Source organism: Sphingobacterium sp. UBA7038 (genome assembly GCF_002494055.1).
Lineage (GTDB): Bacteria > Bacteroidota > Bacteroidia > Sphingobacteriales > Sphingobacteriaceae > Sphingobacterium > Sphingobacterium multivorum.
This window is the reverse complement of the sequence record NZ_DLAV01000003.1, coordinates 1-51,031: the sequence shown is the minus strand read 5'-3', so window position 1 is coordinate 51,031 and position 51,031 is coordinate 1. Positions and strand designations below refer to the sequence as shown.

The 51,031-nt window shown below is 38.6% G+C and carries 44 protein-coding genes and 4 tRNA genes; 18 read left to right on the top strand and 30 right to left on the bottom strand.

The window, feature by feature from the left end:
- From B3H30_RS24820 to B3H30_RS00575, 3 genes are all read left to right on the top strand, one after another.
- Window positions 1–623, top strand: a 623-nt coding sequence (locus tag B3H30_RS24820; RefSeq protein WP_286832980.1) for a zincin-like metallopeptidase domain-containing protein, incomplete at its 5' end; no start/stop codon positions are given.
- A 77-nt stretch (window positions 624–700) separates the two neighbouring features.
- Complete coding sequence (locus tag B3H30_RS00580; RefSeq protein ID WP_088160770.1) at window positions 701–1,222, top strand: hypothetical protein; 522 nt, start codon at window positions 701–703, stop codon at window positions 1,220–1,222.
- Window positions 1,223–1,254: 32 nt separating this feature from the next.
- The gene (locus B3H30_RS00575) at window positions 1,255–1,896 is read left to right on the top strand and encodes a hypothetical protein (RefSeq protein WP_088160769.1); all 642 of its coding nucleotides are present in this window, start codon (window positions 1,255–1,257) and stop codon (window positions 1,894–1,896) included.
- Between the two features lie 73 nt (window positions 1,897–1,969).
- Here B3H30_RS00575 and B3H30_RS00570 read toward each other — a convergent pair whose 3' ends face one another.
- Window positions 1,970–2,200 carry a hypothetical protein gene (locus tag B3H30_RS00570; protein ID WP_286768334.1) on the bottom strand — a complete coding sequence of 77 codons (231 nt, stop codon included), beginning with the start codon at window positions 2,198–2,200 and terminating at the stop codon, window positions 1,970–1,972.
- Window positions 2,201–2,286: 86 nt separating this feature from the next.
- Here B3H30_RS00570 and B3H30_RS00565 point away from each other — a divergent pair, with 86 nt between their 5' ends.
- Window positions 2,287–2,712 (top strand): hypothetical protein, encoded by a 426-nt coding sequence (locus B3H30_RS00565; protein WP_088160768.1) that lies wholly within the window; start codon window positions 2,287–2,289, stop codon window positions 2,710–2,712.
- Between the two features lie 182 nt (window positions 2,713–2,894).
- Here the strand turns inward: B3H30_RS00565 and B3H30_RS00560 are convergent, their stop codons facing one another.
- Together B3H30_RS00560 and B3H30_RS00555 are read right to left on the bottom strand one after the other, a co-directional pair.
- Window positions 2,895–3,155: a hypothetical protein gene (locus B3H30_RS00560; protein WP_088160767.1), complete on the bottom strand. Its 261-nt coding sequence runs from the start codon at window positions 3,153–3,155 to the stop codon at window positions 2,895–2,897.
- Between the two features lie 395 nt (window positions 3,156–3,550).
- Window positions 3,551–5,293, bottom strand: coding sequence for a hypothetical protein (locus B3H30_RS00555; protein WP_157698404.1), 1,743 nt, complete (start codon window positions 5,291–5,293; stop codon window positions 3,551–3,553).
- 101 nt (window positions 5,294–5,394) lie between these two features.
- Here B3H30_RS00555 and B3H30_RS00550 point away from each other — a divergent pair, with 101 nt between their 5' ends.
- Window positions 5,395–6,888, top strand: a complete 1,494-nt coding sequence (locus tag B3H30_RS00550) for a recombinase family protein (RefSeq protein WP_286832977.1) — start codon at window positions 5,395–5,397, stop codon at window positions 6,886–6,888.
- Window positions 6,889–6,911: 23 nt separating this feature from the next.
- On the opposite strand, the gene B3H30_RS00545 is transcribed toward B3H30_RS00550, so the two are convergent.
- The 4 genes from B3H30_RS00545 to B3H30_RS00530 all read right to left on the bottom strand — a co-directional run bounded on the left by B3H30_RS00545 (window position 6,912) and on the right by B3H30_RS00530 (window position 11,508).
- Window positions 6,912–6,995, bottom strand: a tRNA-Leu gene (locus B3H30_RS00545).
- Window positions 6,996–7,069: 74 nt separating this feature from the next.
- Complete coding sequence (locus B3H30_RS00540) at window positions 7,070–7,948, bottom strand: exopolyphosphatase (RefSeq protein ID WP_070570477.1); 879 nt, start codon at window positions 7,946–7,948, stop codon at window positions 7,070–7,072.
- Window positions 7,949–8,312: 364 nt separating this feature from the next.
- The gene (locus tag B3H30_RS00535) at window positions 8,313–8,855 is read right to left on the bottom strand and encodes a hypothetical protein (protein ID WP_070570475.1); all 543 of its coding nucleotides are present in this window, start codon (window positions 8,853–8,855) and stop codon (window positions 8,313–8,315) included.
- Window positions 8,856–8,931: 76 nt separating this feature from the next.
- Window positions 8,932–11,508: a phosphoenolpyruvate carboxylase gene (locus B3H30_RS00530; RefSeq protein ID WP_070570474.1), complete on the bottom strand. Its 2,577-nt coding sequence runs from the start codon at window positions 11,506–11,508 to the stop codon at window positions 8,932–8,934.
- 385 nt (window positions 11,509–11,893) lie between these two features.
- On the opposite strand from B3H30_RS00530, the gene B3H30_RS00525 reads away from it, so the two are divergent.
- The gene (locus tag B3H30_RS00525; protein WP_070570472.1) at window positions 11,894–14,086 is read left to right on the top strand and encodes an FUSC family protein; all 2,193 of its coding nucleotides are present in this window, start codon (window positions 11,894–11,896) and stop codon (window positions 14,084–14,086) included.
- Window positions 14,087–14,117: 31 nt separating this feature from the next.
- Window positions 14,118–15,098 carry a YpdA family putative bacillithiol disulfide reductase gene (locus tag B3H30_RS00520; protein ID WP_070570470.1) on the top strand — a complete coding sequence of 327 codons (981 nt, stop codon included), beginning with the start codon at window positions 14,118–14,120 and terminating at the stop codon, window positions 15,096–15,098.
- Here B3H30_RS00520 and B3H30_RS00515 read toward each other — a convergent pair.
- A complete protein-coding gene (locus B3H30_RS00515; RefSeq protein ID WP_070570468.1) occupies window positions 15,091–15,708 on the bottom strand; it encodes a TetR/AcrR family transcriptional regulator in 618 nt (205 codons plus the stop codon). The genes B3H30_RS00520 and B3H30_RS00515 overlap by 8 nt on opposite strands.
- A gap of 104 nt (window positions 15,709–15,812) precedes the next feature.
- On the opposite strand from B3H30_RS00515, the gene murB reads away from it, so the two are divergent.
- The 3 genes from murB (at window position 15,813) to B3H30_RS00500 (ending at window position 17,878) form a co-directional block, all read left to right on the top strand.
- Window positions 15,813–16,829, top strand: coding sequence for a UDP-N-acetylmuramate dehydrogenase (gene murB / locus B3H30_RS00510; RefSeq protein ID WP_083296138.1), 1,017 nt, complete (start codon window positions 15,813–15,815; stop codon window positions 16,827–16,829).
- Between the two features lie 262 nt (window positions 16,830–17,091).
- The gene (locus B3H30_RS00505) at window positions 17,092–17,601 is read left to right on the top strand and encodes an RNA polymerase sigma factor (RefSeq protein WP_070570464.1); all 510 of its coding nucleotides are present in this window, start codon (window positions 17,092–17,094) and stop codon (window positions 17,599–17,601) included.
- Window positions 17,602–17,632: 31 nt separating this feature from the next.
- On the top strand, window positions 17,633–17,878 hold the full coding sequence (locus B3H30_RS00500; protein ID WP_070570462.1) for a cytochrome b5 domain-containing protein: 246 nt from the start codon (window positions 17,633–17,635) through the stop codon (window positions 17,876–17,878).
- Here the strand turns inward: B3H30_RS00500 and B3H30_RS00495 are convergent, their stop codons facing one another.
- The 5 genes from B3H30_RS00495 to mgtE form a co-directional block, all read right to left on the bottom strand.
- Window positions 17,879–18,793, bottom strand: coding sequence for a PfkB family carbohydrate kinase (locus tag B3H30_RS00495; protein WP_070570461.1), 915 nt, complete (start codon window positions 18,791–18,793; stop codon window positions 17,879–17,881). It lies immediately after the preceding gene.
- Window positions 18,794–18,850: 57 nt separating this feature from the next.
- Window positions 18,851–18,924: transfer RNA gene (locus B3H30_RS00490), tRNA-Asn, on the bottom strand.
- 88 nt (window positions 18,925–19,012) lie between these two features.
- Window positions 19,013–19,086 (bottom strand) — tRNA-Asn (locus B3H30_RS00485).
- A gap of 50 nt (window positions 19,087–19,136) precedes the next feature.
- Window positions 19,137–19,210 (bottom strand) — tRNA-Asn (locus tag B3H30_RS00480).
- A 247-nt stretch (window positions 19,211–19,457) separates the two neighbouring features.
- On the bottom strand, window positions 19,458–20,834 hold the full coding sequence (gene mgtE / locus B3H30_RS00475; protein WP_070570459.1) for a magnesium transporter: 1,377 nt from the start codon (window positions 20,832–20,834) through the stop codon (window positions 19,458–19,460).
- An 806-nt stretch (window positions 20,835–21,640) separates the two neighbouring features.
- Here mgtE and B3H30_RS00470 point away from each other — a divergent pair.
- The gene (locus B3H30_RS00470; RefSeq protein ID WP_286710298.1) at window positions 21,641–24,328 is read left to right on the top strand and encodes a TolB family protein; all 2,688 of its coding nucleotides are present in this window, start codon (window positions 21,641–21,643) and stop codon (window positions 24,326–24,328) included.
- An 11-nt stretch (window positions 24,329–24,339) separates the two neighbouring features.
- On the opposite strand, the gene B3H30_RS00465 is transcribed toward B3H30_RS00470, so the two are convergent.
- The 3 genes from B3H30_RS00465 to sppA all read right to left on the bottom strand — a co-directional run bounded on the left by B3H30_RS00465 (window position 24,340) and on the right by sppA (window position 28,547).
- The gene (locus B3H30_RS00465; protein WP_083296135.1) at window positions 24,340–25,209 is read right to left on the bottom strand and encodes an endonuclease/exonuclease/phosphatase family protein; all 870 of its coding nucleotides are present in this window, start codon (window positions 25,207–25,209) and stop codon (window positions 24,340–24,342) included.
- Between the two features lie 164 nt (window positions 25,210–25,373).
- Window positions 25,374–26,564 carry a phosphoglycerate kinase gene (locus tag B3H30_RS00460; protein ID WP_070570453.1) on the bottom strand — a complete coding sequence of 397 codons (1,191 nt, stop codon included), beginning with the start codon at window positions 26,562–26,564 and terminating at the stop codon, window positions 25,374–25,376.
- Window positions 26,565–26,780: 216 nt separating this feature from the next.
- On the bottom strand, window positions 26,781–28,547 hold the full coding sequence (gene sppA / locus B3H30_RS00455; RefSeq protein ID WP_070570450.1) for a signal peptide peptidase SppA: 1,767 nt from the start codon (window positions 28,545–28,547) through the stop codon (window positions 26,781–26,783).
- Between the two features lie 239 nt (window positions 28,548–28,786).
- Here sppA and folK point away from each other — a divergent pair, with 239 nt between their 5' ends.
- The gene (gene folK, locus B3H30_RS00450) at window positions 28,787–29,290 is read left to right on the top strand and encodes a 2-amino-4-hydroxy-6-hydroxymethyldihydropteridine diphosphokinase (RefSeq protein WP_070570448.1); all 504 of its coding nucleotides are present in this window, start codon (window positions 28,787–28,789) and stop codon (window positions 29,288–29,290) included.
- A complete protein-coding gene (locus B3H30_RS00445; protein WP_070570446.1) occupies window positions 29,271–29,615 on the top strand; it encodes an Hpt domain-containing protein in 345 nt (114 codons plus the stop codon). Before folK ends, B3H30_RS00445 begins: the two co-directional genes overlap by 20 nt.
- Here the strand turns inward: B3H30_RS00445 and pssA are convergent.
- Complete coding sequence (gene pssA, locus B3H30_RS00440; protein WP_070570444.1) at window positions 29,612–30,298, bottom strand: CDP-diacylglycerol--serine O-phosphatidyltransferase; 687 nt, start codon at window positions 30,296–30,298, stop codon at window positions 29,612–29,614. The two genes, B3H30_RS00445 and pssA, sit on opposite strands and share 4 nt — an antisense overlap.
- Window positions 30,299–30,372: 74 nt before the next feature.
- Window positions 30,373–31,872 carry a transcription termination factor Rho gene (gene rho / locus B3H30_RS00435; RefSeq protein ID WP_201639487.1) on the bottom strand — a complete coding sequence of 500 codons (1,500 nt, stop codon included), beginning with the start codon at window positions 31,870–31,872 and terminating at the stop codon, window positions 30,373–30,375.
- Window positions 31,873–32,175: 303 nt separating this feature from the next.
- On the opposite strand from rho, the gene B3H30_RS00430 reads away from it, so the two are divergent.
- The 3 genes from B3H30_RS00430 to B3H30_RS00420 all read left to right on the top strand — a co-directional run bounded on the left by B3H30_RS00430 (window position 32,176) and on the right by B3H30_RS00420 (window position 36,245).
- Window positions 32,176–33,903, top strand: a complete 1,728-nt coding sequence (locus B3H30_RS00430; RefSeq protein WP_201639488.1) for an MFS transporter — start codon at window positions 32,176–32,178, stop codon at window positions 33,901–33,903.
- Between the two features lie 241 nt (window positions 33,904–34,144).
- Complete coding sequence (locus B3H30_RS00425; RefSeq protein WP_046671899.1) at window positions 34,145–35,008, top strand: N-acetylglucosamine kinase; 864 nt, start codon at window positions 34,145–34,147, stop codon at window positions 35,006–35,008.
- Between the two features lie 418 nt (window positions 35,009–35,426).
- Window positions 35,427–36,245, top strand: a complete 819-nt coding sequence (locus B3H30_RS00420) for a UDP-2,3-diacylglucosamine diphosphatase (RefSeq protein ID WP_286777116.1) — start codon at window positions 35,427–35,429, stop codon at window positions 36,243–36,245.
- Window positions 36,246–36,336: 91 nt separating this feature from the next.
- On the opposite strand, the gene B3H30_RS00415 is transcribed toward B3H30_RS00420, so the two are convergent.
- Together B3H30_RS00415 and B3H30_RS00410 are read right to left on the bottom strand one after the other, a co-directional pair.
- Complete coding sequence (locus B3H30_RS00415; protein ID WP_046671897.1) at window positions 36,337–37,020, bottom strand: metal-dependent hydrolase; 684 nt, start codon at window positions 37,018–37,020, stop codon at window positions 36,337–36,339.
- Between the two features lie 10 nt (window positions 37,021–37,030).
- The gene (locus B3H30_RS00410) at window positions 37,031–37,345 is read right to left on the bottom strand and encodes a YbaB/EbfC family nucleoid-associated protein (RefSeq protein WP_046671896.1); all 315 of its coding nucleotides are present in this window, start codon (window positions 37,343–37,345) and stop codon (window positions 37,031–37,033) included.
- A 186-nt stretch (window positions 37,346–37,531) separates the two neighbouring features.
- On the opposite strand from B3H30_RS00410, the gene B3H30_RS00405 reads away from it, so the two are divergent.
- Window positions 37,532–38,158 carry a hypothetical protein gene (locus tag B3H30_RS00405; RefSeq protein ID WP_139145107.1) on the top strand — a complete coding sequence of 209 codons (627 nt, stop codon included), beginning with the start codon at window positions 37,532–37,534 and terminating at the stop codon, window positions 38,156–38,158.
- Between the two features lie 70 nt (window positions 38,159–38,228).
- Here the strand turns inward: B3H30_RS00405 and B3H30_RS00400 are convergent, their stop codons facing one another.
- Window positions 38,229–39,314, bottom strand: coding sequence for a hypothetical protein (locus B3H30_RS00400; protein ID WP_286779168.1), 1,086 nt, complete (start codon window positions 39,312–39,314; stop codon window positions 38,229–38,231).
- Between the two features lie 215 nt (window positions 39,315–39,529).
- Here B3H30_RS00400 and B3H30_RS00395 point away from each other — a divergent pair, with 215 nt between their 5' ends.
- Window positions 39,530–40,111 carry a thymidine kinase gene (locus B3H30_RS00395; RefSeq protein WP_070570435.1) on the top strand — a complete coding sequence of 194 codons (582 nt, stop codon included), beginning with the start codon at window positions 39,530–39,532 and terminating at the stop codon, window positions 40,109–40,111.
- 252 nt (window positions 40,112–40,363) lie between these two features.
- Here B3H30_RS00395 and B3H30_RS00390 read toward each other — a convergent pair whose 3' ends face one another.
- The 9 genes from B3H30_RS00390 to B3H30_RS00350 all read right to left on the bottom strand — a co-directional run.
- Complete coding sequence (locus B3H30_RS00390; protein ID WP_201639490.1) at window positions 40,364–43,087, bottom strand: carboxypeptidase regulatory-like domain-containing protein; 2,724 nt, start codon at window positions 43,085–43,087, stop codon at window positions 40,364–40,366.
- Between the two features lie 127 nt (window positions 43,088–43,214).
- On the bottom strand, window positions 43,215–44,678 hold the full coding sequence (cls, locus tag B3H30_RS00385; RefSeq protein ID WP_070570431.1) for a cardiolipin synthase: 1,464 nt from the start codon (window positions 44,676–44,678) through the stop codon (window positions 43,215–43,217).
- Window positions 44,679–44,735: 57 nt separating this feature from the next.
- Window positions 44,736–45,425 (bottom strand): sulfite exporter TauE/SafE family protein, encoded by a 690-nt coding sequence (locus tag B3H30_RS00380; protein ID WP_115047675.1) that lies wholly within the window; start codon window positions 45,423–45,425, stop codon window positions 44,736–44,738.
- A gap of 9 nt (window positions 45,426–45,434) precedes the next feature.
- On the bottom strand, window positions 45,435–45,857 hold the full coding sequence (locus tag B3H30_RS00375) for a FixH family protein (protein ID WP_286832972.1): 423 nt from the start codon (window positions 45,855–45,857) through the stop codon (window positions 45,435–45,437).
- Between the two features lie 11 nt (window positions 45,858–45,868).
- Window positions 45,869–47,257, bottom strand: coding sequence for a cytochrome c oxidase accessory protein CcoG (gene ccoG / locus B3H30_RS00370; protein WP_070570425.1), 1,389 nt, complete (start codon window positions 47,255–47,257; stop codon window positions 45,869–45,871).
- 15 nt (window positions 47,258–47,272) lie between these two features.
- Window positions 47,273–48,187, bottom strand: coding sequence for a cbb3-type cytochrome c oxidase N-terminal domain-containing protein (locus B3H30_RS00365; RefSeq protein WP_070570423.1), 915 nt, complete (start codon window positions 48,185–48,187; stop codon window positions 47,273–47,275).
- Window positions 48,188–48,190: 3 nt separating this feature from the next.
- A complete protein-coding gene (locus B3H30_RS00360; RefSeq protein ID WP_201639492.1) occupies window positions 48,191–48,388 on the bottom strand; it encodes a hypothetical protein in 198 nt (65 codons plus the stop codon).
- 4 nt (window positions 48,389–48,392) lie between these two features.
- Window positions 48,393–50,531 carry a cytochrome-c oxidase, cbb3-type subunit I gene (gene ccoN / locus B3H30_RS00355; protein WP_070570421.1) on the bottom strand — a complete coding sequence of 713 codons (2,139 nt, stop codon included), beginning with the start codon at window positions 50,529–50,531 and terminating at the stop codon, window positions 48,393–48,395.
- Window positions 50,532–50,820: 289 nt separating this feature from the next.
- The coding region (locus B3H30_RS00350; protein ID WP_286776700.1) for a hypothetical protein at window positions 50,821–51,031 on the bottom strand (211 nt) is incomplete at its 5' end.

Below are 51,031 nucleotides of genomic sequence, written 5' to 3'. Positions count from 1 at the left end.
CACTTTTAAGTTGCAATTCCAGCACCCTGTTGCATGAACTGGCGCACTGGACAGGCCATAACAGCAGGCTCGACAGATCTTTGTTCAATAAGTTCGGTACAGAAGCTTATGCGCGCGAGGAACTGCGCGCAGAAATAGCTTCGATGCTCATTGGTCAGGAGCTAAAGATAGGACATGACCCCGGACAACATGCCGCTTATGTGAAAAGCTGGATCCAGCTCCTCACTGATCATCCCTTTGAAATCCATGCTGCCGCCGCAGATGCTGAAAAAATATTAAACTACCTATTGACTTTTGAAAGAAAGCTTGAAATCAAGCAGTCAAATGCAAATGAGATCAAGCCTGAGCAGGCTATTCCTGAGTTAAAAAAAATAGGACTTTTTATTGGAGATGAGATTCCTTACGAGGATAACATCTTTAAGGTAACAGGACTGTTAAAAAAAGGACGGTTTCGGATGGAAGAATTAAATAGCGGTCGTTTTTTTGCCCTGACAAAAAATGATGAACTCTACAGGTCGCTGATCAATTGCAAACAACAATTGCAGCAAACAAGAATTAAAGATTCAAAACCAGACCTGGAACCTGTAAAAGAAGATATTTCTGTCCCAGTCCCAAAAAGATAAAGCAGACGCTTCCATCCTATTACTATTTATTCAGCTGTAGTATCCGGTCCTACTACTGTCATTAATAATGATTTTTTATGAAAATAACAGATTCTCAACTGTTCGATAATTCCCGGCCCTATTACCATGGCACAGATGCAACCTTTGATAAATTTGATGCCACATTTAAAGGTAGCAATACCGGCTGGGACAATACAAAACATGGCTTTTTCTTTGCTGACAAAAAAGAAAATGCATTACTGTTCGGTGATATCCTGATCACCGCGTACCTTGATATTAAGAACCCCATAGACTTACGCCTTCACTCCATCTTCTCTCTAGAAAATCAGGCCTCCCTCATTTGGGAAATCCTCACAGGGGACCAGCTTGAAGCAAAAAAAGCTCTTCGCAAACTCAACCGGGAAATAAGCCTGGGTGAAATCGGTGATCTATATGACAGTCTGAACAGTGAAGACAGTCATCTCATGTTTGAGAAAGCTGGATATGATGGCATCATATCCAGCCTGGGAGACGACCATCCTGAATTCGTTGTGTTCCATACCTCCCAGATTGAGATCATCTCCATAGAGAGGCAGAATTTTATAGGACGATCTCGTTAATCATATTTCATTTAAAAGTTAATGATGTCATTATGAAAATAGAATTAAAAGAAATCCATCACAGCGCGCAGCTTAGTGAGGAAACACATGCCTTCACCGCTAATCTTTATATCAATGGAACACACGCAGGCTACGCCAAAAATAATGGCCATGGAGGCGCTACCTATTATCAGGCGAAAGACGAGAAAGGAAAGGTTCTCATTAAGGAAGCTGAAAAATATTGCGCAGAACTGCCGCCAAGAAATACTGAAGACAAATTGCAGGATGATCTTTTATGGGATATGGATCTAGCGCAGTATATTGATGATCTACTTCATCTTTATCTGGAGAAAAAAGAAATAGACCGGTTCAATACCAAATTGAATAAACGCATGTTAGATGGTCTCGTCTTAGGCATCCCAGATCAATCGTTCCGCGGTTTTATATACCCCTTGCCAATGGTACAACTACTGGCTCACCCAAAAGGACCGGAAATAGTGTTAAAAGATCTCTCTGAAAAAGTCCTTCCTTTGTTAACGGATGGGAATAAACTCTTAAATACCAACATTCCAGAAAGTATTATTAAAGCAGCAGGTTTAGATGAGCAGCAGTATGTAAAACCGTTGGTTAGAAATATTCGGTATGGAATGATTCCATATAAAGAAGAAGAAAGCAATAGAAATAGATCCAGATAATGATCTAATAATTGGATTATTTGCTGAAAACAATTCGGAAGCTACTTTCGTGAATAGAAAGCAGGTTGAAAACTTAATATCGGTTTCTTGTCTGTGACCTTAACCACTCATCAAGCATCCGTTCTCTTTCCTTCCTCCTTCTCGATTCCTTTTCTCTGCGGTCCACAACAAAAATAAAGGGTATCCAAATACCCATACCAATACACCAAAGAAGTAAGGAATTACTTCCCGACATATTCATCGCAACAAATAAAGTGCCGCACGAGACAAACAATGTAAATAAAAAATATAATACCATTCCCATAATCAAATTGAGTTTAGTTCCTAAACTCAATTTACGAAATATACCACTGTAATACAAATGTTTACACAATAAATATGCAATTTTACATGAAAGAATTAATTGATAAACACGTATTGATACACCCTCTATTACCTATCGATCCTGCACAGAAACAGGGGCATCTCGGCACAATTTCCTACGCAAGTTATGACAATGAGATAATGGAAGTCAGCTTCGAAGATGGTGAAAAGTCTCTTTATCTTACAGATGCCCTGCTAGTATTCAAATCGATTCGAGAGTTGTCCCAGACCATAAAAGAACAGCAACTATTAACTGAAAAAAATCTCAAGACCTTCATGGACGTCTATTTAATCCTGAAGAATGAAGGTCGATCACAAGTACCTAAAGCATTCCACATGATATTATCAAATAACCAAATACTGAGTCTAGCTACAGTATCGCTAACAAGCAGACTTGAATTGACTCTTCCCGAAGACATGCACCCATATTGGCAGAAAGGGCCAAAGCGTTAACAATTAATAAAAGAGATTGAAATAAAAGGAATTTGAGGCTAAAAAGCATCACGAGATCTAGAATAGGACACATTTTCGCAAGAAAATTAAAAGAGATCCGGATTCTTATGACGATTTAGATCAAAGGGGGTACGTCGTGGCAAATATTGACTTTAGTTTTCTAAAAAAATAGAAAACTAAAACTATAAACGATATCTTAGAGAAATTGACCGCCCTATGTCATTCGCAAACTCAATATCATTTTCTGAACCTTCAAAATGCCATCTGTCTTGATTTTTTTTTAGTTTCTGAACCATGCCATCAAGAAGAATAGAAATTTCAGAAATCCCCCTATGTAATTCCTTCTCTAAAATTCTAATTTGAAAATCTTGGCCTTTAAAAGTTATTCTAAATGATTGTGCTGGTATATTACTTTGTGCTAGTGTATCTATTGTCTCTTCCATATTTCTACCTGTAAATTTAATAAAAGGCTTTAAAATTAGATATCAAAAAAGGTTAAAAATCCTGTTTAGCTTTTTTTATCCATATCGATGATATATTGAATATCTATCCTATTTTCCCAAACCTATTGTTCACTGACCTATGCATCAACTTAAAAAAATTACGACAATCTCAGTAATTGAATATTTTAAAAAGTTAGAAATAGAAATATCCGAAGAAGACGCATCTTTAGTACTGGAGCATTTAACTGACATCGCTAAACATGCTCTTGAAGATTATTTTAAGTCTCTAATTAATCAGACAAAGTAATCGCAGCATTATCAAATTTTGATGACAAATTTAAGAATGTGAATTCAATCTTTTCTGATTGTAGTAAATTGTTCAGTTATCCGAATATCTAATCATCTCCCAAATTTCTAAATTCAGTAGACATCAATCTCTCTTTAGAAGGAATTGACCTGATAAAATCCATAACATACTGATTAAACGACAGGTAACTATCCAAAACACTAGATTTCAACTCATTAAAAGACGTCTTTTTATCAATTTTCAATAGCAACTTCCTCCGATAAAGATGGTTGTTGATCAAAATTTCCAACTTCACTTTTCCAGCTCTTATATATTCAGTAAGGCCAATTAAGCCATCGATATGAAGAATTACTAAATCTTTTATCTGAAACCCGATAATCCCAAATTCCTTAAGTTCATTTATAAGCTTATCCCGTTCTATTTTGAACCATTCAATCATTAAACTTTCAATACCAGGAACCGTTAGATTAATATCATAGACAATTAGGATCGGATATAATCTTAAAGATTGCGGCTTATAATTTTGATCAAATATAAACTTCTTTGTTAAACTTAACTTGATCCTGGTAATTAATTGCATGATTGCTTTTTCAGGTCCCTCTGTACTATAGTATTTCTTTTTTATTTCCTCTTGAATACTATTGATGTTAAAAGATTGTTTGGTAACCCCAGAAATAAAACTATCTTTAACTTCCACCAAAAAAACTTTGTTCCCATTCCGGACATAGTAATCGGGTTCTGAACTTTTCATTTTTTTTTTCATTTCAGCACCAGAAAAATTTAAAACACTTTTATTCTCATAGGCTCTTTTCATCAATTTGTAAACAAGATAACCTTCGGAAAAATGAGTAGTATAATCCGCTCGAAAACGATTTTCAGAAATACCTAATGCTGGATTTGATTTAACAATTGATTTACAATCCCAATAAATAGAATTATAAACCTTATTAAATATCATAGCCCTATTGATAATGACGTATTCGTTTTCTGACACTAAATAAAGAGGTTTGTTCCGAATAGGTAAAAAATCAAACTCTTCTATATTTTCTTTGTTTTCCTCGATATCATTCTGATGGTTATATAATTCCAGAAAATCTTGACTCACTTTATCTTTACCATTTATCGTAATTGCATCGCCATTGCAAAGCATTAATAGCGGGAATATTTTAGTAGCATAGTCTTGAAAACTAGTAATCTTCTTCGAAGCGAGATAAAGCTGAAATAAATTATTATTATATGAACAGAGAAAATCCATACAGTGTTTTACCTTTATCAATTGATAAATTGCTTGCTCAAGACTGAAATAACTAAAATCATAACTACTGATAAGTGAAGCCGTAGATAACCAAGTAGCCCTCAATATTCCTGAATATTCCGCTGGTACTGTTTTGCCAATACTATCTTGCCTATCAGCGAAAATTTCATTCATTTTAATATAAGCAATAAAAAAATCTAAATGTGACTCATCAAAATTTACTTCCATATTATGCTTCACTTCAGGAAGGCTAATTGCCAATATATTCATTTTCAAATTTGTATAATGGTTTATTAATATAAGCCGTGCACCTCCACCGATCTCCTCTCTATAACCATGAAAAATTTTAGAAATTATTATCTCCCCCATTTTTCCTTCGGTCCCGAACCAATAGATAATTTGGCGTTGAATTTCTATTATTTTTTTTTGTAAAATAGAATTCATTACTGCTATCATTTTCAGCGTAAGTGCTTTCCCATAAGGTTCTAAAATTTCCTTTGGCTCTCTGGTGTCGTAATCGAAAATTTTTGAAAATACAACAATAAGAGACATTTTGAGTTTGGAGTGAGCTGACATACAGAATATTAAAGGTTAATAATTAATCATTTAATGATAAAAATACAATTATTTTACCATTTTTTTTAGTAAATTCACCTTAGATATTAAACCCAATTAATATGAATGTTGCCAATTTATATATCCGAGTTAGTACAGATGAACAAGCAGAAAAAGGATATTCACAAAGAGATCAAGAAGAACGCTTAAAAAAATTCTGCGAAATAAATAGGATTACAATCCGTCAAGTAATATTCGAAGATCATTCTGCAAAAACTTTTGATCGTCCAGAATGGAAGAAAATGCTTCTTGACTTAAAGAAAAATAAAAGTAAGTCCAATATTCTGTTATTTACAAAGTGGGATAGGTTTAGTCGAAATGCGGGCGATGCATATCAAATGATAAGTTTGTTAAGGTCTTTAGGAGTAGAACCCCAAGCTATCGAGCAGCCGCTTGATTTAACGGTTCCTGAAAACAAAATGATGTTGGCATTCTACTTAGCAGCTCCTGAGGTAGAAAATGATCGCAGAGCGTTAAATACGACAAACGGTATGAGAAGAGCGCGAAAAGAAGGAAGGTGGATGGGCCCCGCTCCTGCAGGATATAGAAACTGGCTAAATGAATATGGGAAAAAGTCTATTGAGCTTAAAGAACCCGATGCATCACTCATGAAATGGGCATTTGAAGAACTGGCTAAAGGTGTCTATAATACGCAACAAATTCACCTTAAAGTACGAGAGAAAGGCTTGGATATCTGCAAAGCTTATTTTTGGAAGTGTATTAAAAATCCTGTGTACTGTGGACGAATTGTGGTTCCTGAATACGAAGGTGAAGAAGAATACACGGTGAAAGGCCAACATGAGGCTATTATCTCTGAGTATACATTTAACAAAGTTCAGGAGATCTTAGACAAGAGAAAAAGAAATAAGTACCGAACAAAGATTGTCACAAGAGAAGAATACCCCTTAAGAGGATTTCTCATATGTCCTATATGTTCAAAACCATTGACTGCAAGTAAATCCAAAGGTTACAGTCAACATTATGCATATTACCATTGCAAACTTCAATGTAGGCAAAGATTCAATACAGAAATAGTCCATCAAAAATTCGAGCAAGAGCTTGAAAAATTTGAGCCTAGAGCTGATGTTATTGGATTATACTCGACGATTTTACAAGAGCTGTATACGCAAAGAACAAAAGGCAATTTAACTGAAAAAGTTGAAATTGAACGAAGAATTAGGTCCCTCGAGGATAACACATCTAAAGCGAGAGATCTTTTAATTAGAGGAGATATCGATCCTCAAGATTTCAAAGAATTAAAATTAAAATATACAAGTGAGATTAACGAGCTTGAGGAGAGGCAACAAACTCTAAAAAATGCAAGAGGGTCAATGGACATTTTTCGAACTGAAAGTATCAGTAAATTCAAAAATATGGCCTCTATTTACAGGAAATGCAATATCGAGCAAAAACGTAAATTAATCAGTTCGATTTATCCCGAAAATTTGACGTTTTCAGGAACAAGTTTTCGAACTGCTAGGGTCAACCATTTCTTACACTATATCTATTTGATTAATAACGAATTACGTCCAAAAAAAAAAGCAGACAAATCTTAATTTTAAAGAGTTGTCTGCTAAAGTGCCCAAGAGCAGATTCGAACTGCCACGCCCATGCGAGCGCCACCCCCTCAAGATGGTGCGTCTACCAATTTCGCCACCTGGGCTCATATTCACCTTTGGTATCACAAAAATAAAGATTTTTCGCTCTTTTACAAGTCGAAAATCGCTTTTTACAGCATTATTTTACTAAATTCCTATTGATCAAGGTTCTAATTACACCGTCGACAAGCCCAACCCTTGGAACAATGATTTGTTTTAGACGACCATGCTTCATAATCGTTAGAAAAATCTCACTCGCAGGAATAATGACATCGGCACGATCTTCGTTTAAACCCAATAAGATAATGCGTTCTTTCAAAGAAAATGAAGATAAATGCTCATACACGGCTTTTAATTTAGCATAGGATAATGGTTTATCCAATTTTTCATTGGAAAGGCGCGCAAGCTTATTAATATTGCCGCCAGTACCAATACCAACCACTTGCTTATACATATGCGTATTACTACGTACCCATTCCCTCAGTTCATCCCAGGTTTCTGCCTTGTCCTGATTGTCGAGGATACGGATTGTGCCCAAGTTGAAGGACCTGGAATTAACCAAAACACCATTGGCAAATAACGATAATTCTGTACTACCCCCACCTACATCAATGTAAAGGTAAACTTTGTCCTTTTCCATCTTATTATCCCAATGGCTATTGTAAATAATCTCTGCCTCCTTTGCCCCTTCTATAATATCGATGTTGATACCGTTTTTCTTGACCTCCGTAACAATATCAGCGCCATTTCGTGCATCACGCATGGCCGAAGTCGCGCAGGCCATATAATCCTCCACGTTATAAACATCCATCAACTCCCGAAAGGCCTTCATCGTTTTAACCAAACTCTCGGCTTTCCTAGGTGAAATTTCCTGATGAATAAACGCATCATCCCCCAAACGAAGTGGAACACGTAACAGTGTATTTTTCTTAAAATTATATTGGTCTTTCTGTCCAATAATGTCAGCTATCAAAAGACGGACTGCATTGGAACCTATATCTATTGCGGCGTATCTCACTTTATATACGATTTCATTAAATTACGCTAAAATAAACACAGTTATTAAAAACTGTGTTATATAAATGTTAAGTTATCATTAATTTAACAAATAACAAACGATTATTCCAGGGAATTCTTGTGTACACAACACTGATATGTCTTACAATAACTAAAATTTCCATTTTATCAAGAATACAAACTCATTTCCTGCCAAAATCATCTCGCTGGCAATCAACTGAGTCGGAATACAGATAGCACATCCTATCGAAACTCAGTACCTATCACAATTCCATGCAGAAAATCTAGTATTGTCAACAAAAAAATCATAAAAAAAGGAATATTCATCTTAATGAATACTCCTTTCCTTTTATTTATCTTATTTCTTAGTGATGGTGTTCTTCAACTTTACCGCCAGCTAATTTGTAGATCTCTTCCACTTTTTTCAAAGACTCCTCCGAAAGGTGAATAACATCCTTGTTTGTATTGTGCTCTTCATGAGACAATCTAGTATTGATCTCACCTTGTTTTTCAACCACTAGCGCTAAAAATGCTTTATCATTGAATGCCGCTGTACTGTCCGAACCAATTGAAGCAGGAACTTGAAATGCAGGCACGCCACGTTGCGCATCGCCAACATGCAATTCTTTTGCTAAATTGTCCAATTCTGGTAACACTGTTGCGTAAGCTTCTTTAATCTTTGCAGCTACATTTTTCACCTCTGCTGAGGTAGATTGTTTTGCAGCTACATCAGCAAGATTTACCAAGTAGTTTCCATTTTCGCCAACGAATTTAATCATTGCAAAGGCATCACCATCCGCTAAGGATGCATTAGAGTATTGACGCTGTCTATCTGCAGCTGTTTGACCACAAGATGCAAATAATGTACCCGCACAAGCCGCAACAATAAATAACTTATTAATCTTCATATCAATTTTGTTAACTATACAAAAGTAGATAAAATATATGTTCTCCTAAAACCCTATCCGTGAAAAGAAAGAAAAATTACGCAACATTTCTTCCGGCATTCACCACGCCAAAGATTGTACGCGCTATTAATTTCGAATAATCTTCACGTTGTGCATCAGTCAGCTGATCCGAATTCAATGCACGAATCGCAAAATGCTGTATAACCAATAACGGTAATACAATTCCCTCGCGCGCTAAAATAGACTCACGATCCACAGGATAGTTTTCCATCAATTTTGAGGTTCCGCTCAGCTTTAACAGATATTCTTTTGTTATTTGGTACTCGGCATACAAAGTTTTCCAAAAGTCACCATAAATAGGATCATCTTTCATGTATGCTGTAATATCAAAGTTGGACTTTGTCATCGACATCATACAATTGTCGATCAATGTTTGGAAAAATCCAGATGACACATACAATTGCTGCACGTCTTTCCAAAGGTTATTTTTTTCAGCCCATTGCAATGCTGTTCCGACACCATAAAACCCAGGAATATTTTGTTTCAGCTGGCTCCATGAAGTTACAAAACTAATCGCCCGCAAATCTTCCAATCGCAATTCACGGCCTGAGTTACGTTTTACAGGTCTACTTGAAATATTGATCGACGATAGCGCTTTCAATGGCGACATCGTTTCCAGATAAGGTAAAAACAATTCATTCGTCCGTAGATCCATAAACTTATGATGACTCAGCTCAGCCAGCTTATCAATGATCTCCTGTTGATGTTTGGTTAAGGTATCGCCTACGCGTTGTTTCAAATCTGAAATAATTCCAGCGTGCAACAATTGCTCTATATTAAATCGTGCCGTATCTAAAGAACCATACTGACTACTGATTGTTTGTCCTTGAATCGTCAATTGAATATGATCGTTGGCAATCTCTTTACCCATCGATGCATAAAAACGCTGTGTCTTACCACCGCCACGTGCCGGAGGTCCACCACGACCGTCAAAAAACACCAAATCGACATCGTACTCGCGAGATATCGCCGTAAGTTCGATTTTTGCACGATAAATCGACCAGTTCGCCATCAAGTATCCACCGTCTTTGGTACTATCTGAATAGCCCAACATAATGGTCTGTTTGTTTCCTCTACGCTTCAAATGCGCTTTATACTCCTTGTTACTATACAAGGTTTTCATCACATCTGCTGCTCTCGTCAAATCATCAACGGTCTCAAACAAGGGTACAAAATCGATCGTTAAAGCATCCTTCTTCCATCCAGACCACAAGAATAACTGACGCAGTCCCAAAATATCACTTGCCTGTTGGCAATTGCTGATGATAAAGCGTTGCGCAGCTCGCTCAGAACCGGAACGTTGAATCTCCTTTAACAATTTGATCACACCAGATGTATCTTTCGTCAACGGATCTGCATCTTCTCCCACCGTTAAGTCAAGTTCTTTGAATTTTAATGCTTTTTGCTTATCATTTTCACTGAGCTCCAGATAATCCAATGGCATTCCAGTCTTTTCCTGATTGTGCTGAATCAGATAATTGGTAGCCTCACGTAATATCCGACTGTCTTGTCTGATATCCAATGTGGTAAAGAAACAACCAAAAGTCATCACTTTGCGGAGTAAGTCATCAACGATTTCTACAAAAAGTCCATTGTGATATTCCTCCAAAACATTTTTGATTGCTTTCAGATTTGTGATAATATTATCAGTTTCGTCTGCTGGATGTTCGACTGGATTAAAACTGTTTTCGTAGAACAATGTTTGGAGATTTTCCATATATTCCTCTACACCTCTAAATGTGATGCGCCGTCTAACAATACGAAAATCCCTATAGTAACATCTAAACAAAATGGTACGTAGCAATGCGGCAACTTTCTTGGTGCTATCAACACTTACGTTGGGATTACCATCACGGTCACCTCCAGGCCAAAAGCCCAGTTCAATCAATTGTTTGACTTCTTCGGTATCCACGTCCAATTCATCATCAATAAAAGACTGAATTTCCGATGCTACTTTATAAAATACGTTTTCCAAAAACCAAGCTAAGCTCGCAGCCTCATCAACTGGAGTCGGTTTATTTTTATTGATGAAAGGCGTTTTACCCAGTTGCTGTAGCAATAAATGTATACTATGGATATCATTGGTCTTGATTGCATCGATCAGGTCGTTGATAATACCCAATACTGGTCCCGGATAGAATTGCGTAGGATGTGCAGTCAACACAAGACGTACAGAAAAATCCTTCAATTTTGACACGATCTTACGGCGCATATCATCGCTGCCTTCGGCATTTTTTATTAATGCCCCCAAGACATTTTCGTCATCGCCACGGCCCACCATCTGAAAGGATGAGTCTTCGATCGCATCAAATAAAACAACCTGACGCTCTATATATTGAACAAATCGAAACAACAAATCAATCCGTTGTTCTTCCGAAGAAAATTCTTCATGCTGATCGAAGAAACTTTTTATGATCTCATCAGGAGTTAAATGCTGATCCACACCCTTTTCACATTGCTTTGCAAAAAATGGTAATAAAGTACCTGTATCTTTAACACGTTGAAATGGCAATGTTAAAAACAAACTTTTGAAAAGCTCAAAGCGTGTCAATACCTCGTCCTGAAAGACGGCTTCATTTTTACTTTGCTTCATATTTAAATCTTTGAAAGTGGTCAAGAGAGTTTAGGTGACTCTTGAAAATTTGTAATGTCTCTGAAATAACCCTATGGCTCCAAATATAACAATATTATAGCTAAACAAATAAAAAAATATAAATTAATCAAAAAAACAATTGAAATATTATAAACATACTAACAAATTTTAGTAAATTTTCATTTTTAACACATTAATGCAATGCAGTATAGCAACGAAGACCTTGAGAACCTGATCCTGTTAAGCCCCGCTACAAAATGAACCATCCCTGATCTGACAGGAACGGAACAGCTATCTCGCTTTCATCCGTACTAAAAAGGGCAAACATAGCCGAACAATTGTTTTGAATATGAAAAGCAATTTATCTAAGTTTGTACTATACATTATGAAACAGACACAAGAAATAAAAAGTTTTTTCTATAGCCAATATTTTGCGGATGGACTCCGAATTACCATCGGATCTATTGTGCCTGTCCTAATCTTTGCAACTATCGGGCAATTTACCAATGGAACCATTGTTTCCCTGGGAGCGCTCTTGGTAGGTCTCTCCGATACGCCCGGAGCACCTAGCCATAGAAGGAAAGGCATGATTGCGGGTGCGATTTTGACTACGTTAACTTTTATTTTAACCAATATAGTTAATCAAAATGTCTATCTACTGGCGATTTTTATCGGCGTAGCCTGCTTTATATTTGCCATGTTTGCAGTATTCAATAGCAGGGCCGCCAACGTAGGCCTTATGTGTATTCTGATGATGTTGATCCATGTGCAGATTCACTATCCTCTTGCTGAAGCCATCAACTATTTAGGCTTCTATACATTAGGTGGTCTATGGTATATCGCCATTAGTCTTTCCATCACCCAGGCACGCCCTTACAGGCTCGCCGAACAGGAGCTATCCGAAACAATTCGCTATGTGGCTGATTACATCCGGCTGAAAGCTAATTTTTACGATGCTAAAATTGATAACGATAAAAACTACCTCAAACTGATCGACAAACAAGTTGAAGTCAATCAGCATCAGGAAAACCTACGGGATGTATTGTTTCAAAGTAAACGATCAATTAAAGACACCACAAAGGTGGGACGTTATTTAACCCTCGTCTTCAACGATATTGTCGATCTCTTTGAGCAAAGTATGGCGGCACACTATGATTACAACACCATCAGCGAACGCTTTGGTCCTACCGGAATCTTGGAAGATTTCAAAAACGTGATCCTAAAATATACCAATGAGCTTGACAATTTGGCTTATCAGCTCAATACCAATACACAACCAAAACCACTGTACGATTTCGATTCGGATCTCAGTCGCCTTCACACTAAAATCGATCAGCTGGATAAAAATCAAGAGTATAGCACCTTTGCTTTACGCAAAGTGTTGATCAATTTGCGTGATTTGGTTCGCCGGATCAAAAATATCTATGGTTACTCGCATCTACAACCGGACGATGTCAAACGAAAAGAAATTGACGACGCAAAACGCTTTGTCCAAAGTTCTGCAATTGATTTCAAAAAGTTCCGCGAAAATCTTACTCTAAAATCCACGATCTTTCGACATGCATGCCGCATGGCAATTGTCATGTCGGTCACTTATTACGTGTTTGAGGTCACCAATATCACAAATAATGTATATTGGATTCTCCTGACTATCATGGTTATCCTAAAGCCTGGCTTCGGGCTCACAAAGGAGAGGAATATCCAGCGTCTAATCGGTACAACGATCGGTGGACTCATTGGAGCCCTCATCCTGTTAACCATTCATGACCCAACGGTCCTTTTCGTTCTACTGGTATTCTTTTTTCTGACGGCATATAGCTTATTCCGGGTCAATTATGTCATTGCCGTACTTTTTATGACCCCTTATGTATTAATTATGCTGAGCTTCGTCAGCGCCAATACATTGGACGTCACGAAAGAACGCATACTGGACACCTTTATCGGCGGCATGATTGCATTCTTATCCAGTTATGTTATTTTTCCAAATTGGGAAAGCATGCAAGTCAAGGAATCCATGCGAAAGCTACTGATAGCCAACTACAATTACATCTTTCAGGCATTGAAAGAAATTGCAGGCCAAGCGCCTTCCATCACCGACTACAAACTAACACGCAAGGCAGTCTATGTGGAAACAGCCAACATGGGTTCCACATTCCAACGTATGCTTACGGAACCCAAGAAACGTCAAAAATATAGTAAGGAAGTCAATAAATTCGTCATATTCAACCATATCCTAGCTTCTTTTTCGGTAACATTGATGAACCATCTCGACGAAATGGACAATAATTATATCAATAAGGACCATGTCCGGACGATTCGAAAAATATTAAGCTCCTTGGAGCAATCCATTCAGCTGCTGCATTCTGCCGATAGTGTCAATGCATTTGTTCCTTTGGCAATCGAAATTCCCAACGACCAATTTGATAATACAGATGTCAGTTCAGTTGATGGACAGCTATTGAGTGAACAGCTGGACTTTCTCAATAAAATTGCACAGGACCTCCATAAAATAGTTCAGGATCTTCACGCTAAAAGCACAGCAATGTCAGAAAATGAACTGCCTAAAGCTTTAAGCTGATTTATTCTTTAAAATTCTCGACATTTATACCATGAGCGATACGATAACACGGTACGACCTGATCATAGTTGGCGGCGGGCCAATTGGCTTAGCTTGCGCCTTAGAAGCCAAAGAAGCAAATTTAAACTACCTTATTCTCGAAAAGGGCTGTTTGGTCAACTCATTATATAATTACCCCCAAAATATGACCTTCTTCTCTTCCTCCGAAAGATTAGAAATAGGTGATATTCCATTTGTCACCACCAATCCCAAGCCAAAACGCATGGAGGCGCTGGAATATTACAGACGTATACAGCAAAAGTTCGCACTGGATACCCATCTTTTTGAAGAAGTACTGGAAATTAAGAAAGAGGACACGGAGTTTCTGGTCAGCAGTAGCAAAAGCATATACCTGAGCAAGAAAGTCATCATCGCCACGGGTTTTTATGACATACCGATGTTGCTCAATATCCCGGGCGAAGAACTTCCCAAAGTGAGGCATTACTACGACGATCCACATTATTATAGCAGCCAAAAGGTGATCGTTGTCGGCGCCAGTAATTCATCCATTGATGCCGCCCTTGAAACCTACCGAAAAGGAGCACAAGTTTCTTTGGTAATCCGCGGTAGCGAAATCAGCCGCCGGGTAAAATATTGGGTAAAACCTGATATTGAAAATCGAATTGCCGCGGGTGAAATCGATGTCTATTATAACAGCCACTTAACAGAAGTTACTCCAACTACTGCGCATATCCAAACCCCAGATGGTATCGTCGAACTCGATAATGATTTTGTACTGGCTTTAACCGGCTATCGCCCAAATTTTGATTTTTTGAAAAAGATCGGAATTGATATTCCCCAAGAAGCACCTTGCATTCCCAGCCATAATGAAGAAACAATGGAAACAAATATTGCCGGGATTTATTTGGCAGGTGTCGTTTGCGGTGGCTTAAATACCCACCTTTGGTTTATTGAAAATTCACGAATTCATGCCAAACAGATTATCGGACATATTCGCTCAACACTTACTTGAAGACTTGAAAACGTAAGCCATTTAAGAAGATTTTCATCATTTTCTTCTGTAAACTGAGAATATGATCGAATTCTTCTTTTGTTGGGAACAACATGTTTTTCATATCCTTTAATATGCCCATACGCATACCGAATAGTGAATACAAAAGAATCCGCGCAGTTTCATTGATATCTTCCACCTGTATCTCGCCGGCATCGATACCAATCTTGAGAATCTTCTCAATAATTTCTACCTCACGGAGATAAGACTCTTTGAACACCTGTTCCAGCTCGTCCGGAAGCTCTTTGACCATCTTCATGGTGTATTCAAATAAATTATAATACTGATTGATGATCTTGACACGCATATCAATAGAATACATCATGATCTCCTCAAAGTCACCCCCCTTATCAATGACCTCCTCGATATCCTCGATCATTTTATCAATAACGTATTCGAAAACTGCAGAATATAAGCTATTCTTATCCGGAAAATAATAATACAGCAATGCTTTTGAGAAATTGAGATCTTTAGCTATTTCCGACATTGTTGTCTTAGCCATTCCAAAATGTGAAAAGCGCCTCGTCGCAGCTTCTAGAATTTTGATTCTTTTTACATCTGCATTACCCATTAAACTTATATTTTTTATCGTTAAATAAACGGTTTATACTATCTTTACCGATTATCATGCTAAAGATAGCTGATTTTTTTGAATTTCTGAAAACTAAAGTCAATATGAAGTTAAACATTCAATCGAATATATCTTTAAAAGCTTTCAATACGTTTGGAATTGAAGAAAAGACAAATTTTCTAATCGAAGTGAATGACAATGAAACATTGACCGAAATTTTTAAAAATGGTATTTTTAAAGAGAACTTCTTTGTTCTTGGCGCAGGTAGCAATGTCCTTTTCACCAAAGCATTCGACGGCTATATTATTCGTATGACGAGCAAGGGCATACAGTCAAAAATTGATGGCGATGATGTCTATGTCACAGCGCAAGCGGGAGAAATCTGGAATGACTTCGTTTGGTATTGCATCGAACATAATTACGCTGGGATTGAAAACATGGCCCTAATTCCCGGCACTGTTGGGGCTTCACCTGTACAAAACATCGGCGCCTATGGTACCGAGTTAATGTATGTCTTTCACGAATGTCAGGCTTTCGATACACATACGGGCAACATTGCCACATTCAAAAAAGAAGATTGCAATTTCTCCTACCGCGACAGCATCTTTAAAACAGCTCATAAAGGACGGTTTATCATTACCCAGGTAACCTATAAGCTTAGCCGAACAGCTCATATCAATACAACTTATGGTGCAATAGAAGCCGAACTCGCTAAAGAAAATATAACCAACCCAAGTATTGCCGATATCGCAACCATTGTCTCCAAAATCCGCGTAGAAAAGCTCCCTGACCCGAGTACAGTGGGAAATGCCGGAAGTTTCTTTAAGAACCCCGTAGTTACAGCTTCGACTTTCGAGCCTCTTCAGAAAGAATACCCTACAATACCGCATTATCCAATGCCCAATAATGAAACAAAATTGGCTGCTGGATGGTTAATAGAACAATGTGGTTGGAAAGGAAAAGAATATGGACAAGCAGGTGTATGGAAAAATCAGGCACTTGTACTAATAAATAGACAAAACGCTACAGGACAGGAAATTTATAATCTATCGGAACAAATCATAAGTGATGTAGCCAACAAATTTGGCATTAAGCTGGAGCGTGAAGTTAATTTACTGTAAAGATTTAAAAAAAGTAAAAATATTTTTTTTAAATCTGAAAGCAAAAGAAAAACAGGCTTCACTTTAGTAAAATATCACTTTGAGCTAATTTTATTTACTTAAAGTTAGTCAACGCAAACGTTTGCTCCGCTTAAAATAATCTTAAAATTATATTAACAAATCTAATTTTGCCATTTTTGGCGCATTTTTTGCCTCATACTTAATGAACCGCATTTTATAAACGTACTGTTTTGTAAAAAGAACAGTTATAATTCATTAAGCTATGACAAAGAATGAATTTGACACCATGGTTATTGAGCAATCGGACTCATTAAAACTCTACGCCAGAAATTTTACCAGTGATTACGAAGATGCCAACGATCTCGTTCAGGACACTCTCCTGAAAGCTGTAACCTATTTTAAAAATTTCAAAGAAGGAACCAATTTGAAAGGATGGCTTTACACCATCATGAAAAACACGTTTATTAATAACTATAGACGTATTGTGAAAACCAACTCTTTCATTACGAAAGACGAGGATATTTCTAACGCTAACCTCCTATTATCCGCCTCCTCAAATCAGGGCGAAAGCAAATTTGTCATGGAAGACATCCATGAAGCTTTATCTAGTCTTTCCGAAGAATATTACATCCCTTTTTCATTGTACTTCGAAGGGTTTAAATACCACGAGATATCGGAACATTTAAATATCCCCATCGGAACGGTAAAAACAAGAATACATGTCGCTAGAAAATTAATGAAGAGATCACTATCGGCCTATAAAGTAGCCTAGTTTTTCTATCTTCGCCTTTTTACAATTACGAATGGCAGAAGAATTATCGGAATACAGCAAAAGCCAACTGGCTTTACGTAATGGTCAGGACAAACCACATATCTGGGTTGCTTATCGCGGACTTATCTATGATGTCGGAGAAAGTAGACTGTGGAAAAACGGAATGCACTACGAACATTGGGCCGGACAAGATCTAACTGAGGAGCTCCAAGAAGCCCCTCATTCAGCATCTGTATTTTCAAAATTTCAGATCGTCGGAAAACTGAAAGATCAATGATTATAAATTAAACTGAGATAGGGCAACAAAAGCATTCAAACGCTTTTGTATGTCCTCTTCGGTAAGATCAACCAACCGATCTGTTCCAAATTTCTCTACACAGAATGAAGCTAGCGCAGAACCAAAAATCAATGCGTTCTTCATGTTTGTAAAGTTGATACTTTTTACTTTGGCAAGATAGCCAATAAAACCTCCAGCAAAGGAATCTCCCGCACCAGTTGGATCAAAAACATCTGCTAATGGTAGCGCCGGAGCAGAAAAAATCTGATTCTCTCCAAAAAGAAGCGCACCGTGTTCACCTTTTTTGATAATTAAATATTTAGGTCCCATTGCTAAAATGACTTTTGCAGCTTTAACCAGCGAATACTCTCCAGAAAGTTGCCTTGCCTCTGAATCATTGATGGCTAAAACATCAACCTTGAGAAGCACTTTTCTTAAGTCATCCATGGCAACATTCATCCAGTAGTTCATGGTATCCAGAACAACCAACTTAGGCTTGTGTGCCAAGCGCTCCAACGTAGTCAATTGTATTTGAGGCGTAAGATTGCCCAAGAGAAGATACTCGCAATCCTGGTAACTTTCAGGAATAATAGGATCAAAATCAGCCAATACATTTAAGTCTGTCGCCAAGGTATCACGGCTATTCATATCGTTATGATACCTGCCAGACCAAGAAAAAGTTTGCCCACCAGTAATCACCTGAACACCCGTAACATCTATACCACGGCTCCTGATAAGATCGAGATTATCATTTCCAAAATCCTCCCCAACAACACTGACCAATTTGATTTGATCACATAGATATGACGCCGCTAGACTCGCAAATGTACCGGCACCACCTAGAATTTTGTCAGTTTTACCGAACGGTGTTTCTATTGTATCGAAAGCCACCGTACCAATAATTACTAAACTCATAGTTTTTTAATAAGCATGGTAAACAAAAAAACCGGCATAAAGCCGGTTTCAATATTGCTCCTGAAGCTGGGCTCGAACCAGCGACCCTCTGATTAACAGTCAGATGCTCTAACCTGCTGAGCTATTCAGGAATTTATTTTTCGAGAAATTCCTTTCTCATAGAGTGTACAAAAGTAGTACATTTTAATATCATTTGCAAATAAAATATTTGCATTGTTGCTCCTGAAGCTGGGCTCGAACCAGCGACCCTCTGATTAACAGTCAGATGCTCTAACCGGCTGAGCTATTCAGGAATGAAAAATTGAATATTTTAAAAACTCCGGTTATGTAAGTTATTAAATTGCTCCTGAAGCTGGGCTCGAACCAGCGACCCTCTGATTAACAGTCAGATGCTCTAACCTGCTGAGCTATTCAGGAGTGTTTTTCAATTTTTCCGGAGACCCTATTGCGTTTCCGTGATGCAAGTATCGGAAGATTATTAGAATACTACAAATTTTTTGAGCACATTTTTTACAACTTCCTAAATTCCAATTAGAATAATTTATTTTTATTTTTTCAAACAGCTCCACAAAATCCCCTTTTCAGCAATTAAACCAACATTATCCTTCTTTTACCTTCAATCGCCATCAGCGGATGAACGACCAGTATCGGCAATTGCGTACAATTAAAGCAACACACCTTTCAAAATTAGCGTTGCCACACTAAAATAAATCAGCAAACCTGTTACATCGACTAACGTTGACACAAAGGGCGCTGAAGAACTCGCAGGGTCGGCCCCAAGTCGTTTCATCACAAAAGGCAACATAGACCCCATCAACGACCCCCAAAGGACCACACCAACCAAGGACAAAGAGATAACTAATGCAACCAACACCCAATACTGACCATAGCTATGCGCAAAAGATTGCCATGCCATAATCCTTATAAAACCCAAAGCCCCCAAAATAAGTCCCAGCAGTAAACCCGAAAGAATCTCTCTTCGCATCACACGCCACCAGTCACCCAAGGTAACTTCCCCCAGGGCCATCGCTTGAATAATTAATGTTGAGGCTTGCGAACCGCTATTTCCACCACTGGATATAATAACAGGCATCAGTGCAAACAACATAATCGCACTTGCCATTTGCTCCTCGAAATGCTCAATAACCGTAGCGGTCAAAAGTTGTCCCAGAAAAAGCACAATAAGCCATCCAGCTCTCTTCTTCACCAAGTTCTTAATCGACACATCCAGATAAGGTTCATCCAACGCCTCCGTTCCCCCGATACGTTGCATATCTTCCGTGTACTCCTCGTTTGCTACCCAAAGAATATCATCGACAGTCACAATCCCCAACATAACCCCCTGTTCGTCGACAACAGGCAAGGCCACGCGATTATTCATCCGGAAGATGTTGATCGCTTCCTCCTGGGGATCGTAAGCATTCAGCGAAATGAGACGATGATCGATCAGTTCGCCAACGACTCTATCTGGCTCCGCCATCAGCACATCTTTAATCCGAATATCATCAACCAGCTTCCCATTTCCATCAATCACATAGAGTACATCTATTGTCTCCGAATCTCTTCCATAACGCCTAATATGTCCCAATATTCGTTCAATACTCCAATGCTCTTTTACGGTAATATAATCGGGGGTCATTAGACGCCCAACGCTGTCTTCCGGATAGCCCAACAACGCCAATGCTTCAACACGATCTTTGGGTGGTAATAGTAAAATTAAATGCTTAATATCGTCCTTCATTTCTGAAAAAAAAGAAGTCCGATCGTCGGGCGGTAACTCGTTAATTAGTGCGCTAATTTTCGCTTTAGAAAGCTTCTTAAAAATCCTGTTTTGAGTAGGGAAATCCAGAATACGAAAAACGTTAACCGCGCGATTCAAATTTAATGATTCAATAAATAGTGCACCATGTTCGGGCAACTCATCAATCAGCTCCTCTACTTCTGAAATATTTAATTCATTCAAAAATTCTTCCAGCCCAACAAGGTCTCCACTTGCTATCAATTGCTCTATTTGATTCACCTGCATTTCCAGTTCTTCCATATCTCCTATCAATTTAAAAATCCTACATCTACACAAAATTTATATGTTACAAAAATCGCTTTTTTAAAGTAAATTCTGCATAAAAAAATAAATAATAAAAACCTGCTGTCTGTCGCAGTAATTGGGATAAATACGCCGCACAATGTTTAATGCTCAAATCAAAAACAAGACAATTTGTCACCAACAAAAATTAAAGAGAAAACCGTTCTCGCCAATAACTTGAACAGGTCTAGACAAAAGAAAGACGATGAAATTTATCGTCTAATTACCGATCCATTTTTTTTATCCAATAAAATGAATCAGGCCACACCCAACTCGCCAGCACACTCCCAAAGCAACACCCCATAGACGTCTGATTTCTCCACAAAAAAAACAGACAAATTTTCTCGGCGCAGTCTTAGAATCGCTATTTATTTAAGTATATTCGTCGTATACTTTAACCTGTTCAATATAGTGCTTTTTTTTCAGAACAGCCCAATATCATCAGGTTGTTTTACAGAAAAAAATAGTAAAAAGAAGTAAATCATAAAAATCATAAAAGCCTATTATTCAAATATAAATAAATTTGAAACAGAAGTTAAAGTTCATATAAATAGGAATAATAAAACTAAAAAAAATAGCAAACACTCGATATACAAAAATTAATGAAACATAAAAACATAATTATCAACATATTATCATTATTATCATTAATAATATATTCACAAAAAAGTTCTGCTCAATTTTTTGAAGACAGCCAAGCGCCCTTAAGCCAAAAATGGTATAAAATTGAAACCAAGAATTTTCGACTAATTTTCCCTGAGGAAATGAAGAGCAAGGCCCCTACCCTAGCTGACCAGGTTAACCGATCGCTGCGTACAACTGCTAGAAATTACAAAATAACACCGCGGAAAATTCCATTCATTATCCATAACACGAATCTACAAACGAATGGTTTTGTACAGCTGTCTCCACGTAAATCTGAACTGTACAGCACCGCAGGCGCAGAACCCGACAACCAGACCTGGCTACCCAATTTGATCCTTCACGAGTCAAGACACGTAAGTCAATTTGACAAATTGACAGGAAAACTACGCGCGCCATTTTTTGAACAATTAGCCCTTGCCTACTACGGACTGACCGTTCCTTCCTGGTATTTTGAAGGCGATGCAACCCTTACAGAAACCATATATTCGGAGGGAGGGCGAGGAAGATTACCCGCTTTTGAAATGCCCATCAAAGCGAACTTTCAATCGAATCACAGCTATAGTTTTAATAAATATTTATTGGGGTCCTATAAAGATATAGTCCCGAGTTACTATACAATCGGCTATCTGATGACCTCCACTTTAAAGTCGGAATTACCTTCGAATTATGAAGCCGACCTCTTTTCGGAGCTGAACAAAAAACCATTATATCCCTATAATATCAATCGTGTTTTAAAGAAAAAAATTGGAGGAAATAGTGCCTACTTATACAATAAAACAATAGCAAATTTAGAGATCATATGGAATAAGAAAACAAGCGACTATCAATACCAGAAATACAAAGAAATAGACAAGAAAAACGACAGCTATTACAACAGCAATTTATTACCAAAACACAAGAACGGTCTGATCTATTTTATTAAACAGAATCCACAAAAGACCAATGCAATTTACACGTATGATGTGGCAACAAAAACAGAAAATAGGCTCGCTAAAACTGGCATACAGTTAACACCACATTTTGACGTAAACAGCAATTACATCGTATGGGACGAGCTCCATAAAGATCCGCGTTTCAACAAAAGAACATACAGCGTTATCAATGTCATGGATCTCAAAACAGGGAAAATTAGCCAGCTCAGCAAACAGACGAGATATTATTCACCTATTTTTAGCCCATTAGACGAAACCATCGCCTGCGTTGAGGTAGATTTATCCAACGACAGCTATCTGACGCTTATAAGCCTTAAAAACAACAATGTCATCAAACGGATAAAAATAGGCAATTCCGAACAGCTGCAACACCCTGCTTTCAACCCCAAAGGCGATAAAATAATAGCAATACGATTATCCGAATCCGGAACCGCACTGTGTGAAATCGATCTGAAAAATGACAAAATCACCAACCTAACACCATGGGGTAACCAACAATATGAAAGACCGCAATACCTTTCAGGTATGAAGATTATCACAAAAGCTAACTTCAATGGTATCGATAATATCTACACTATTGATCTCTTATCTGGTAAAAAACAGCAGCTGACAAAGGCACAGTTTGGCGCGTTCAACCCTTTTTACGACAAGGACACAAGGCAATTATTCTTCAACGATTACCAATACAATGGCTACAAAATCGCCCAAACATCCATAGACACAACATTTGATATCCGTCCCGAAACAGATTATTTTTCGCATTACTATAGCACAGCATTAACGAAAGACAGCATAAAAAACATTGCTTCCATCGCAGTAGACACAAGCCAACACTACCAAATTATTCCCTATAGTGGACTAGGTAGAACATTCAATTTTCATAGCCTTTCGTTAAGTAGCAGTAATTTTGAAAGTTTCGACAATTTTAAACCTGGCGTCTTCTGGTTATCAAACAATATCTTAAACACCACACAAATTGCACTGGGATATGAATATGACACCGACATTCGAAAAGGAGTATACTCGGCAGAACTGACCTACAACAAGTACTTCCCAAAATTCTCACTACGTTATGAAAACAGAGGGCAAATCGCAGCAGCAGGCATCCCTAATAAACCGGACAGTAGCATCCGTTTCGACTGGCGCGAGCATTATATATCCTCACAGATCTCCATCCCACTCTCCTTTTACAGAAGAGACTACGTCTATTCCACTGGATTCAACCTCGCAACAGCCTATCTAAGGCGCTATGATCTTAGCCGAACAGATGTCAAAAACTTTAATTACGAGACTGCATTTCCATTAACATACCAGCTTTACCTCAATCGCAATGCGCGTATGGCCAGTATGGATCTCTACCCAAGATGGGGGCAAAATTTTAGTGTCACCTACCGACATACGCCTTTTGAAAACAATGCAAAAGGTGAAATTTTATCAGCAAGAACAGTATTCTATCTACCTGGATTTATGAGCAATCACGGTTTTCAAATTAGATTGAGCGCCCAAACAGGATCAGGAATTTATCAATACATCAACGATATCCCTCTTGTGAGTGGATTTAGCTACTACAAATATGAAAAAATAAAAAACACGGTGTTGGTCAACTATCGTTTCCCTATAGCTTATCCCGACCTTGGATTAGGATCTTTAGCCTATATTAAACGTGTAAAAGGAGGAATATTTGCCGATTATCAAAATATACACAAACACAGGGAGATCTCACCAAAAAGCTTTGGAGCCTATCTGTCGCTTGATTTCAATGCTTTCAGATACCCACTTCCAGATTTCGAATTCGTCGTTAAGGGTACCTATATCAATGACAACACGACAACACAACGTGTAGTTCCAACTTTCAGTTTAAACTACACCTATTAAGGATAAGCTGCTTAAGGATGAATCGCCCAGTTAAAATTCAGTGCCAAGGCATAATGATCCGATAAGGGCAATCCTTTGACATTGGTGAATAGATTATTTTCTATTTTATAATCCCGGGCAGCAAGACTGAGGTGACTACTGCTCCGATAGAGGATCTTATCGATAGATTCGCTCTGATTGCTGATAGACAACATATGTGGCGGCTTAAACTCATGTCGCACCTCAGGCACTAAGCCTCCATTTTCGAGCTCAACCCAGCTATCAACCAATGCTGTGGAATCCATAAAATCATGCAGGTTATCATCACAAAAACTATAATGTGCATTAAAATCACCCATTACAATAAGTGGCTTACCACTCGAATGCTCTCCAATATAATCACGTAGCTGATTGAGATTATCCCGGCGTGCACTTGAAGCTTTCCTGCTATTTTGTGCATTTGCATGAACATTATAAACATCCAACCAGACTTCAGGAACGATTTCTATCTGAACTAAGGTGAAGCCCTTGGGTGTCAGAAAATCGGCTCCTGTACGTTTTTTCCAGGGCACACGGACAACATCGGTCATCGGAAAATGAGACAGGGTATTGAGACCATCACCAAAGGGAACACGTCCCTTGGTTCTTGTGCGATATGGATGTGAATTACCGCCCCAATATAGACTTCTATTATAATTGAAATCCTCCTGTACATTAACAATGTCAAAAGGATTGATCTTCTTTCCAATTTCAGCAATACTTCTGCTTCTTCCTGTAATCGCAGAGGAAATAATCCCAGGCAACCCCGCTACATTATACGTCAGTACCGAAAAAAAACCAGAACTATCTTTTTCTTTACTCTTATTAGCATCCATCAATATCTGCATATATAACCAAGTCATGATAAATTTAGCAAATACAATAAAAACTCACCAGTGCTACACAAACATTTAACGGATAATTGATTTAATCTGACATTACATCAATAGTTTCGTACAAAACATCGATCTTTTTTAATAAAAAAGGGACAACCTATGTTGTCCCTTTCTAAAGATTTTGATTTATATTAATCTTCAAGTGCCTTCACCCCTGGAAGAACTTTTCCTTCCATGTATTCCAAAAGCGCACCACCACCTGTACTGACGTAACTTACATCTTCAGTCATACCAAATTTACTTACCGCAGCAGCAGAATCACCACCTCCTATTAAAGAGAATGCCCCATTCTTCGTTGCTTCCACAACAGCATCAGCTACAGCTTTGGTACCCTTTGCAAAGGTATCAAATTCAAAAACACCCATTGGACCGTTCCAAAGAACTGTTTTAGAATTTTTGATGATCGCAGCGAAATTTGCTGCAGACTCCTGACCAATATCCAGACCTTGCAAATCTGCAGGAATTTGATCATTTGGTCCATCATATACATTGGCATCGTTGGAAAATGCATCTGCAATCTGAGCATCCGTAGGAATAACCAAGTTTACACCTTTTTCCTTCGCTTTTTTCACCAACTCATTCGCTAAATCAAGTTTATCGATTTCAACCAATGATTGACCAATTTCACCCCCTCTAGCTTTGATGAACGTATAAGCCATACCTCCACCAATTAAAAGGTTGTCAACTTTATCCAATAAGGCCTCAATTAACTGAATTTTATCAGAAACTTTTGCTCCACCCATGATAGCCGTAAATGGTCTAACCGGATTGTTTAATACTTTTTCTGCATTTCCGACTTCTGCAGCCATCAAGTAACCGCTATATTTAGCTCCTGGAAAAAATTGCGCAACAATTGCTGTCGAAGCATGAGCTCTGTGGGCTGTACCGAAAGCATCGTTCACATAGATATCGCCTAATTTTGACAACTTCTCAGCAAATTCAACATCTCCTTTTTCTTCTTCTTTATAGAAGCGAAGGTTTTCTAGCAATAAAACCTGACCAGCTTGTAAAGCTGCCGCTTTTTCTACGGCCTCTGTACCGATACAATCATTGGCAAACTGAACATCAGTACCTAAAACCTGTGAAAGATGAGCAACAATATGTTTTAATGAATACTTATCAGTAGGACCATCTTTTGGCCTTCCTAAATGGGACATCAATATCACGCTTCCACCATCGTTCAAGATCTTCTTTATTGTTGGAGCCGCTCCCTGGATACGATTATCATCCGTAATATTGAAATTTTCATCCAAAGGCACGTTGAAATCCACACGTACCAAGGCTTTTTTACCTGCAAAATTTAAATCGTCTACTGTTTTCATTCTGTAACTTTATTGATTTGGGATTAGGTCGTTTTGTCAAACGAACAGCTAAATATAAAAAAAAGCATTTGCTTTCATTAGAAATAATTATTTATTCATGGCAATCCGTACATTGGATCGAACTTCTCCGCACGCAACGTAAGAATTACCGGCATCGTTATAAATTATAATCACCTACAACCATACCACGATTGGACTTCCTTTACGAATCAATTACTAGTGAATCTCAACGCTATAAGGCATTCTCGCCTGCACCCCCGTCTGTGCTGTAGCTTTTCTCACGACATCAAAATAACGATAATATTCGCCCATTTGCTCTTTTGCAATCCAAACTTGGACTTTTTCTTTTGAATTATTTAATATCGAGGTAAAAGGATCTTCTTTCTCCGGATATTGGGACACTTTATATTTATTCAGATTGGCCTTTTTTGCGGCAGCCTGAATAGCGGCATCCAAGTTTCCGAGACGGTCAACCAATTTATTATTCACACCTTGCGCACCGGTCCAAACTCTTCCCTGCCCAATACTATCTACATCAGCAATGGATAATTTACGGCCGTCTGCAACAACTTTAGTAAATGTACCATATACTTTATCCACTTCCCGCTGGATGATATCCCTTTCTTCTGCTGTCAACGGCCGATCGAAAGAAGTCATCAAATCAGCAAACTTACCCGTCTTTACACCATCATAATGCACTCCAATTTTATTGTTCATCAGATTTTGGAAATTAGGAATCACACCAAATACACCAATAGATCCTGTAATTGTAGTTGGTTCAGCAAATATCGAATCTGCTGCCGCCGAGATATAATACCCACCTGATGCAGCTAAATCTCCCATCGACACGATTACGGGTTTCACTTTCTTGGTCAAAATAACCTCCCGCCAAATAATATCGGACGCTAAAGCAGATCCTCCTGGTGAATTCACACGCAAAACAACAGCTTTAACAGCATCATCTTCTCTTAATTTTCGTAGTTCGCGGGAGAATTTATCACCACCGATTTGACCTGGTCCTGTTCCTTCACCATCAACAATTTCTCCGGCAGCATAAAGAACCGCGACTTCAGATCCGCTCGCATCATCTTTTAACTTTTTATTATAATCCAACAGGGAAACAAACGATATCTCATCCTTTTCCGAAATTTTCAAACGTTTTCTCAAATCCGATAAAAGTTCGTCTTTATACAACTTGGCATCTGCAAGCTTATATTTTACCGCGTCGTCCGCATCCCGGACACGATAGTCATTCGCAATAGCCCGTAATGAATCGGCAGCAATATTTCTGCTCGCTGCTATTTCATTAATAAAGGTACTGTATATACTTCCCAAATATGATGTTACCTGCAAGCGATTGGGATCACTCATTTTATTTAAAAAGAAAGGCTCAACAGCACTTTTAAATGTACCTACCTTCACAATTTGCATCTCCACCCCAACCTTGTCCAAAAGGTCTTTATAGAACATCGTAGAACTTGCCAAACCTTTAAAATCAATCGTCCCTTGCGGATTAACGTACACCTTATCGGCGGTGCTCGCTACATAATAGGCCTTTTGGTCATACCCCGCATTATAAGCAACAACAAATTTCCCGGTTTTCTTAAAAGCCAAAAGTTCGTCTCTCACTTCCTTTAAACTTGCAAAGCCAACTCCGATATGACTAGCATCTAAATAGATCCCTTTAATATTCCCATCCGTCGCCGCATACTTGATCCTCGCCAAAATATCGTCTAGACCAATATTTTTAGTGGAATAACCTGGAAGATTGAGACTACCCAAAGGATTCGCTTCGCTTCTCTCTGAAATATCATAATCAAAGGATAGGTATAAAACCGAGTTGCTTTTAACAACAATCTCCTGATCCGAGGATGCCGAGCTGATGATGGCCCCAATAATCCCCATCAAAACAATAAACAACACAACAAAAGAGATCACAATCCCCGTAATTGTTGCCAGTACGTACTTAAAAAATGATTTCATATTTTGTAATTAAATCCGATCCATAATCGATCTTCCTGTGAAAAGACTTATTTTCACTAAAGGTAATGCAATATTTTTTATTCACCCAGTCTTTTATTTCATCTACCCCACATTTTATTCGCGAAATTAAGGCTCATAGCCTGAAAGAAATTTACATATCCATAGACCATTAATACCCTAAATCCAAAAAATAGCCGAAATTCAAACAACTAAGTTTCACAAAATCTTAATTTAGCATCATGAATCAGATTTATATACTATTGGGCACTAACCTTGGGGATCGTTTTCAACAGCTTGATCTAGCGAGAAAACAACTTGAAACACATGTTGGAGCAATTATTGAAGCTTCTTCGATCTATGAAACAGCGGCCTGGGGAGTTGAAGACCAACCGCCCTTTTTAAATCAGGTCGTTTTAGTGGCATCCCGGTTACAGCCTTTAGCATGCTTAAACCTGACACAACACATCGAACAGGAATTAGGACGTATCCGTATAAAAAAATGGGGTGAAAGAGTCATTGATATTGATATACTCTACTTTAACCAGGAAATTATCGATCTGCCATCGTTGCAGATTCCACACCCTTTTATTGCTGATCGCAGGTTTACACTGGAGCCTTTAGTGGAAATAGCACCAGCCTATATCCATCCCGTTTACAAAAAAAATAACGTATATTTATTGAATAAATGCAAAGACGACTTACCTGTAAAGAAAATTAGCGACGATGAACCATATCGATATTGAACTGATCAACCAAAACATGTTTGACAGCCACGAATTAATCAAACAATTTGTATCCATGTATCTTATTCAAACACCTGTAGATCTCGACAAGCTCCGACAAGCGCTGGTTGAAGGTGATCTTCAAAAGATTGGTGATACAGCCCATCACATCAAACCGACAATGGACTATATCGGTGCCTTTCACTTAAAAGAAAAATTTGAGGAATTAGAGACCAATTCAAAGAACGAAGCATCTCTTGACAGCCTTCGGGCCACTTTTGGTGTTATCGATATTGAAATGAAAGAGCTTCTATTTGAATTGGAACAATATGAAAAAACGATCTAAACCAGATCGTTTTTTTTATTAAAATGCAATGCTGATAATAGGAAATATAAAATTAAAATAATCGGTAAAGCCATAAATTGACCAACAATAAACAAGATCAGCGTCAGGATCAAAAATATGAAGCGAAATTTATTCGTTTTCCAATCCATCGAACTAAATTTCATCGAAAACAACCTAATTTCACTTACCAAAAGATAACTGGTTAAAAGAACACTACCGATTAATACAATCGGATTTAAAACCAATTGTGGGTATTTGTCTGCGATATAAGGTAGAGAAAGCACATAAAATGTATTCATTGGCGTATTCAAACCAATGAAATCCGAAGTTTGGCGCTCATCCAGGTTGAACTTTGCTAAACGTAAAGCCGAGAAAACAGTAATGATAAACCCTAAATAAGGTAACAGAGAACCATCAGGAAATACCTTTGTCAACAAGGTAAACATAATTGTCCCAGGTAAAAAACCAAAACTGACCATATCAGCCAACGAATCCAGCTCCTTTCCTATTGGCGATTTAACATGAAGTAGTCTCGCTACCATTCCGTCAAAAAAATCGAATATCCCGGAAGCAAATACGCAAATAGTGACAACTTGAATATTGCCTTGCAATGCCATCAATACAGCGATACAGCCACTAAATAAATTTAGACAAGTCAGCAGATTTGGGATATGTTTTTTCATGTACAGGATCTATTTTATAAAAAAAGCCATCATTTGATTAAAAATGATGGCTAAAATATCAAAATTTGATGGAATTACCCATTCATACTGATCAAAAATTCTTCATTTGATTTAGTGCCACGCAATTGACCTTGTAAAAATTCCATGGCCTCTGTAGAATTCATATCCGATAAGTGGTTACGAAGTACCCAAATACGTTGTAATGTTTCTTTGTCAGTCAATAGATCATCACGACGTGTACTCGATGCGGTGATATCGATCGCAGGGAAAATTCGTTTGTTTGCCAACTTACGATCCAACTGTAATTCCATATTACCTGTACCTTTGAATTCCTCAAAGATAACTTCGTCCATTTTAGAACCTGTATCTGTCAATGCTGTTGCTAAGATCGTCAATGAACCACCATTTTCAATATTCCGGGCAGCACCAAAGAAACGTTTTGGTTTGTGTAAAGCATTCGCATCCACACCACCTGACAAAATTTTACCTGACGCAGGCGCCACTGTGTTATAGGCACGTGCCAATCTTGTAATCGAGTCTAACAAGATAACGACATCATGTCCACATTCTACCATACGTTTAGCTTTCTCAAGCACGATGTTTGCAATTTTAACGTGACGGTCAGCCGGCTCATCAAATGTCGAAGAAACAACTTCCGCGCGTACACTTCTCGCCATATCAGTAACCTCCTCAGGGCGCTCATCGATTAATAAGATAATCAAATAAACTTCTGGGTGATTTTTTGCAATAGCATTTGCAACCTCTTTCAACAAGTTTGTTTTACCCGTTTTCGGTTGAGCAACGATTAGTCCACGTTGACCTTTACCTATAGGCGTAAATAAATCCATGATACGTGTAGAGTAATTTCCAACACCCATATCTAAATTTAAACGCTCATCAGGGAATAATGGTGTCAAATAATCAAATGGCACACGATCGCGTACCTCAGCCGGATTTTGTCCATTGATAGCCTCAACCCGTACCAGAGGGAAGTATTTTTCACCCTCTTTAGGCGGACGGATACAACCACGTACCGTATCTCCCGTTTTCAAACCAAATAATTTGATCTGAGATTGTGATACATAAATATCATCAGGAGAAGTCAGATAGTTATAATCTGATGAACGTAAGAAGCCATAACCATCAGGCATGATCTCCAATACACCCTCATTAACGATCACATTATCGAAATCTGTACTTGAAGAAGTGTTTTCTGCTTTAGGAGTTTGTGTTGCTTTTTCAGGTTGGGGGCCTTTATCTGCTGCTGGTGTATCTTCGGTTGCAACCGGGGCTTCGTCATGCTCAGAAACTTCACGTTTTCTTACCGTGACAGGTTCCGCAGTTTTTACGGTCCGCACACGTTTACGTGTACGCTCAGCATGTTCCTGATTATCTTCCTCTACTTTAGCTGCTTTTTCAGCTGGCGCTGGTGCTGCTTCCTCTTCCCCACCAGTATTGCTAATTCTTTCGATTAATTCTTGTTTACGCAATTTATCAGCATCTGCGATACCGATCAACTTAGCAATCTCGCGCAATTCCGATACGAGTTTAGCGTTTAATTCGTTAATATCCATTAATGTGTTGTGTATGATTTTTGGATTTTTTTTTGAGCTTTTTTCTGAATTCTGATTACACACTTAAACAAGTTTCCATGATTAAGTGAGATGAAGAACTTAATGATTTCTTTTAAACCCGAAGTGGATTAAATATTGAGAACCTAGACAAAGAAAAAAACAAATTTTGTTATTTCAAAATATTTCAAAAAAAATATTTACTATTGTAGCTAGTAAAACGATTTAACAACATTTTTAGATTGAATTTTATATTTTTTTTCATAAGTTCGTACCTTTCAAAATTTAAGTTTTTAGATCCCTTATATGGAACAGCAACAAACTAAAACCAATTACCCCGCACTCTACACATTGATTATTGTGTTTTTCTTTTGGGGGTTCATTGCGGCAGGGAACAGTGTTTTTATACCGTTCTGCAAAAATTACTTTCATTTAGACCAGTTTCAATCCCAGTTAATAGACTTTGCTTTTTATACAGCCTATTATATTGGTGCATTGTTACTATTTATATTCAGTTCAATCGGGGGAAAGGACCTGGTTGGAAAATGGGGATATAAAAAGAGTATAGTTTACGGTTTACTTTTCTCGGCCTTGGGTGCCGCAGCCATGATTGTTGCTGTCGAAGTAAATTTGTATGTTGGTATGTTATTGGGACTATTCGTTGTAGCCCTTGGTTTTTCTTTACAACAGACTGCAGCAAATCCATTTGCGGTTTTATTGGGCGATCCAAAAACGGGTGCTTCCCGTGTGAACCTAGGCGGTGGTATCAACTCATTTGGTACAACAATAGGCCCTCTTGTTATCGGGTTTTCCTTATTCGGAACTTTTGAGCCTATTTCTGACTCAGAGATCGCCAACCTTCCGCTAAACAAGGTTGTTTATCTTTATATTGGTGTTGGTCTATTGTTCCTGTTAGCTGCAGCATTATTTAATTTCAGTAAAAAAGTTCCTGCTGGAATTAGTGATGAGCCAATGGAAAAAGCGAATAAAGCTTTACGTACCTTGATCATTATGACCATCCTCCTTTTTGGTATGTTCACGCCAGTGTTTTTAAGCTATAAGAGCGATTTAGCCTTGCAGGTAGAGCAGTTACACAAACAGGTTTCAAGTTTAACAGATCAGGTTCAGATCGATCAACTCAAACTGCACATTAAAGAAGTTGCCAAACCACTCGAAATGCAACGCATGTTATGGTTGGCAGGAGCATTGGTCGTTGTGATCGGTGGTTTATTGTTCTCCAATAAGAGCGCGCAAAAAAATCCAGAAGGTTGGGGTGCGATGAAATATCCACAATTGGCTTTGGGTATGCTCGCGCTTTTTATCTATGTCGGTATCGAAGTCGCAATCGGTAGTAACCTCGGCGAATTATTAACATTGAAGGAATTTGGTCATTTGCAATCATCTCAAATTACACCTTATGTATCCATGTATTGGGGAAGTATGATGATCGGTCGTTGGGCTGGTGCTATTACAGCATTTAACTTGAGTAAATCAACTAAAAATGGATTATTGATTATCGTTCCTCTGATTGCATTCTCCATTATCATCGGCGTCAATACGCTTGCAGGATTTGAGATGTCACATCTGTATTATTACGTCATATGTATTATTCTTCAAATTGTAGCATTCTACCTAAGTAAAGAAAAACCTGCTCGTACATTGATTATTTTTGGATTATTTGGAATCATTGCGATGTTAATTGGCCTATTCTCATCGGGTACTATTGCAATCTATGCTTTCTTATCAGGCGGTCTTGCATGTTCAATTATGTGGTCCTCAATTTTCAGTTTGTCCATTGTAGGTTTAGGAAAATATACCGCTCAAGGTTCGGCATTTCTTGTGATGATGATTCTTGGTGGTGGTGTTCTTCCTCCGATACAAGGAAAATTAGCGGATATTATCGGTATCCATAACTCGTATATTCTACCATTAATCGGATTCTGTTATGTTGTTTTCTTTGCGATATTTGTTAAGGGAATATTAACAAAACAAGGAATCAATATTGATGAAATAGAGGCTGAAGGAGGCCATTAACACCCCTCACTAATTGTAAATAGTACACTATTTAAACAATTTTATTACACAGCTCAAAAACTGGCTTAACAACACCGTTAAGCCAGTTTTTTTATATAGTCACCAAAGTACAAAAATTTATTTTTTGAAAAATAAGCGTATAAATTATGATATTTAAAATTAAAAAATGTATTTTCGGGGAATTGATTAATGAATTGATTACTCATTTTATAACGAAAAACACAATTAAAACTACTCAATAATGATAATCATTGCTGACGGGGGATCAACAAAAACAAACTGGTGTTTGTTAGACGATTCGAATAAAAAAATCTACTTCAATACGGAAGGGTACAACCCTTATTTTGTTGATAGTGAATACATTGTAAACTCCCTAAAAAAAGGACTACCGCAAGATTTACCTTTTGAAAAAATCTCAGAGGTAAACTATTATGGTGCAGGTGTTCATAACAAGGAAAAAGCACAAATTGTTGTTGATGCTTTAAAACAAGTATTTACTACAGCTGAAGTTGAAGTAGGACACGATCTTCTTGCAGCAGCAAGAGCATTATTAGGAACTCAAGCCGGATTTGCTGCGATCTTAGGAACAGGAACAAATTCTTGTCTATACGATGGTAAAGAAATCACATTAAACATCGACTCAGGTGCTTACATTTTAGGTGATGAAGGTTCTGGTAGTTATATTGGTAAAAAATTACTGGCAGATTATGTTCGTAATTTGATGCCTAAAGATGTTAAAGAAGTATTTTATAACACGTATAAAATGACAAAGGACGAAATTATGGACGCGGTTTATACCAAACCAATGCCAAATCGTTTCTGTGCAAGCTTTAGCAAATTTGTCTATGACAACAATGTAAATATCGAATACACACGCAATATTGTTGATGAAGCTTTTGAAGCATTTTTCAGAAATCTTGTCAGCAAATACCCTAACTATCAAAGCTATACTTTCAACTGTATCGGTTCGGTTGGTTACAATTTCAGAAATGTATTAGCAGAAAAAGCTGAGCAATATGGAATGAAAGTAGGCAAGATCTTGCGCTCCCCTATCGACGATTTAGTACAATTCCACATCGATAGAGCAGCAGCGACTGCCAAATAGAAAAAGAAAAATAATCTTTAACATAAGGAAAGGTATTCAATAAAATTGGATACCTTTTTTATTGCTCTTCCCCCAGTCCTCCGACCTCCCAATATTCTCCGTACCGAAAATTCCCTACTAATATTAATTTCCAATTAACTAACTCATACCGTTTTACAAGACATTTTAATGATTTAATAACAGGAATTTCATCGGTACAAAATAAAAGTATCTTTTTTTTGTAATAGAAGTTAACAGATTGATTAAATGAAATATTGCGGCTTAGAATAACTTCAAAAACGGTAAAAAAGGTCGTTTATGATCGATTCATTTCAGACAAATCCGGCAAAAGTCAAATATAGTCCTCAACAGACGCATAGAAAAAAAATCTACAAAGGACATCTTGGTAGACATAAATGAATAAACAAATTTATTGCAAATGAAAAGAAGCCTTGATATACTTGTAATCTCAGATTTACACCTAGGTACTTACGGTAGTAGAGCTAAAGAGCTTTTACTTTATCTAGAGTCCGTATCTCCCAAAATACTGATACTCAATGGAGACATCGTAGACATTTGGCAATTTAAAAAAAGCTATTTTCCGCAAGAACATCTAAAAGTCATCAAAAAAATCATTGACATGAGCTCTTCGGGGACAGAAGTACATTACATCACGGGCAACCACGATGAAATGTTGCGCAAGTTTACCGATCTAAAATTAGGTAATATCAAGCTGAGCAATAAACTCCTTCTTTCACTCAATAATCAAAAAGTGTGGATCTTTCATGGAGACGTTTTCGACGCATCCATTCATCATTCTAAATGGTTGGCCAAACTCGGTGGATGGGGTTACGACAAACTTATCCAGCTCAATAATATCATTAATTATTGCCTAGATAAAATGGGTAAGGAGAAATATTCTCTTTCTAAAAAGATCAAAAACTCCGTTAAAAAGGCCGTCAAGTATATATCAGATTTTGAACATACAGCGACTGAACTAGCGATTGAAAAAAATTACGATTTCGTCATCTGTGGACACATCCACCAGCCTCAAATCAAAGAAATCATTACCCGAAAAGGAACCTGCACGTATATGAACTCAGGAGATTGGATTGAAAACCTCAGTAGTTTAGAATATAAAAATGGGGAATGGAAGCTGTTCTATTTTGAAGAAAATAAAGAACAAATCCTGAAGAATAAAATCATCGATATCCCTCTTTTCAGCCTGGAAGATCTTAAAAAGATTGTCATCTCATAAAGATTGTCATGTCTTAATGAACACAACAGAGATCTGCATATAATCAGGAAAACACTAAAACAAAGCCGAGNNCTCGGCTTTGTTTTAGTGTTTATAGTTCAAATGTTGCACCGATTTTCGGCAATGACAATGAAATATCCTCATTTTGGAATTTATCCAAAGCTTGTTGTTTATCGATCGTTATTGGCGGAAATGAATCGTAATGGATACCAACTACCCGAGCACAATTCACAAACTCAGCCGCTTTAATTGCATCATCCACATCCATTGTATAGTGCCCACCTATAGGTAAAAATGCCCAATCCAGGTTCATGTCTGCCAGCAATTTCATTTCCATAGTCAGTGCGGTATCGCCGGCAAAATAAATTTTTTTGCCTTTTACATGGAAGACAAATCCCACAGGAAACCCGCCGTATTGACCATCAGGTGTACTATTGGTATGTGCAGCATACACCATCTTCACCGAACCAAAAGGCAGTTGAACTGTTCCGCCCAAGTTGAATTCGATCACCTTATCGTCAGGTACGCCCTGTCTTCTCACCCAGCCTGCAGTTTCAACAATCGCTAAAACAGTGGCATCGCTGTTTTTTTGAATCGTCGCCATATCGGCCACATGGTCCTGATGTCCATGACTTAAAAAGATATAATCCGGTTTAATTGTATTGACATCGATTTCTTTTGCAAGTGGATTATAAGTAACAAATGGATCTAAAAGAACCTTCGTTCCGTCAAAATCAAACTCTACACAAGACTGTCCGTAATAAGTTGCTTTCATGATAATATCGCTATTGATTAAATAATCCGCCTAGTCCTCCTAGTCCACCCAACATATCTTTACTTGCCGCCTGCATTTCAGCCTGGCTGATATTCTCAGCTTGCGCAATTGCCTTATTCAGAGCAACCACAAGCAACTCCTCCAATTCTTCCTTATCTGCGTTTGATAAAAATACAGGATCGATGGTAACCTCTTTTATCTCTTTGTTTGCTGTCGCTACCACACGGATTAAACCACCTTCCACTTCACCAGACACAGAAATTGAATCCAATCTTTTCTTGATTTCCTCCGCCTTTTGCTGGGCTTGAAATAATTTGTCAAACATATTTATATCATTTATTTCAGGCCAATTTACAAAAATCTGCGCATACCTACTATTGCTAATTTACTTTCGCCAATGCTTCCCTTTTTTTCTGAAGGTTGTCTGATCTTATTGGCCAGAAAGAACTTTCAGTTCGCTTTCATTGCTCTTGGTGTCTGCGAAGTCAGGAAGGTTTTGTATTTTTGCAACATGCAAAGCAATCAAGAAAAACTAGTCGCCCATATTTTGGACCAGTTGGACCTAAATCCGGCAGCTATTCCAGCTGAAACCTACGACACATTAATTTCAGATCGCCCTCAACTTGTCGACATTGACGATATGATCTCCTATATCAAACGTATCGGGACTGATCTCGATGCCATTGATAAAACAGTTGAACTGGTTGAAAAAATTGAAGACGAAACAAGTATTCTTATCCATAAGCTTAAGTTTATTTCGGCTACTGACAGGCCCAAGGTATTGGTACTGGACCAAATACAGCCGCTTGAAATAAACCGTTCTGCCTATCTGCAGGAAGCCATAAAAATAGCCGGTGGTATTCCAGTTACAACAGAAAATGAAGCCGATAAAATCATTGTCATCGGTCAGGGAGAACAGACATTTATCCAAATTCCACAATTGTTGAATTCGGCAGCTATCGCATCATCCAAAGCTATCGAGCTCGATCAGGTCTTCATCATGACCAATAAACAATTTGCACAGATTCCCGGATATAATTATTTGAGAGAACTTGAATCTTTAGCCGAAATTCTTCAGCCAAAGTATTTTGTGTATGGTCATGAAGGAAACGATTGGCTACAATTTCAACTAAGCTAAAAAACCAAAAATATAGGTATAAAAAAACAGCTCCAGTAGAACGGGAGCTGTTTTTTTATACTTTAGAATTTTAGTTGTATCTTCTGCGTAGGACGTTGTATAATTTTTCAACGGTATGCGGTTTATCTGCCCATTTATTTTTAATCGCATAATTTGTCTGCAAAAATGCATCCGCTTCCGCATAGCTTGTAAATCTATTCAATAATTCGACAGCCTCACTATACGCTAAACTATACCCATTAAACAAATCCTTAATAAATAAGAGCTTATCATTTAAGCTTATTCCTGCTTTAATATCTGTGAGTTTATCGCTATGTCCAGATTGATTTACCTGATAAACACGGTTCTGCACGCCAGCTTGCTTCTGTTGAGAGATAATTTCATTTAAGGTCAATGGTCTCGCGGGAGCTTCTTCAATGACCGTATTGATTTCTTCCTGAATAAACACTTCTTGCGGCTGCTCAATTACGACTTCTTTTGGTTCTTCGATGACTTCTGTAACGAAGACAGTAGGTTCTTCAACTTGCGCTGTAACTTCCTTTTCTGCCTGATAAGCTAATTCCTCCACTGGAGCAGCCTCAAAAACCGGTGGCGTTGCAACAACTGGCGGAGCGACAGGTTCAGCAATTGCAGGGCTAGGCTCTCCCGATTGTATCGGTTCACTTTCAGAAACAAATGAGGTTTCTGGCTCTTCCAATTTTACAGGTTCACGTTCAGAAACAAATGGGACTTCGTTTTCCTCCACACTGGTTTCTTCATTTGCTACAATGGCTTCTTCATTTCCACGGTTGAAATCTTCAACTGGTTGAGCTTCTTGAATCTCGCTTTCAGTGGGTTCAGCAACAACTTGCTGCGCTGAAGATCTAAGGGTGGAAGGCGGTGTAAAATAGTCGTTGAAAGCAATCTTCTTACTGTCTAAGGCAGCAGTACTTAACGTATGCTGCGATTGAGCTCCCTGAAGAACGGCCTTGGTCTTAAGTAAAGTTATGTAGGCAGCCACAGCCTGTGCCTTCGCTTCTAGTGTTACTAATTCGTTAATTTCGGACAAGCTGCCCTGTTCCGACAAGGTCAGATACTGTCCATTTAAATCCTGTAATAAATCGCCTATCGTATTAAAAATTTCCTCTTTAGTACCCATAATTCTATTTGAAATCACCAATTAATTATTTATAACACTTATACCTGCAACCGATCAAAAAGTGGAAAACCCAATCCTTTGATTTAGAGATATTTGGATTTACGCCCAATTTTTGCTACCCAAATTTAATATTTAATTCTGATATTAGCGGTGTCAAAAACAGAATATAATGGGAGGTCATTTTACAAAAATCACCTTATTTGCGGACCTTCCGACAAAATTAAATTAATCAAATGCTTTTTTCCGAACATAATTTGGCTTTGCGCCCCGCACAATATGGTAGCATTGAAATTGTCTGTGGATCGATGTTCTCGGGCAAGACTGAAGAACTGATTCGCAGGCTAAAACGAGCACAATATGCACGTTTGAATGTCGAAATCTTTAAACCAGCGGTTGATAAGCGATATGATGAAAAGTTGGTCGTTTCTCACGATAGCAATAGCATCCCATCAACACCCGTTGATCATTCTTCAGCGATCCTACTCTTAAGTTCATCGACCCAAGTTGTCGGAATCGATGAAGCACAATTTTTTGATGACGGTTTGACAGAGGTATGTGTCAAATTGGCAAATAGTGGTATCTGGGTGATCGTTGCCGGTCTCGATATGGATTTTCAAGGGCAACCATTTGGTCCAATTCCCAATTTAATGGCAGTAGCCGAACACGTCACGAAGGTGCATGCGGTTTGCATGCAATGTGGCGCTCCAGCGAATTATTCCTACCGCCTGACCAAGGATACGGAAACCGTGCTTTTGGGTGAAAAAGAAGCTTATGAACCACGGTGTAGACCTTGTTATTTCGGCTTGAATAAGTAAATGATCCAAAAAGTTAACTAAAATCTGCCAAAAGGACCATAAACGCTATTTGGCATAGGATTTGAAATATACTTTATAAATAAGAAGATTAACGCTTTTAATAGCGACAAAATACTTTTCATAATTTAGGTTTATAATTGGTTAGTTAGCACCTCCTTGCCCATCAAGGGGGTGTTTTTTTGTTAAAAAAGAACGCTGTCCCCAGGTTACTGAGCACAGCGTTCTTTTTTCATGAACTCCTATAGGCAAGGCTTAAGGCTGAACACCGTAATTTATAACCTTACGGCCAATGTTACCTGTTTGATCCATTCCCTCGACGATGACCTTGTAATTTCCATTTCCATCGGCATTATAAAATTGAATGGCAGCTTCCCCCGTCTCTGTGATTGAGACTTTCGGATTCCAGTAAATGGTCGTTCTCAAATCGTTTACAGCCTTTCTTTCCGGCGTATCGTATTTTGGAACATAGAATTTGCGTTCTTTAATATAACCTAGAGGATACATATCGATCACATTTGATTTTGGCAACATGCTCTCAATTTCACTCAATGACATTCGCGGCTTCTTCGCTTCCACTTTTTTCGTATAAATGGACACAACACCATTATTTTGATACATTCTGGAGACTGTTCCCAATTCATCACGTAAGAAGATTTCGATTCCTTCGATATCCGCGACATTGATGCTGTTCAATCCAGGCTCATCAATAGCCATACCGTTCAGAAAGAACTGAACAGGCGTACGTCCCCCCGCATTATAATCGCGGGAAACATAATATTTCAATGTCTGCGGATCATAAGTAATGCCAGTCAATACCGTTTGAAGACACATGGTCAACACGTTACAACCGGTCAAACGCTCGGGTTCAATACGGTGTTCCGGCATGGATAAGCCCGAAATAGATGGAAAATCTTTATTGGTGATTGCTTTCTTCACTACGCCTGTCACTTCGACCTCATCCAGAAGGATCGATTTTCGATACTCTTTTCGGCTATTCGCCAAATAAGGAGCAAAAGCCTGGTCTATATTCGGCACAAAATAACTTTTATAGCCATTATTCTTATCGATCTCCGGGTAAAAGCTCTGATCCATATTAATAACCAGGCTCCGGTAATTGTCGTTAGAGCGGGCATTAACCGTTACTTTAGACGAGTCCGGGAACACAAGATCCTTAAAGGTGAATCGTCCATTCTGATCCGTATAAACGTCTTTCTTAATATTACGCGAAGGAACCGATAAAAGTAACCCTCCATTTGGATAAGGGCGTCCAGTATTCATCCGAAGTATACCGGATAATTCAATTCCTTGCTCGGGAAGAAAACTGATCTGTGGCAACTTCTCCGATATAAGTGTCGGGTAGTCAAATCGACGGTATCCCTGTGTCATTAATAGTGCATCCAGCGCTTTATCCCGATTGGGATTCTTTTCATCGAAATATGAATTTGGGTTTTCTACATTTCCTTTGAGGTCCGAAGTCAACAGAAAGTTGCTCACAATAGAGAGATCTGCCTGATCATTATAAGGAACTTTGGATTCGTCTATTACAGCGACTGAATAGCTTCCGGGGAACTTCTGCCCATTGTTGTCCACAGCAAGTTTAAGATTGACCAAGTCTTTAGCCTTATAGCTTTGCTTATCGCTGGTAACTTGAATATTTAAAAGCTTTTCACTTTGAACAAATGCCAAGCGTTCGCTGATAGGTTTTCCGTCCGGACTCAATAAGGTTACCTGAACAATACCATTTGGCAAACGCTCTTTCGGAATATTGACCAATGCAGACGAAGATTTTAAATTCACCTGTGCGCCAAAACAGAGATGGCCATTCGACTGAACCAAAACATAATAAGATTGCCCCGGGTTCTTTGAAAAATTCTCCTCGCTAGTTACCACGGCAAACTCCGCATTCGTGGCATCCTGTTTTACAAAAACAACATTTGCCTTGTCACTGACAACAGCCGGCAATTTGTATTTGCGCTCCTGTCCATTCTCAAACTTCACAACAGCTTGATAATTTTCTCCTGCGAGCGGCAGAAGAGAAAAATAGCCCATTCCAGTTCCAAAGTCTGCAAACTCCGCTACCGACTTGCCCTTTGAATCCAAAATACTACCTTTTACCTTTAGCCCCTTACCATCGGATCCAATGGCTTTAAATGCAACTTTTTTGGCCAATCCAGCGATAATATCACCCCCTTCAGGAAAGAATTGCACATCTGCATCCCACAAGGCATTTTTGAGCAAGAAGGAACTGGACAAAGGTTTTTCATTTTTATTTTCCTGAATGCTAATCTTCAGTTGTCCTTTCTCCAGATTTGCCTTTTCTTTTGCAGACAGGTTTATGATTACTTTCCCCAGCCCATCGGTCTCAGCTTTGCCCTTGTCGAAGGTTTCCCATCCCGACACAAACTCCCAATTGATTTTTGAATTGATCATCGGTTTTCCCGTACGATCGCGGAACTGTATGACAGCTTGGGTTTTATTACCACCAATGTTATTTTGAAATTCAATGTTCGTAATCAATTTCTTATTGATTACATCCCCGATTGGCACCACTTTGTTAAAAAAGTAAGCATTATCAAAGTTGGCCATCCATTTTGTGTAGGCCCTAAAGCGATAATTGTCCTGAGACATAAATTGAGGATCAAGTACAATCTGCCCATTTCCTACCCCTTTATCCAATGGAATTTTTAGTGTCTGAATCAGGGAATCGCGACTGTTCAGCACTTCCACGTAAGCTATTTTACTCGGCTCATATTCGGCCAAATTGCGGGATAAATAGGTTGAAAACCAGAGAGTATCCCCTACAGCATAATAAGGCTTGTCGAAATGTAAATGTACCTTTTCAACTGGGTAAACCTGAAAATATTTCTGAACTCGTTCTACGATTGTATTAATAGGCAATGTAGGTGTAGTCTGGGCATAAGTGGTCCCTATTCCTAACAGTCCTATCGATAAAGTCAATAGTTTTATGTGCTTCATTGAAAGTCTTAGAATAAAAAATGAATAGCTAAATATATTCAATTTTGAGCAAAGACCAACCGCATTGGGGTATTTTTAACATTTATTATACCTATTCATGGGACGATTTCCGACGCGCTAAAAGTAATTAGAGCAATGGAGCCAAAAGCCTACAGATAGAATCTACTCCTCTTTTCCAGCGGCTTCGCTGCATCCACTTTCGAATTGTAATCAGGTCTGAAACTTCGATATCAGCCAAAAATTGTGCATTAAGACGGTCGCAAAGCTCTTTATCCGATACAATTCCCGAGATTTCAAAGTTGATGTAAAAACTTCTGATATCCAAGTTTGTCGTACCGATATAGGCCAGCTTCCCATCAATGCAGATGGTTTTGGCATGCAGAAATCCCTTTGTATAGAGGTATACATTAACTCCTCTTTCCAGTAGTGGTTTTATAAATGAGAAGGAGGCATGCTGTACAAAAAACGAATCAGACTGGGCCGGCAACATCAAGTCCACACGGACACCGGAAGATACCGCGAGCATTAAAGCAGTCGTCAATTGATCGCTGGGAATAAAATAAGGTGTACACAACTGTACATATTCTTTTGCTTCGTTGATACCGGCAATAATTGCTTCCATATTGAAAGGCGCTGGCGATCCAGGATCACTGGCTGTAAATCCTACTCCACTCGCATCTTCATCGGTAAGAGGAAATCGGTTTAAATAACCGCGGCCCAATTCAAACGATTCCCCATCTGTCTGGTTCCAGCTGTTCCAAAACTGGATTTGCAACGTATTTACTGCTGCGCCGACAACCATCATCGCCGTATCCCGCCAGTAAATCTCATTTTTTCCGTTATTGATATACCGATCTGAAATATTGATTCCGCCGACAAAACCTATTTTCCCATCGATCACCGCTATCTTGCGGTGATTTCGGTAGTTGCTATTCGCCAAGGAACTAAAGGTTACTGGAAGAAAAGCTTGAAACACAAAATCGGGTTTATGCCGCCGTAAATATTTAATTACATCTGGAGCACCAAAACTATCCAATATCAGACGTACGGTGACCCCAGCTTTTGCTTTTTCTTCTAGAATATGTAAGATCTCCTGCCCTATTTCATCCATTTCCCAAATATAATATTCCATGTGAATGGAATGCTGCGCAGCTTTAAGACTATCAATAAGTACCGGAAACTTTTCTTCCCCATTGATAAACAGGGTGACATCGTTGTTGAGGGAAAAAGTAGAGATCTTTTGATTTTTAAGGTAGCGGTATACCATGGCCAAACTACCGATCCGCTCATTTAACGTATCAATATGTTCCTCCATAATTTCGGATTCCTTACGCCAGGCATCCAGTAGCTTTTTGGACTGCTCGCGATACACGCGTTTCATCCTTTTGACCTTCTTAAACTTCTGACCAAAGAAATAGTAACTGAGCAAACCGACGACAGGTAAGAAAACAATGACCATAATCCAGGCAATGGTCTTGGAAGGATTACGGTTTTCGATCAAAATCGTCCCGATTACACCAATATAAAGGATGAGTAAGGGAATCCAATAATATTCTAATGCAATCTGTAAAATATGATGAAGTACCTCCATATTGTGTGCTAAGGGTTTTACCAAATATAATACTTAGCATCGACATATTGTTTGTCGTTAAACACAGTTTATTGCACCATCGACATGAATGAATGGACTTAAATAAGGAATGTCTAAATTGGCACCCCGGAGTATAAACCAAATTCCCAATAAGAAATAGAGAAAGGGAACCCATTTCGAAAATCCGATTTTGAAAGATCTGGAGAAATTTCCCAGAAAAGAAAACGCAAACAAGAGCGGGATAGTTCCTAAGCCAAAACACAACATAAAAAAGAAACTTTGCTGTGGACTGTCTGCATTTATGGACGACATGAGTGCCATGTAGACCATACCACAGGGCAATAAGCCATTCAGTACGCCAGCAATAAAACTCCCCCCCGGTTTATAGAGCCATTTCGACAATAAGCGTACAACTGGCTGCACAGCCTTCGTCTGCCAGCTAGCGATTTTCCGATTATGCTTACCAATAAGCTGGAATAAAGCAATTCCGATCAGAATAATACCTGTGGCCCAGCTCAAACTTCGCTGCCAACCTTGAATCTGCGCAAATGTTCCGATCGTACCGAGTAAAAGTCCTAAACAACCATAAGTCAGTACCCTTCCGGATTGATACAGTATTTTATTAAAAAAAACGTTCCAACCAAAACCCTGCCTTCCTTCAATAGCAAAAATTAATGGACCACACATGACCGCACAATGTATGCTTCCAAACAATCCCATGAAAAATGCAAAATAGGTATAGCTCATTTCGTTAAACTAAAATAAAATATGCTCTTCAAACAAAAAATCTTTACCTACACTCTTCCAGTCAATATACAAATTCCACATTCCTTTATCGAAAGTGGAAATGGGCAGTGTATATAAATTACTGGTTGTCTGAAATGGTAATTCTTTATCCAATCGATTATCCGAAGGTTTTCGAAACAGCAGTTTCCCTTTATTTTCTTTGGAAACAAAATGAATATACAAGGTATCTTGCCTGATTTCTATTGTCGGTGATTCCTTCATCATCAATACATTTTGCTTTTTTTCGTAAGCTTGATCAAAATTCAGCCCCTGTTCATAGTAGTCATCTTCTTCCAGACTATCCGAATCATGACTCACCATATATATTCCAGCTCCGACTATACACAACATAAATACCGCCAAGGTTAAAAAAATCTTTGTACCCCAATTCATTGTTTTTCATTTTAATTCATACCCGGAGGCGCAATAAAAGTGGTTTTTAAACTTTCCACTTTCTTATCTCCCGAATAGATAGCTAATTTTACATTACTTTTATAGGTCTCAACATCCTTATTCGCGATAATTAGAAAAAAGCTCAGTGTCGCATGCCCATCTTTACTCAATTTTTGAATAGGATTGACCAGTTGAATCGTTAAACGCGGATCATCACAGACCAATTTAAAAGGCATTTCTTTACCAGACTTATTAATCAATTCCAAAGAATACAGGTTGCTTATTGTCTTATCATCACGAAGCTGGTAGGTGCTTCCCTTTGCCCGAAGCAATCTTCCATCCACCTGAGAACGATTGAACAACAGAAAACTAAAGACCGACATTAATGCAATCAACACGATAGAATAGGCTATTGCCCTCGTATTGCTTTTTTTCTTCAGTGTTCCTTCAATCTCACCCATTGGATAAAAGCCAATTAACTTTTTAGGCTTTCCAATTTTGTCCATGACAGTATCACAGGCATCAATACAGGCCGTACAACTTACACATTCTAATTGCAGACCATTTCGAATATCAATTCCTGTGGGGCATACATGTACACAGAGTTTGCAGTCTACACAATCTCCATGTGTCGTCGTTGCATCCTTTTGCTGTTTTCCTCTTGGCTCTCCACGTCGATGATCATAGGCGACAGTGATACTTTGGTCATCGAGGAGTACGCCCTGCAATCTGCCATAAGGGCAAATTGCAATACATACAATCTCCCTGACGTACGCAAACACACCATAGAAAACCAATGTAAAGATGATTATTGATATCAATCCACCTATATGTTGGTCCAATGGATCAGTGACGATCTTCATCAGTGCATCAACACCGATGATATAAGACAAAAAGATATTTGAAATGAAAAATGATATGATCAGGAATATACCATGTTTCAAAAACTTTTTCAATTGTTTTTGATCCGTATTGGGTCCAGCATCCAATTTCTTTTGTTGTTGCCAATCACCTTCGATCCAATATTCAATTCGTCTAAATATTAATTCCAAAAAAATGGTCTGGGGGCAAGTCCATCCGCACCATACCCGTCCAAAGACAACAGTAAACAAAACCACACATACCATCACGATTAACATGCCGAATACGAATATGTAGAGATCCTGTGGATAGAACAGATTTCCTAAGATGGAAAACTTTCGCTCAATAATGTTGAACATGAGAAACGGTTCACCATTTATTTTGATAAAAGGAACTACAAACAAGAACAGCAGTAGTGAATACCCAACCCACTGTCTCTTTTTGTAAAGCTCTCCCTGCGGTTTTTTGGCATAAATCCATTGTCTTTTTTTTGACTTAGATCCACCGTTATTGGCGTTATTCACGACTACTGTACTCATTGCTATTTCAATTTACTACTCTGCTTTTTTTTCTGTTTCAGCCTGATCGGCTTTGCTCTCATCCGCCGCCTTCTCTCCACTTGCAGCCTGGCCACCACCATAGGTTACCTCTTCACCTTGCGGAGCTTTTGGATTAGCAGGGTGTGTATCCCTTAAGGTGATAATATAACTGGCAACCTGTGCGATTTGTGCAGGACTTAACGTTTGTTCCCATGGCACCATTCCTTTATCAGGAACACCATACTTAATGGTTTTGAAGATATCTTTAATCTCGCCACCATGAAGCCAAAACTTATCGGTCAAGTTAGGTCCGATGCCTCCCTCGCCACTACCACCGTGACAAGCGACACAGTTTGCGGTAAAGATCGCTTTTCCATCAGCTGCCATTTCCGGCTGAAACTCCACGCTACTTTCGTCTACATTGCTCGCAGAAGCAGTAAGATAAGCCTGACGCTCTTTCTCGGCAACGACCATCTCATGTTCATACTCCTGGTCCTGGTTCATTCCGATGCCCGACACCTGATAAACAAATAAGTAAACAAGGCCGAAAAAAATCGTTCCATAAAAAAGGAAATTAAACCAGATCGGAATCGGATTATCCAATTCGCGGATACCATCATACTCATGGTCTATAACAATATCCTTTTCTTCTGAAATCGGTCTGATCCCCATGATCTTGTTCCACGACCTTTTCATCCAGCCCTTATTCGCCGCCTTTTTGAGTTTTTCCTCCTTGGCCAATTCAGGCATGGTAATCTTAATGATGGATTTCATCGCGCGATTGACCATCAATGCCGAAGCAAGAAGAGCCAGCATCACAACGATCAATACAACAATTAAGATATCTGTGTATAAATTATCTGTACCGAATCCTATCGTAGATTGAACAACTTCTGCGGTAGCTGGTGCAGTATCCAATAATAAACTCATATATTATAGACTATCAGGTGAATGATTCAGTTCCTTTTCTGTTTCATCTTCTTCCAAAGGCAATTCCTTCATATAGGTAACATAGTCTTTTTTCATTCGAAACAACATGATTGCTACTGAAATGAAGAACACCAAGAAGATCCAAAGTGATGCAATTAGATAAAGCTCACTGCCGTTTAGATTTGTTATTTGCTTAAACATGGCTTTATTGATTTGCGTTAACATTATCAGCTACTTTTGGAGCTGCTTTTATATCTGTTCCTAATCGCTGTAAGTAGGCAATTACAGCTACAATCTCACGGTCAGCTAACACATTCACTTGATTTTGTTTTAGATCATCAGCAATTTTTTGTGCCTGTTTGGTAAGATCCTGCTCAGCATGTTCAATTTCCGCATCGGTATAGGGAATTCCCAATTTCCGTAACGCTTTCATTTTATCTTTCAGAATAGAATTATCTAGCTTCTGATCGATCAACCAAGGATATGTTGGCATAATACTTCCTGGCGAGGTAATCGTCGGATCCAACAGGTGATCAAAGTGCCATTTATTTGGGTATTTTCCACCGATGCGATGCAGATCTGGTCCCGTCCGCTTCGAACCCCATAAAAACGGTGTATCGTAAACAAACTCTCCCGCCTTGCTATACTCTCCGTAACGTGCGGTTTCGGATCTAAATGGACGAATAGTTTGCGTGTGACAGTTTACACAACCTTCTCTTACGTAGAGATCCCTTCCCTGAAGTTCCAATGCTGTATAAGGTTTTACACTCGCAATCGTTGGAACGTTTTTAGAAATTGTAAAAGTCGGCACCATTTCCACCATACCCCCAATGAGGATGGCAATAAGAGCCAGTACCATAAATAAAATTGGCTTACGTTCAAGGCGACGGTGTTGAGACTGTTCGTTTACTTGAACCGGCAATAATGCAGGAGCTTCTGCAGGCTCATTGGCCAAAAGCTTCCCTTTTTGCATGGTTTTGATCAAGTTGAACGTCATCAGGAACACGCCCGATAGATAAAGTGCACCACCTAATGCACGCATCATGTGCATTGGCAAAATTTCCAATGTTGTCGCAAGGAAGTTGGGATATTTCAAAACCCCTTCCGGTGTAAATTCTTTCCACATCAAGCCTTGTACTACAGCTGCCCAATACATCGGGATCGCATAGAACAAAATACCCAAGGTACCTATCCAAAAGTGCGTTGATGCCAATTTTTTAGAATATAACTCCGTTTTATATATACGTGGTATCAACCAGTACAGAATACCGAATGTCATAAAGCCGTTCCATCCCAATGCACCTACGTGTACGTGTGCCACGATCCAGTCGGTAAAGTGAGCAATTGCATTCACCTGCTTTAAAGATAGCATAGGGCCTTCGAAAGTCGCCATACCATAACAAGTAAGGGCCACGACCATGAATTTTAACATAGGCTCTGTCCGTACCTTATCCCAGGCACCACGTAAGGTCAACAAGCCATTGATCATACCGCCCCAGCTCGGAGCAATCAACATAATGGAGAATACAACCCCTAAAGACTGTACCCAACCAGGTAGCGCCGTATAGAGCAAATGGTGAGGACCTGCCCAGATATAAATAAAGATTAAAGACCAAAAGTGAAGAATACTTAACTTGTAAGAGTAAACTGGACGGTTGGCCATCTTAGGAAGGAAATAATACATCATTCCCAAATAAGGGGTTGTCAAGAAAAAAGCAACTGCATTGTGACCATACCACCATTGTACCAGTGCATCCTGCACGCCCTTGTAGACATAATAGCTTTTCCAGCCAGCTACAGGCAATTGGATGGAGTTAACAATATGCAATACGGCTACTGTAACAAATGTGGCAATATAGAACCAAACTGCGACATACATATGACGTTCGCGTCGTTTGATAATAGTACCGAACATATTGATTCCAAATACCACCCAAATGAAGGTAATTGCGATATCAATAGGCCACTCCATTTCGGCATACTCATGGCTTGAAGTAAGACCGAGTGGTAAAGTAATAGCCGAGGCAACAATAATTAATTGCCAACCCCAAAAATGGAGTTTGCTCAAAGCATCACTAAACATTCTTGCTTTAAGCACCCGCTGTAAGGAGTAATACACTCCCATAAAAATACCATTACCTACGAAAGCAAAAATCACCGCATTGGTATGCACAGGACGTACACGGCCAAATGTAGTAAATTGCAATCCGAAGTTCATTTGGGGCCAAACAAGCTGCGTCGCCACAAGCAATCCTATGGTCATACCAACTATTCCCCAAATAATGGTAGCGATTCCGAAATTCCTGACAATCTTGTTGTCGTAATTAAATTGCTCTAACTGCATTACTTAAATTGTTGATTCTGGTTCAAAAGTAAGCAGCAATTTATGACAATTTAATGATGGGGAATGCGTACAAAAGTGATGTACGTCACTTTTGTATTACCGCATTACAATGCTTAGTTACTAATTTCGGCTACTGGTTCTAAATGACTTAGCGAAAATTGAGATCCTGAAAGGTACTTTTCACCAGTAGATCTGAAATCAAAAGTGACCATAATCACATTTCCCGCCGTACAATACGCGATAACACACCAAATCTCATCACAGTGGCAGACCTTGATCTTTCAATGTGTCACACTATCCAACTGTAACCAGCGAGCCAAAGCCTTTTCGGAAAGGAGCAGTAGGAGGTGGCTTGAATAGGGACAGTAGAGGCTCTAGGACAGCGCCAGTCGGGGAAGTACGGAAGATATGCAATAGCATTGTACAGGGAAGTACGGAGGATATGCAATAGCATTGTACGGGGAAGTACAGGCAGGTAGCTAAACGAAAGAAGCCCTTGA

Coding starts and splice junctions, on each gene's coding strand:
- B3H30_RS00550 (WP_286832977.1), top strand. CDS start 5,395: ATGAATGTTGCCAATTTATATATCCGAGTTAGTACAGATGAACAAGCA.
- B3H30_RS00395 (WP_070570435.1), top strand. CDS start 39,530: ATGCTTTTTTCCGAACATAATTTGGCTTTGCGCCCCGCACAATATGGT.
- B3H30_RS00525 (WP_070570472.1), top strand. CDS start 11,894: ATGAAACAGACACAAGAAATAAAAAGTTTTTTCTATAGCCAATATTTT.
- B3H30_RS00430 (WP_201639488.1), top strand. CDS start 32,176: ATGGAACAGCAACAAACTAAAACCAATTACCCCGCACTCTACACATTG.
- B3H30_RS00520 (WP_070570470.1), top strand. CDS start 14,118: ATGAGCGATACGATAACACGGTACGACCTGATCATAGTTGGCGGCGGG.
- B3H30_RS00580 (WP_088160770.1), top strand. CDS start 701: ATGAAAATAACAGATTCTCAACTGTTCGATAATTCCCGGCCCTATTAC.
- ccoN (WP_070570421.1), bottom strand. CDS start 50,531: ATGCAGTTAGAGCAATTTAATTACGACAACAAGATTGTCAGGAATTTC.
- B3H30_RS00410 (WP_046671896.1), bottom strand. CDS start 37,345: ATGTTTGACAAATTATTTCAAGCCCAGCAAAAGGCGGAGGAAATCAAG.
- B3H30_RS00360 (WP_201639492.1), bottom strand. CDS start 48,388: ATGTTTAAGCAAATAACAAATCTAAACGGCAGTGAGCTTTATCTAATT.
- B3H30_RS00565 (WP_088160768.1), top strand. CDS start 2,287: ATGAAAGAATTAATTGATAAACACGTATTGATACACCCTCTATTACCT.
- B3H30_RS00505 (WP_070570464.1), top strand. CDS start 17,092: ATGACAAAGAATGAATTTGACACCATGGTTATTGAGCAATCGGACTCA.
- B3H30_RS00570 (WP_286768334.1), bottom strand. CDS start 2,200: ATGGGAATGGTATTATATTTTTTATTTACATTGTTTGTCTCGTGCGGC.
- B3H30_RS00535 (WP_070570475.1), bottom strand. CDS start 8,855: ATGAAGATTAATAAGTTATTTATTGTTGCGGCTTGTGCGGGTACATTA.
- ccoG (WP_070570425.1), bottom strand. CDS start 47,257: ATGAGTACAGTAGTCGTGAATAACGCCAATAACGGTGGATCTAAGTCA.
- B3H30_RS00375 (WP_286832972.1), bottom strand. CDS start 45,857: ATGAATTGGGGTACAAAGATTTTTTTAACCTTGGCGGTATTTATGTTG.
- mgtE (WP_070570459.1), bottom strand. CDS start 20,834: ATGGAAGAACTGGAAATGCAGGTGAATCAAATAGAGCAATTGATAGCA.
- B3H30_RS00515 (WP_070570468.1), bottom strand. CDS start 15,708: ATGGGTAATGCAGATGTAAAAAGAATCAAAATTCTAGAAGCTGCGACG.
- folK (WP_070570448.1), top strand. CDS start 28,787: ATGAATCAGATTTATATACTATTGGGCACTAACCTTGGGGATCGTTTT.
- B3H30_RS00465 (WP_083296135.1), bottom strand. CDS start 25,209: ATGACTTGGTTATATATGCAGATATTGATGGATGCTAATAAGAGTAAA.
- B3H30_RS00500 (WP_070570462.1), top strand. CDS start 17,633: ATGGCAGAAGAATTATCGGAATACAGCAAAAGCCAACTGGCTTTACGT.
- B3H30_RS00460 (WP_070570453.1), bottom strand. CDS start 26,564: ATGAAAACAGTAGACGATTTAAATTTTGCAGGTAAAAAAGCCTTGGTA.
- rho (WP_201639487.1), bottom strand. CDS start 31,872: ATGGATATTAACGAATTAAACGCTAAACTCGTATCGGAATTGCGCGAG.
- sppA (WP_070570450.1), bottom strand. CDS start 28,547: ATGAAATCATTTTTTAAGTACGTACTGGCAACAATTACGGGGATTGTG.
- B3H30_RS00420 (WP_286777116.1), top strand. CDS start 35,427: ATGAAAAGAAGCCTTGATATACTTGTAATCTCAGATTTACACCTAGGT.
- B3H30_RS00405 (WP_139145107.1), top strand. CDS start 37,532: ATGCAAAGCAATCAAGAAAAACTAGTCGCCCATATTTTGGACCAGTTG.
- B3H30_RS00445 (WP_070570446.1), top strand. CDS start 29,271: ATGAACCATATCGATATTGAACTGATCAACCAAAACATGTTTGACAGC.
- B3H30_RS00425 (WP_046671899.1), top strand. CDS start 34,145: ATGATAATCATTGCTGACGGGGGATCAACAAAAACAAACTGGTGTTTG.
- B3H30_RS00380 (WP_115047675.1), bottom strand. CDS start 45,425: ATGAGCTATACCTATTTTGCATTTTTCATGGGATTGTTTGGAAGCATA.
- B3H30_RS00470 (WP_286710298.1), top strand. CDS start 21,641: ATGAAGAGCAAGGCCCCTACCCTAGCTGACCAGGTTAACCGATCGCTG.
- B3H30_RS00560 (WP_088160767.1), bottom strand. CDS start 3,155: ATGGAAGAGACAATAGATACACTAGCACAAAGTAATATACCAGCACAA.
- B3H30_RS00575 (WP_088160769.1), top strand. CDS start 1,255: ATGAAAATAGAATTAAAAGAAATCCATCACAGCGCGCAGCTTAGTGAG.
- B3H30_RS00495 (WP_070570461.1), bottom strand. CDS start 18,793: ATGAGTTTAGTAATTATTGGTACGGTGGCTTTCGATACAATAGAAACA.
- B3H30_RS00415 (WP_046671897.1), bottom strand. CDS start 37,020: ATGAAAGCAACTTATTACGGACAGTCTTGTGTAGAGTTTGATTTTGAC.
- cls (WP_070570431.1), bottom strand. CDS start 44,678: ATGGAGGTACTTCATCATATTTTACAGATTGCATTAGAATATTATTGG.
- B3H30_RS00530 (WP_070570474.1), bottom strand. CDS start 11,508: ATGAAGCAAAGTAAAAATGAAGCCGTCTTTCAGGACGAGGTATTGACA.
- B3H30_RS00365 (WP_070570423.1), bottom strand. CDS start 48,187: ATGAGTTTATTATTGGATACTGCACCAGCTACCGCAGAAGTTGTTCAA.
- B3H30_RS00555 (WP_157698404.1), bottom strand. CDS start 5,293: ATGTCAGCTCACTCCAAACTCAAAATGTCTCTTATTGTTGTATTTTCA.
- pssA (WP_070570444.1), bottom strand. CDS start 30,298: ATGAAAAAACATATCCCAAATCTGCTGACTTGTCTAAATTTATTTAGT.
- B3H30_RS00390 (WP_201639490.1), bottom strand. CDS start 43,087: ATGAAGCACATAAAACTATTGACTTTATCGATAGGACTGTTAGGAATA.
- murB (WP_083296138.1), top strand. CDS start 15,813: ATGAAGTTAAACATTCAATCGAATATATCTTTAAAAGCTTTCAATACG.